Genomic DNA, 54,033 nt, shown 5'->3' with positions numbered 1-54,033 from the left:
CCGAGCCGATCCCCGTCGGTTTCCTGCGGACGGTCGAGGACGTGTACGCCTTCGAGCCGCTGCCCGCGCAGTTGGTCGCGCCGTCCGACGCGCCGCGGTCTGCGCCGTTGGTCGAGCTTGTCGAGACCCAGGTCTCGACCAGCGGCGGCGCGACCAACGGCAGGGGCAGGCTCCTGGGCACGCAGGCCCAGGTCTGGACCGAGCACCTCGACAGCGCCCGGCGCATCGACTACGCGACCTTCCCCCGGCTCGCGGCGTTCGCCGAGGTCGCCTGGTCGCCGCGGGCCGACCGGACGCAGGGCTCCGCCGCGTCGAAGGAGTTCCTGGGCCGCCTCGAACGGCGGCACCTGCCCCGTCTCGACGCGTACGGCGTCGAGTACCGGCCGCTCGCCGGGCCGCACCCGTGGCAGACCCGGCCCGGCGTCCAGGGCTACCCGCGGGACCTGGCGGCGGAGACCGCCGTCGGCGGCTGGGCAGGGCTGGGCGGCTGGCGGGACGACGGCGGGGCCGAGAACCTGCCCGTCGGCGGACCAGCCCCCGAGACCCCGGAGGGCGACGGATGACCGGCACGATCCTGGTCCGCGGCGCCCGGGTGCCGCAGCGCGACGGCACCCTGTCCGAGCCGGTCGACCTGCACGTGGTGCGCGGCAGGATCGCGACGATCTCCGGTACCGGCGCCCCGGACGGTGCGGGCCCTGGAGTCGAGCGAGGCGTCGAGCCGGGTGCCGAACCGGATACGGAAGTCCTCGACGCCGACGGCCGGGTGGTGCTGCCCGGTTTCGTGGACGCGCACACGCATGCGGAGGCCGCGGTCTTCGAGCAGGACGTGCAGCTCGCGATGCTGCGCCAGGGGATCACCACGGTGGTGACGGGGCAGGACGGCGTCTCGTTCGCTCCCGGCGACCGCACGACCTACGACTGGGCGAGCACGTACTTCGCCGCCATCAACGGGGCGCACCCCACGTTCGCCGGCGGGTCCGTCGGCGATCTGCTGGGCACCTACCACCGCACGGTCCCGGTGAACGTCGCGTACCTCGCCCCGCACGGCACGCTGCGCTACCGGGTGCTCGGGGCCGCGCAGCGGCCGGCGTCCGACGAGGAGGTGGCCGCGATGGTGGGCCTGCTGGAGCAGGCCATGGACGACGGCGCCTGCGGCCTCTCGACCGGTCTCGAGTACGTACCCGCCGCGTATGCCGACGAACGGGAGCTCGTCGCGCTCGCGAAGGTCGTCGCGGCGCGCGGGCTGCCGCACGTGAGCCACATGCGCGGGTACGAGGACAGGGGTGTCGCCGCGCTCGACGAGCTGATGCGGATCGCCCGCGCGTCCGACGTCGCGACGCACGTGTCCCATCTGCACGGCCCCGCCCGTGATCTCCTGGAGCACGTCGGGGGAGCGCGGTCCGGGGGCCGCGACGTCACCTACGACTCCTACCCCTACCTGCGCGGGTGCTCGATCCTGTCGATGGTCGCGCTGCCCACGTGGCTCCCGCTGGCCGATGCTCGCGCGACGATCGACGCCCTGCGCGACCCGGCGACCGCCGTCCGCCTCGCCGAGCACTTCGCCGGCCTGAGCGACCTCTGGCCCCGCATCACCTTCGCGTCCGTCCCCGGCATGGAGTGGGCGGAGGGCCTCACCCTGCCCGACGTCGCCGCGCGGCTCGGGCGGTCCGCCCCCGACACCGTGGTCGAGGTACTGACGGTTACGGAGCTGCGCGCCAGCTGCGTGTTCGCGCAGCCGCCGACCAACTCGCCCGAGTCGGTCCGCACGCTGGCGGGGCACGAGGCGCACCTCGCCGGGTCGGACGCCATCTACTGGGGCGGCAGCCCGCATCCCCGCGGCTGGGGCGCGTTCGCCCGGCTGCTCGACGAGCACGTGCGGCGCGGCTCCTGGAGCTGGTGGGACGCGGCGGAGCACCTGTCGGCCCGGGCGGCACGGCGGTTCGGGCTGGCGGACCGGGGCCGGATAGCGCCCGGCGCCGTCGCCGACCTCGCGCTCGTCGACCCCGGCCGCGTCCGCGACGAAGCGACGTACGAGGCGCCGCGGACCCCCGCCGTGGGTATCGAGGACGTGCTCGTCGGCGGCGTGCCCGTGCTCGCGGCCGGGCAGCTCACCGGCGCCACGCCGGGCCACGGGCTGCGTCCGGCCGCTGCCGGCTCCGCGGCCCGGGCCGTGAGCTGATCCAGGCCGCGTGCGCGGAGCACCCGGGACACGGCAGGATGTGGGTGTGCTGCGCATCGACGACCCCACGCTCACCTGGCCGCTGCTGACCATCGACGAGGCGGCCCTGGACCACAACATCGGGACGGTGGCCGCAGCCTTCGCCGCCGCTGGCGTCGAGCACGCGCCGCACGTCAAGACGCACATGTCCCGCGAGATCTGGACGCGGCAGGTCGCCGCGGGGGCGTGGGGAGCCACGGTGGCGACGCCCGCACAGCTCCGGACGGCGCTCGGCTGGGGCCTCCCCGGTGCGGGACGCCGCGCCTTCCTCGCGAACGAGCTCGTCGACCCCCGCGACATCGCGTGGCTGCGGACGGCGCTCGCTGACGGTACCGCCGACGAGGTGTGGGTGTACGTGGACTCCCGCCGCGGCGTCGACCTGCTCGCGGCCGGCTTCGCCGGCGCGGCACCCGAGGTGACCGCCCGGCTGGGCGTGCTCGTGGAGCTCGGCGTCCCGGGCGGTCGTACGGGCGTCCGCACGGTGTCCGACGCCGTGGTGCTCGCGGTCCGTGTGCACGACGCCGGCCTCCGGCTGACCGGTGTCGCGGGCTACGAGGGACCGGTAGCGGGCGGCACCAGCGACGAGGAGCTCGCCGCCGTCGGCCGGTGGTGCGACGACCTGCGCGCCGTGGGCGCGCAGATCGGCGGCCTCGTCGACGGGCCGACCGTGCTGAGCGCGGGCGGCAGCGCGTTCGCCGACGTCGTCACGCACCGCCTGACCGTGCCGGTCCGGGACGCCGCGGGCGTGGACGTGCGGACCCGGGTCGTGCTGCGGTCGGGTGCCTACGTGACGCACGACCACGGCCACTACCTGCGTGCCGACCCGTGGACGCGCCTGGGCGCCGCGGCGCTGCGGCCGGCGATCACGGTCTGGGGCTCCGTGCTGTCCGCGCCGGAGCCGGGCCTGGTCATCTGCGGCATGGGCCGCAGGGACGTGTCGTTCGACATCGACCTGCCGACGCCGCTCGTCGCGCGGACGCCCGACGCCGCAGGGCGGCTGGGTGCCGCCGACGCGCTGGCGGGCGCGCGGGTGACCGCGCTCAACGACCAGCACGCCTACCTCGCGGTCGACCCGGCGGCCGGGCGGGTGCTGGAGCCGGGCGACGTCGTCGGCTTCGGCATCTCGCACCCGTGCACGACTCTCGACAAGTACCGGACAGGCTTCGTGACCCGCGGCGACGAGGTCGCCGAGCGGATCACTCTCGACTTCTGACCTGCCGCACCACCCGGACGCCGCACCACCCGAACGAGGAGAACCCGATGACCGCCAAGACCGCCATCTCCACCCCCGACGCGCCCGCACCCGCGTTCACGTTCCACCAGGGCGTGCGCAAGGGACCGTTCCTGCAGGTCTCGGGGCAGGGCCCCACCGATCCGGCGACGGGGGAGTACGTCCACCTCGACGACGTCGCCGGGCAGACCACGCGCACCCTGGAGAACGTGCGCGCGATCGTCGAGGCGGGCGGCGCGTCGTTCGAGGACGTGGTGATGCTCCGGGTCTACCTGACCACGCGCGACGACTTCGCGGCCATGAACGAGGCGTACGGCGCGTTCGTCGCGAAGTACTGCCCGAGCGGCGTGCTGCCGAGCCGGACCACCGTGATGGTGGGCCTGCCGCGCGAGGAGATGCTCGTGGAGATCGACGCCCTGGCCATCACGGACTGAGCTGAGCGGCCGGGCCGCCGAGCGCCGACCGAGCCGCCGACCGAGCGAGGGTCAGTCGGTCGGGGCCGGCGCCGGTGTCGCGGTCTCCAGCAGGGTGGGGCCCGCGGGGCGGCGCTTGGCGATCTCCCTGCGGACGGCGACGACCACCAGCAGCACCACACCCGCCAGCGCGAGCCAGGGGATGATGGCGCCGAGCACCAGGACGACGACGTTGAACGTCGTCACCAGCGCGCTCCACCCGGCCGACAGACCGCCGAGGAAACCGCCCGGCCGCGCCTGGGCGGCCGGCGAGCTCTCGGCGACGATCTCGACGTGCAGGGTGGACATCGCCACCTCGTCCGAGAGCCGGCTCCGCTCGGAGACCCGGGAGTCCAGCTCGGCCTGACGTGTGGAGAGCTCGGCCTCGATCTCGATGAGGTCGGACGTGCGGTCGGCGTCGGCCATGAGCTCGCGCAGCCGGTCGGTCGAGGTGCGCAGCGCCGCGATCCGGGCGTCGAGGTCCTGCGCGGTGCCCGTGACGTCGATCGTCTCGACGTGTTGGTCGCGCACCTCGCCGAGCTCGTCGAGGGCGTCCAGCGTGGCCGAGACGCGGTCGGCGGGGATGCGGAGCGTCATCGACGCGCTGCCCGGCTCGTCCGCGGTCGCCGCGCGCTCGTCGCGCGCCTCGACGCGGCCGCCGGCCTGCTCGACGAGGTCGGCGATCTGCTCTGCTGCGTCGAACGGGTCGTCCACGGCGAGCGTGGCATTGCCCGTGGTGATGAGCTCCCGGTCCGCTGCTTGCTCGGGCGACTCGGCGAGGCCGACGGCGCCCGCCGCGTCGGCGGCCACGTCGCCCTCTGCCGCATCGGGGGCGATCCCCTCGGAGCGCGCGGCGTCGGCGCCGCCGTCGGAGGCACCGGACTCGCCGGCGCCACCTCCCGAGCAGGCGGCGAGAGAGACCGCGAGGGCCCCTCCGACGACTGCTGCCAGGAGGGCGCGGGCGAGTCGGCGCGCGGGCGTGCCCACGGACCCCCTGGCTGACCGGTTGCGCTTCATGTGACGAGAGTAGGAGCCAGACAGGGCGGGAACGTGTCCCACCTGAGAACTGTGATCCCTTTGTGAACTTGTGGGCCTGGTGACCCAATTTTTCTTGGGTTTTGCCCTGCTTTTGATCACGCTGCGGTCACGCCGTGCTCGGCGTCGCCAGGTACGGCAGGCTCGGATTCGTCAAGTACGTGAAGTAATCCGCACACGGTGACGGAGTGCGTCCGGCGACCAGGAGCAACGTGACCCAAGTAACAGTCTTGTTACGGGCCGCTCCGGGTGATGGACAGCGACTCTGTTAAGGAGGTCTACTAACAAACATGGCGACGACGACAGAGCGGAACGGCACCGGGCGAGGGCTCGGCGCACGCCTGCGCGCCACGTCCAAGGTGCTCCCCGAGCACGCCAGGGCGCACAACCGGTCGCTGGTGCTCCAGCACCTCTTCCACGAGGGGCCCACGTCCCGGGCCGACCTCGCACGAGCGACCTCGCTCACCCGTGTCACGATCTCGGACCTGGTCTCGGTGCTCATCACCGAGGGCCTGGTGGAGGAGCTCGGCACGCGACCCGGCCAGCGCGTCGGCAAGCCCGCGATCCTGGTCGGCCTCCGTACGGACGCCTACCAGATAGTGGCCGTCGACCTCACCGAGTACGGCCGCATGCGCGGCGCGGTCCTCAGCCTCACCGGCGAGATCATGGTGCGCCGCCAGCTGGACATCGACGGGCGCACCGGTGACGAGCTCGTCGACCTGCTCACCCGCTTCGTCCGCCGGCTGGTAGCCGCGGCGGTCCACCCGGTGATCGGCGTCGGCGTCGGCTCGCCCGGCATCATCGACCTGGACGGCCGAGTGGTCGAGGCGCCCAACCGCGGTTGGTACGACGTGCCGCTCGCCGAGATCCTCGGCGACCGGATGGGCCTGCCCGTGCACGTGGCGAACGACGCCAACACGGCGGCGCTCGGCGAGTTCACGTACGGCGGCGGCAGCTCCGGCATGCTCGTGGTCACGGTGGGCGCCGGTGTCGGCGCGGGCATAGTGGTCGACGGCGTGCGGCTGCACGGCCAGGGCGACGCCGCCGGCGAGATCGGCCACGTCACGGTGGTCGACCACGGCGAGTGCGCCTGCGGCCGGGTGGGCTGCCTCGAGACGGTCCTGTCCGTACCGGCGCTGCGGCGCGCGATCGCGGACAAGACCCCAGAAGATTCCGACGCCGCACTGGCGTCGGCAGGCCGGGTGCTGGGTGTGACCCTCGCCCCGGTCGTCAGCGCGCTCAACCTCACGGAGGTGCTGCTGAGCGGTCCACGCGACCTGCTCGACGGCCCCCTGCGCGAGGCCGCGCTGGACACCATCCGTCAGCGCACCATGCCGGCCATCAACTCGGGCCTGCAGCTGCGGATGGCCGCACTCGACGAGGACGTGGTGCTGGCGGGCGCCGCCGTCCTCGTGCTTTCCGCCCAGCTGGGGGTCTCGTGAACAGCACTGTTCACGTGTCGGCGGCAGGCGTCACATCGAGCTTCCACTCGAGCCATCACCACGCACCGCGACACACAGTCGTATCCCGGGAGGAATACAAACGTGAACAGAAACCGTCTTGTCGGCGCTGCGGCGTCGGCGATCACCCTGACGCTCGCACTCAGCGCCTGCGCTAACGCGGGCGGCGCTGCGGCCCCCGAGGAGACCGGCCCCGGCGAGGTCCGGGTCTGGCTCGTCGGCACCGACACGCCGCCCGAGGCCCGCGACTACCTCAAGAAGACCTTCGAGGAGGAGAACCCCGGCAGCACCCTCGTCATCGAGGAGCAGGCCTGGGACGGGCTGGTCGACAAGTACACGACGGCGCTGTCCGGCTCGGACGCCCCCGACGTGGTCGAGATCGGCAACACCCAGGCTGCCGCGTTCACCTCGGCGGGCTACTTCCGCGAGATCACCGCGGACGAGTTCGAGACCCTGGGCGGCTCGGACCTGATCCCGGGCTTCGTCGAGGCCGGCGACTGGGAGGGCAAGCACTACGCCCTGCCGTACTACTCGGGCTCGCGCGTGGTCTTCTACTCGAAGCAGGTCCTCGGTGACACCCCGGTGCCGACGACGCTCGACGAGTACGTCGAGACCGCCGTCGACCTGAAGACTGACGACCTGTCCGGCGTCTACTGGCCCGGCCAGGACTGGTACAACGCCCTGCCCTTCATCTGGGAGAACGGCGGCTACATCGCCGAGCAGGCCGAGGACGGCACGTGGGACGCCGGCTTCTCCTCCGAGGGCGGCCTCGCCGGCCTGGAGCAGGTCCAGGAGATCATGACCAAGGGCAACAACGCCCCGTCCGACGCCCAGGAGACCGACCTCCAGGTGCCGTTCTGCGAGGGCAAGGTCGCCTTCCTCTCCGCGCCGAGCTGGATCCAGTGGTCCATCAACGCCCCCGAGGAGCCGGAGGAGCCCGAGGGCGTGCCCGGCTGCGCCTCCACGTACGGCAAGGACCTCGAGGGCCTCGCCCTGCCGGGCAAGGACGGCGGCGCCGCGCAGGTGTTCGCCGGCGGCTCGAACATCGCCATCGCGCAGAAGTCGGCTCGTCCGGACCTCGCGATGAGCGCCTACGAGATCCTGCTCAGCGACGAGTACCAGACGATCCTCGCCGGCATCGGCCTGTTCCCGGCCAAGACCTCGCTCTTCGAGCAGGTCGACCAGACGACGTCGATCGGCAAGGCCGCCGCTGAGGCAGCCGCCAACGCCAAGCTGACCCCCGCCTCCCCGAAGTGGGCCGACGTCGAGTCCAAGATGCTGCTGCAGAGCGCCTTCACCAAGATCGCCTCGGGCGAGGACGTGAAGACCGTCGCGGAGAAGCTCGACGCGGACATCGAGGAGATCCTCAACAGCTGATCGCCGAGTCAGCACCACTTCCCGCCCCGCCCGGTGCGACCCCAGAAACCCGGGCGGGGCGGGACACCACTGCCCGCCTGATGCTCGCGGCCGCTCTTCGAGGGAGAGGTTGTCGGCCGCCTCCGAGGAAGACAGGACATGAGCACCACACTTCTCGAACCTTCGGCGCCACCGCGCCAAGAGATCCGGCAGAGAAAGCGCCGGCCCCCGTACCTGCCCTGGCTCCTGCTGTCGGCCGCGATGGTCATCCTCGGCGTGCTGACCGGCTTCCCCCTCGTCCGCCTGGTCCTGATGTCGTTCCAGGAGTACGAGCGGGCCCAGCTGATGGGTCAGCCCGCCGAGTGGGTCGGGTTCGACAACTACACGACGATCCTGACCGACGTCGACGGCTTCTGGACCGTGCTGGCGCGCAGCTTCGTGCTCATGGTCGTCCTGGTGGTCGTCACGATCGTGCTCGGCATGCTCGTGGCCCTGCTCATGATGCGGGTCGGCAAGGCCATGCGGCTCCTGGTCTCGGTCGGCCTGCTGCTCGCCTGGGCCATGCCGTCGCTGGCCGCGACCACCGTCTGGGGCTGGCTCTTCGACACGCAGTACGGCGTGGTCAACAACCTCCTCACCGCGATCACCGGGGACCGGTGGTTCGGCTACTCCTGGCTGCTCGACCCGCTGTCCTTCTTCGTGATCGTGGCGTGCATCGTCGTGTGGGGGGCCGTGCCGTTCGTCGCGTTCACGCTCTACGCCGGCCTGACGCAGATCCCGGAGGAGGTCATCGAGGCCGCACAGCTCGACGGCGCGAACGCGTTCCAGCGCTTCCGGCTCATCCAGCTGCCGTACGTGCGCACCATCATCACGGTGCTCGTGGTCCTGTCGATGATCTGGGACCTGAAGCTCTTCACGCAGGTCTTCGTGCTGCAGGACATCGGCGGTGACCGTGAGCTGACCAGCACCATCGGCGTCTACATCTACCAGATGGGTATGGCCCAGGGGCACTACGGCGTGGCGAGCGCCATCGGCGTCATCTTCGTGATCGTCATGCTGACCATCGCCTACCCCTATGTGCGGCGCACGCTGCGGGAGGAAGAGCTGTGATCAAGATCCGCAAGCGACTCGCCGACACCGGGTTCGGCGTCCTGGCCCTCATGGTCTTCGGGCTCTCGGCCTTCCCCGTGTACTGGATGGTCAGCACCTCGTTCCTGCCGAACAACCGGATCCGTGGTGAGAACCTCGCGTTCTTCCCCACACCGGACGTGTTCACGCTGGACAACTACCGCGCTGCGATCCTCAGCCCACGAGCGCCCTTCGCGCCCGCCGTGCTGAACTCGATAGGGGTCACGTTCCTGACCCTCGTGATCGCCCTGGTCGTCGGGTTCGTCGCCGCGCTCGCCCTGACCCGGTTCCAGTTCAAGGGCCGCCGGACGTTCATCGTGCTGATCCTGGTGGTCCAGATGATCCCCGGAGAGGCGATGATCATCTCCTTGTTCCGGATCATCGACGGCTGGCAGCTGCTCAACACGATCATCGGCCTGACGCTCGTGTACGCGGCCGGCGTCCTGCCGTTCACCATCTGGACGCTGCGCGGATTCGTGAACGGTGTACCCAAGGAGCTGGAGGAGGCGGCGATGATCGACGGGTGCTCCCGGGCCGGTGCGTTCTGGCGGGTCACGTTCCCGCTGCTCGCCCCGGGTCTGGTCGCCACCGGCGTGTTCGCCTTCATCCAGGCGTGGAACGAGTTCGTCACGGCGCTGGTGATCATGCAGCGGCCCGAGGCGATGACCCTGCCGCTCTGGCTGCGCACGTTCGTGCAGGCCACGCAGGCCACCAACTGGGGAGCGGTCATGGCGGCCTCGGTGCTCATCGCGATCCCCGCGGTGATCTTCTTCCTGATCGTGCAGGGCCGGATGACCGGTGGTCTGGTCTCCGGCGCGGTGAAGGGCTGATGGGTAGCAGGTCCGGTACGGGCACGTCCGTCCAGGGCGAGCCCAGCGAGCGAAAGGCTGGGATGGGAAAGGTCGGCAAGCGGAAGGGGAGCGCCCGGACGGGGTCCGGGCGGGCGCCCGCGTACACGGTCGGCCTCGATATCGGCGGGACGAAGATCCTCGGCGCGCTCCTCGACCCCGAGGGTGAGGTGGTCGGCACCGTGCGGCGGACGACCGTGCACGGCGCCGACGGCCTCGTCGCCGGTGCGGCGCAGGCGGTGCGCGACGTCGTGGCGTCGGGTGGGGTGGAGCTCGCGGACGTGGCGGGCGTCGGGCTGGGGATCCCCGGCATCGTCGACCACCGGTCGGGCACCGTGAAGCACGCGGTCAACCTCGGCGTGCACGACGACGAGCTCCCGCTCGCCGAGCTGCTGTCCGCCGAGCTGGGCGGTGTGCCGGTGGTGGTCGAGAACGACCTCAACGTGGCAGCCGTCGGTGCGGCGCACGTGCTCGAACGCTCGGCGGACCGGGCAGGCGGCGCGCACGACCACGCGGACCTCGCGTTCCTCGCGCTGGGCACGGGCCTCGCGTCCGGGCTGGTGCTCGAGGGGCAGCTGCGACGTGGCGTGAGCGGGGCGGCCGGCGAGATCGGGCACGTCCCGGTGGATCCGCTCGGGCCGGAGTGCCCCTGTGGGCAGCGCGGCTGCCTGGAACGGTTCGCGTCGGGCAAGGCGCTGGAAGCGGCGTGGCCGTCGCGGCACGGCAAGCCGTCGCCGGTGGAGCTGTTCGAGGCGGCCCGCGCGGGCGACCAGGAGGCGATAGTGGTCAAGGACCGGTTCGCCTCCGCTACCGCCTCGGCCGTGCGGCTGCTGGTACTGACCACCGACGTGCGCCACGTGGTGCTCGGCGGGGGTGTGGCCCAGCTCGGCACCGAGCTGCTGGACGCAGTGCAGGACGCCCTGCGGGAGCAGGCCAAGGTGTCGCCGTTCCTCGGGTCGCTCAGACTGGCGGAGCGGGTCCAGCTCGCACCGACGCACGTTCCGGTCGCGGCGGTGGGTGCCGCCGTCCTGGGAAGGAGAAGCTGATGGAGGTCGTGATCGCGCCCCCGGGCGAGCTCGCGAGGCTGGCGGCGGACGCCGTCGAACGGCTGGTCCGGGCCAATCCCGAGGCGGTGCTCGGGCTGGCCACCGGCTCGTCGCCGCTCGTGGTGTACGACGAGCTGGTGCGCCGGCACAAGGAAGGCCTCTCGTTCGCGCGCGCCCGGGCGTACATGCTCGACGAGTACGTGGGCCTGGCGGCCGACCATCCCGAGCGGTACCGCAACGTCATCGAGAAGGAGTTCGCGTCCCGCGTGGACCTCGCGCCCGGGGCCGTGCAGGGGCCGGACGGCCTCGCGGCGGACCTGCAGGCCGCCTGCGCCGCATACGAGGCGAGCATCACGGACGCCGGCGGTGTCGACCTGCAGATCCTCGGCATCGGCACGGACGGCCACATCGCGTTCAACGAGCCCGGCTCGTCGCTCGCGTCCCGCACGCGGATCAAGACCCTGACGAAGCAGACCCGCGAGGACAACGCGCGGTTCTTCGGCGGGTCCGTCGACGACGTGCCCCGGCACTGCCTCACCCAGGGCCTCGCGACCATCATGTCGGCGCGGCACCTCGTGCTCCTGGCGTCCGGGCGCGCCAAGGCAGAGGCGGTGCACCAGCTGGTGGAGGGCCCGATCTCGGCGATGTGGCCCGCGACCATCATGCAGCTGCACCCGCATGCCACCGTGCTGGTCGACGACGCGGCGGCGTCGCGCCTGCAGCTCGCCGACTACTACCGGCAGACGTACGCCGACAAGCCCGACTGGCAGGGCCTCTGACCGTCGGGGCCGCTGTCAGCCGGGGCGCCGGCCGTCAGAGGTGGGTGCCCGTCAGAGGTAGTTGCCCGCCACCGGTGCTGGCTTCCACCGGCCGGACGTCGCCACGTCGGTGACCCGGTCGGTGGTCAGCCCGTCGGGTCCGTGCTCGAGGATCGAACGGCGGGCGACCTCCCGCAGGTCGGCACCCGTCGCGCCGTCGAGGTACGAGGCCACCAGGGCGATGTCGACCGGGGCCTGAGGCGGCAGGAAGAGCCGCAGGATCTCCGTGCGTCCGGCCTGGTCCGGCGGCGGCACCTCGATGATGGTGTCGAAGCGTCCGGGGCGCTTGACCGCCGGGTCCAGCGCCTCGGGGTCGTTGGTGGTGGCGACGGTGAGCACGTCGTCGGAGCTGCGCGTGCCGTCCAGGGCGTCCAGGAACTCGGCGAACGACGTGTCGCCGCGCGAGCCCTTGGACGCCACCGAGTCGATCTCCTCCAGCACCACGAGGCACGGGCCCAGACCGCGGATCTCCTCGTACAGCTCGGTCATCCAGGTGCGCAGCACCTCCGCGGTGACGAGCACCACCGTGAGCGGTCCGGCGAGCTCCGTGGCGATCACGCGCGTGAGCTTGGTCTTGCCGACGCCGGGCTTGCCGGCCAGCAGGAGCCCGCGCGAGGTCGTGTGGCCGAGGGCGCGCAGCGCGTCGCGGCGGGTGGTGACGCTCGAGCAGAACAGGTCCACCTCGCGCCAGAGGTCGGCGGGCAGCACGACGTCGCCGCGTACCTGCACGGTGTGCTTGACCGGCGTCAGCTCCACCGCACCGGTCGACGCCCGCGCCGACAGCACGCCGCCACGGTAGGGGTGCTCGTCCTCCAGCGTGCGGGTCAGGTCGGCGAGCACCCGTTCGGCGAGGGCGAGGCCACCGGGCGGGGCGAATGCGGTGACCGTCGGGGTTCCGTACCGGTAGGCCACCTCGACGGCCACGGGTGTCTCGTACGCGGACCCGGCAGGGAACAGGACGGTGGCCACGGCGGGCACGCTCACGGAGGTGCCGTTGCCGAGGTCGAGCGCGGCGCGCTGCGGCGCTCCGCCGGGGCCGAACACCGCGACGTCGTCGGGGTGGCGCTCCACCCAGCGCTGGAGGGCGTAGGCGTGCAGGCGCTGCAGCGTGCGCGACATGTCGCGCGAGACGTTGACCAGCGCGCTCTCGTCCACGTCCCACCTGCGGGCGAGCCACTCGCTCGACGAGCGGGGGTCCTTGGGGCGTTCCGGGATGGGGCGGCCGAGCATGGCGGCCACGGCGGCCACCGCGCGGCGCGCGGCCTCGTCGTTGTCGCCGAAGTCCGGCCAGTCGGGTTCGGGGAGGTCGTCGGTCAGCGTGGTGGCCAGGGTGTCGGCGAGGTCGGAGGCGGCGCCGTCGTCGGGCAGGGTGAGGCTCCTCTCGGGGTGGAGATGTGACATGCAGACAGTTATAGCCGTGGTCACCGACACCACCGCAAGCCTTTCCGCGACCCGATCACTCCGAGGGGGTCCCGGACCTGCTCCTGAGCGTGTCCCGCTGGAGTGGCTGTCGGTGGTCCCGCGTAGACTTCTCGGCATGACGGAACCACTCTCGAACCCGCAGGACGACCCCCGCACGCAGGGCGGTACGAGCGTCCTCGAGCGCGAGGAGACCCGGGAGGAGACCGAACCCGGAGACCACGAGCGCTTTGCGCACTATGTGCGCAAGGAGAAGATCATGCAGTCCGCTCTGAGCGGCAAGCCAGTGATCGCGCTCTGCGGAAAGGTGTGGGTCCCGGGCCGGGATCCGGGCAAGTTCCCGGTCTGTCCCCGGTGCAAGGAGATCTACGAGGGTCTTCGTGACCCGCAGGACGGCGGCGAGGGCGACTCCACCAAGTGACGAGCCAGCCGCAGCAGCTGCCCCACACACCGTCGTCTGCGGCCGCATCGTCGCTCAGCCCTGCCTTTCCGCGTCGTGCCCCCTGGGGCACGGCGTCGAGTCTGCGCGCCTGGCAGGCGGAGGCCCTGGAGCTCTACCGCGAGAAGAATCCGCGGGACTTCCTGGCCGTCGCCACGCCCGGCGCGGGCAAGACGACGTTCGCGCTCCGCATCGCCACCGAGCTCCTCGAGCAGGGCATCGTCCGGCGGGTCACCGTCGTCGCACCCACCGAGCACCTGAAGACCCAGTGGGCCGACGCCGCCGCACGTGTCGGCATCCGCATCGACCCGCACTTCAAGAACTCGCAGGGCCGGCACGGCTCGCACTACGACGGCGTGGCCCTCACCTACGCTCAGGTGGCGGCCAAGCCGGCGCTGCACCGTGCCCGCACGGAGGCCGCGCCGACGCTCGTGATCCTGGACGAGGTGCACCACGGCGGTGACGCCCTGAGCTGGGGCGACGCCGTCCGCGAGGCCTTCGAGGTGGCGGACCGCCGACTGGCGCTCACCGGCACCCCGTTCCGCAGCGACACCTCCGCCATCCCGTTCGTGGAGTACGAGGCCGACCGCGAGGGCATCCGCCGCTCGAAGGCCGACTACACCTACGGCTACGGCGAGGCGCTGCGCGACCACGTGGTCCGCCCCGTCCTGTTCATGTCCTATGCCGGTGACATGCGCTGGCGCACCAAGATGGGCGACGAGGTCAGCGCCCGGCTCGGCGAGGCCATGACCAAGGACATGACCGGCCAGGCGTGGCGTACCGCCCTGGACCCGGAGGGACAGTGGATCCCGTCGGTGCTCGCGGCCGCGGAGAAGCGGCTCACCGAGGTGCGCCGCACGGTGCCCGACGCCGGTGGCCTGGTCATCGCCACCGACCAGGACAACGCGCGCGCCTACGCGAAGCACCTGCACGAGATCACCGGCAAGCGCCCGGTCGTCGTCCTGTCCGACGACGAGGGCGCGTCCGGGCGCATCGAGGAGTTCGCGCAGGGCGACGACCGCTGGATGGTGGCCGTGCGCATGGTGTCGGAGGGCGTGGACGTGCCGCGCCTCGCCGTCGGCGTGTACGCCACCAGTGCCTCGACACCGCTGTACTTCGCGCAGGCGATCGGCCGGTTCGTGCGTGCCCGGAAGCGCGGCGAGACCGCGTCGATCTTCCTGCCGAGCGTGGCGCCCCTGCTGAACCTCGCGGGCACCATGGAGCAGGAGCGCGACCACGCGCTCGACCGCCCGCGTACCGCCGAGGAACAGGGCATCGAGTACGACCCGGAGGCCGCGCTCGTCGCGGAGGCGAACAAGGAGGAGAAGGCGTCGAGCGAGCTGCTGGGCTCGTTCCAGGCGCTGGAGGCCCAGGCCTCGTTCGACCGGGTCCTGTTCGACGGCGGCGAGTTCGGTACGAGCGCCGACCTCGGTTCCGCCGAGGAGCAGGACTTCCTCGGCCTGCCCGGGCTCCTGGAGCCGGACCAGGTGGCGACCCTGCTGCGCCAGCGCCAGGCGGACCACCTCAAGGCCCGCGGGGGTGCGCCGACCGCCCGCCAGGCGGAGGTCGACCGGTCGGAGCAGGAGCACCGCCGCGCGGCCGAGCTGCGCAAGGAGCTGTCCAAGCTCGTCTCGGCCTGGGCCAAGCGCAGCGGGCAGCCGCACGGCATGGTGCACGCCGAGCTGCGCCGCACGTGCGGAGGGCCTGAGGTGCCGCTCGCGACCGCCGACCAGCTCGCCGCGCGCGTGGCTCAGGTCCGGCGCTGGTTCGTCGGACAGAAGTAGTGGGGAGCGCCACGATCCGCATGTTGAGACAAGATGCCGCCTTGGCCCTGTTCGCGCCGCCCAGACGGGTTCGCTGGCCTACCGTGAGTGCATGACCGACGAGCTTCGGGGCATCGGCGCCTCGCTCACAGACTCGTGGCCTGCCTTCGACAACGGTGTCGAAGAGCCTCGGCCGCTGCCCGCAGCACCCCTGCCGTCGGTGCGTCCGTCGGTCGCGCTCCTGACCGACCGCTACGAGCTGACGATGCTCCAGGCGGCGCTCGCGGACGGCACCGCGCACCGGCACTGCGTGTTCGAGGTGTTCACGCGACGCCTGCCCGCAGGCCGCCGGTACGGCGTCCTGGCGGGGACCGGCCGCGTTCTGGAAGCGCTGCCACACTTCGTCTTCGAGGACGCAGAGCTGGCGTACCTCGAGCAGAACGGCATAGTCGACCGCCGGACGCTCGACTACCTCGCGAGCTACCGGTTCTCCGGCACCATCCAGGGGTACGTCGAGGGCGAGGTGTTCTTCCCCGGATCGCCCGTGCTGCAGGTGGAGGGCACCTTTGCGGAGGCGGTGCTGCTGGAGACCCTGATCCTGTCGATCCTGAACTACGACTCGGCGGTGGCGTCGGCGGCGTCGCGCATGACGAGCGCGGCGGGCGGGCGTCCCGTGCTGGAGATGGGCTCGCGGCGCGCGAGCGAGCAGGCTGCCGTCGCGGCCGCGCGGGCCGCGGTGATCGGCGGTTTCGCCGGCACGTCCAACCTCGAGGCCGGGATGCGGTACGGGCTGGACACCATCGGCACCGCCGCGCACTCCTTCATGCTGCTGCACGACACCGAGCGGGACGCGTTCGCGTCGCAGGTCGCGTCGCTGGGCCCCGGCACCACCCTGCTCGTCGACACGTACGACGTGAAGCAGGGCGTGGCGACCGCCGTCGAGGTGGCGGGCACCGGGCTGGGCGCCGTGCGCCTGGACTCCGGCGACCTCGGCGGCCTGGCCCAGGAGGTGCGCCGGCAGCTCGACGAGCTCGGCGCCCGCGACACGAAGATCGTCGTGACGTCCGACCTCGACGAGTACGCGATCGCGTCCCTGGCGTCCGCGCCCGTGGACGTGTACGGCGTCGGGACGTCGGTGGTCACCGGGTCCGGCGCGCCGACCTGCGGCATGGTCTACAAGCTCGTGGCGCGCGCCGACTCGTCGGGCGTGCTCCAGCCCGTGGCCAAGGCGTCCGCGAACAAGGCGTCGGTGGGCGGGCGCAAGGCCGCCGCCCGGCGCTACGGCCGCGACGGGCACGCCATCGAGGAGATCATGGTGACCGGCCCGGACACCGCGGTGGCCGAGTGGACGCCGCAGAGCGACGACCTGCGACCGCTGCTCGCCCCGATGGTCGTCGACGGCGCCGTCGACTCGCGCTGGGTGGGGCCGTACGGGGTCTCGAACGCGGCGATCAACCACGGCATGGTGCGTGCCGAGCTGCCCCGCAGCGCACGCCGGCTGTCCGACGGCGACCCCGCGATCCCGACCGTGGACCTGCGTCTGGACGACCTCCACTACTGAGCGCGAGGCGCGAGGTCACAGCCAGGCGACAACTTCGCGAAAATCTTGGACAGGAGTGTCCAGCCGAGGGACGAAACCGCCTAGAGTGAGACCTGTGACTTCTTCCCCACCGCCGCTGCTATCGCCCATGGGGTCAGCCGGGACGGCCGTCGAGGAGGACACCGAGACGGACATCCTCGCGGGAGTCGCGGACCCGTGGGTGACCATCGTCTGGAACGACCCGGTGAACCTGATGTCGTACGTGACGTACGTCTTCGAGAGCTACTTCGGGTACCCGCGCGTCAAGGCAGAACGGCTCATGACTCAGGTGCACAAGAACGGTCGCGCAGTCGTGTCCAGCGGTGGGCGCGAGCGCATGGAGGTGGACGTGCAGGCGATGCACGGGTTCGGTCTGTGGGCAACGCTGCAGGAGTCGGGCGCGCGGGGAGCCGCATGACACCGTTCCGCGCCATGCGGCGGGGTTACGAGGCCAGGTTCGAGCCGGTGGAACGGGTCGTCCTGGCTCGGGTCGCGCGCGATGTCGCGGACATGCTCCGCGAGGAGGCAGGCCTTGACCTGTTCCCCGACGACGACATCTCGGGCCTCTCGGCGCACGCCGGCCCGGGCAAGGGGCAGGCGTGGGCCAACGGCCTGCTCGCCCCGGACGAGCTGACCGACGCCGACCTGGCCCGGCTCACCGGGGTGACCGGGGTGGGCCGCATCCCGACCGATCCAGCGGCCCGGCGGCTGCTGCCGGACGCGAGCAAGGACGACTCGGACATCGCCGACGAGTTCCGCCGGCTGACCCAGAACGACGTCGCCCAGGCGAAGGTGGACCGGCTCGAGGCGTTCGCCGCGCTGCTCGACCTGCCGACGGGTGAGGACGCGCCCTCCCCGCTGGGCCGGCACGGCGCCCCGCCGCCGGTGCGGGTGCCGCGCGAGGACGCCGAGCAGTTCGCGGGGGCGCTCACGGACGTGCGCCTCGTGATCGCCGAGCGGCTCGGGCTGAAGTCCGACGAGCAGGTCATGCAGCTCACCGACGAGATCATGTGGGACCGGCAGGCCGGTCGTGAGATCCCCGTGGCGACCGACGGCCGTGCGGCCCGGCGCTTCTGGTCAGGGGTGTTCGTCGCCGCGGGCTACGCGCAGGAGACCCTGATGGACGTGATGCTCAGCGAGCTGCGGGGGCGGCGTCCGCCGGGTTGAGGACCGCGGGCCGGGCTACAGCTCGTAGACCGTGCCCGGCTCCGCTATGTCGACCGGGCCCGCGAACGTCCCGCGCGCCTCCGCGAGGGAGTCCGCGGGGTCGTTCCAGACCGGCAGGTGCGTCAGCAGCAGACGGCGGGCACCGGCGTCGGTCGCCACCTGGCCGGCGCGCTTGCCGGTGAGGTGGATGCCCCGCTCGACGACGTCGTCGCGCCCCTCGAGGAACGCGGCCTCGCTGAGCAGCAGGTCGACGTCGCGCGCGAGCTCGACCACCGACGGGCACGCGTCGGTGTCTCCCGTGTACGCCAGCGTCGTCGTGCCGCCCGACGCCGACGGGCCGGTCACGCGCACGCCGTACGTCTCGACCGGGTGGAAGACCCGGTGCGGCTCGATGGTCAGCGGCCCGATCACTACCTGCTCGAGGTCGGCCCAGGACCGGAAGTCGAAGTCGTTCTCCATCGACTCGCCCTCGCTCAGCCCGTACGACAGCGCCACGTGCCGTTCCGCGGTCGACGGGCCGAAGACGGGCAGGGGCTGCTCCTTGCCGCCGGTACGCAACGAGCCGTGCTCAGGGTGGTACCGCAGGTACACGTAGAGACCCGAGAGGTCGGCGCAGTGGTCCGGGTGCATGTGCGAGATGGAGACCGCGTCGAGGTCCTTGGGGTCCATGAACCGCTGCAGGGCGCCGAACGCGCCGTTACCCAGGTCGAGCAGGACGTTCCAGTCGCGCGCCTCGTGCCCCGCTGCGGCCGCCTCTGCGGCGGTGACCTGCACCAGGTACGACGACGCGGGGGTCGCCGGCCCCGGGAACGAACCGGAGACGCCGATCGGGATCAGGCGCATCAGACGGCCTCCACGAGTGAGACCTCAGGGCCCAGGAACCGGCTGGCGAGCTGCCCGAAGGGCGCCGGGTCGCCGGTGGTCAGGAACCGGTGCACGGGCGCGCCGGCGTCGGGTGCGCGCTCCAGGTCGTGCGCGACGAGGGTGCGATACACGTCCTTGGCGGTCTCGTCGGCGCTGGAGACCAGCGTGACCTCCTCGCCCATGACGTACGAGATGGCGCCCGCGAGCAGCGGGTAGTGCGTGCAGCCGAGGACGAGCGTGTCGACGCCTGCGGCCTTCACCGGGTCCAGGTACTGGTGCGCGAACTTCTGCACCTCCGGGCCCGACGTGCGGCCCTCCTCGACGAACCGCACGAACTCCGGGCAGGCCTGGCTCGTGACGGTCAGGCCCGGCGTGACGTGGAACGCGTCGTCGTACGCACGCGACTCGATGGTGGTGCGCGTGCCGATGACGCCGATCCGGCCCGACCGCGTGGTCGTCACGGCGGCGCGGGCCGCCGGCAGGATGACCTCGACCACGGGGATGCCGTGCCGCTGGGTGTACCGCTCGCGGGCGTCCCGCATCATCGCCGACGACGCCGTGTTGCACGCGATGACCAGCATCTTCACACCGGCGGCCACGAGCCGGTCCATGGCGTCGAGCGCCATCGCGCGGACTGCGGCGATCGGCTTGGGTCCGTAGGGGCTGTTCGCGGTGTCGCCGAGGTACCGGACCTGCTCGTTGGGCAGCTGGTCCAGGATGGCGCGCGCGACCGTGAGGCCGCCGAGGCCGGAGTCGAAGATCCCGATGGGCGCGTCGTTCACGGGGTGAAGCCTAGCGACGACAACGCGTCGTCACCGGTGCTCGTGAGCCGCGCCACGCGTGACGCGTGACACGTTGCGGCAGGTCAGGACGGTGCATGCGGGACCGAATGACTGGCTGTCCGTCGCCTTCGTAGGCGGTCTGAACCCCTGTGGTCTAGATTTACCGGAATGGCCGGTGCATGGGCAAACTGTTGCAGGTCAGGGTATGCGTCAGTGCCACTTCATCTACTCCTGATCGGAGCAACGCTGTGCGGCATATGCCAAAGTTGATCGCTCTGATCGTCCTGATGACCTTCGGTTCTGTGGTTGCGGGGGTCCTGCTCAGTTCCTTCGTTCCTCCGGCCGTGATCGCTGGGCTGTTGATCATCGTGTGTGGCCTGTTGGTGTTCAGGCGCACGCGGTCCGGGACAGACGAAAGCTGACGGACGCACCCGGCAGGCGGGCCGCTCGGGCCGCTTGCAATCCCCGACAGACCCTAGGCTGGAGCGCATGACCTCCAGCACCGACATCGTCCGCGCCGACGGGCGCGCCACCGACCAGCTCCGCCCCGTGAAGATCACCAGGGGATGGCTCGACGAGGCCGAGGGGTCGGTGCTCGTGGAGTTCGGGCGGACCCGCGTGCTGTGCGTCGCCTCGTTCACGGAGGGCGTGCCGCGCTGGCGCAAGGGTTCCGGCGAGGGCTGGGTCACCGCCGAGTACGCGATGCTGCCGCGCGCCACCAACGAGCGCAGCGCGCGCGAGTCCGTGAAGGGCAAGATCGGCGGCCGCACGCACGAGATCTCGCGGCTCATCGGCCGGTCGCTGCGCGCCGTCGTCGACATGAGCGCGCTCGGCGAGAACTCCATAGTGCTCGACTGCGACGTGCTGCAGGCTGACGGCGGGACCCGCACCGCGGCGATCACCGGCGCCTACGTGGCGCTCGTCGACGCGATCGCCTGGGGTCGCCGCCACGGGCACGTCAAGGGCGGCAAGCAGGTGCTCTCCGACACGGTCTCCGCGGTGTCCGTCGGCATCATCGACGGAACGCCGATGCTCGACCTGCCGTACGTCGAGGACGTCCGCGCGGAGACGGACATGAACGTGGTCGTCACGGGCGGCGGCAAGTTCATCGAGGTGCAGGGCACCGCCGAGCACGCGCCGTTCGACCGCGCCGAGCTCGACGCGCTGCTCGACCTCGCGGTGGGCGGCACCGCCGAGCTCGCCAAGATCCAGCAGGACGCGCTCGCGCAGGAGCTCTGACCGCGGGCCGCGCAGGCCCGGGTGTCGTGGCTCAGACCTGCGCGGCCTGCACCTGCGCGGCGACGCTGTCCTCGCCGACGAACACGCTGCCGCCGCGGCGCACCGTCTCGGTGTAACGGCGGAGCATCTCCGGCTTGTTGTCGCGCACGAGGGCTATCCAGTCCGCCGGCGCGCCCGTGCCCGGGTCGTGGGTCGCGCCCCACTCGGCGATCTCGACCATCGTCGGGATCAGGCCGAGGCCACGCTCGGTGAGGTCGTAGCGCACCCGCCGGCCGTCGGCCGGGTCGGGGGACCGGCGGAGGATCCCGGCGCTCGTCAGCGCGTCGAGCCGGGCGGTGAGCACGCTCGGGGAGATCGCCTCGTCGGACGCCAGGAACTCGTTGAACGTGTGCTTGCCGAAGTAGACGACGTCGCGGATCACGAGCAGCGACCACGGGTCACCGAACGTCTCCAGGCCGAAGTTGACCGGACACGTGGACTTGCCGCTCGCTCGCTTCATGCTGCCCTCCTGCGAAAACTCGTCCGCCGCGGACCGATGATTCCCCGCGACCCGCTCCGTCATACCTGCATGATCACTACGGTCATCGTAGTGAAGTGACGGAGGGTCCACAAGGACCCGGACCCCGAGGAGCTTCAGATGAGTGCGAACGAGACGGCGGCGGTGACGGCGTCGGACGGCGTGGCGAAGCTGCGCATGCAGGACCCGGAGGTGCGCACCTTCGCGCACCTCCTCGTGAACGTGAGCCTGGCGTCGGTGGTCAACTTCACCGTCTGGTTCGCTGTCACGTTCTGGGTGTACCTGGAGACGGGCTCGGTCTTCGCGGCCGGTGTCATCTCAGGCATCTTCCTGGTCGCCATGGTGTCGACCGGCGTGTGGTTCGGTTCGCTGGTCGACCATCACCGCAAGAAGACGGTGATGCAGGCCTCGGCGGTCGTCTCGCTGGCGTTCTACGTGGCGGCGCTGGCGCTGTACCTGGCCACTCCCGCCGCCGCGTGGACCGACCCCGCGGACGTCCGGCTCTGGGCGCTCGTGCTGCTCGCGATGGCCGGCGTCATGGCGGGCAGCGTGCGGGGCATCGCGATGACCACCGTCGTCACCGCGCTGTTCGACGAGTCGCGCCGCGACCGGGCCAACGGCCTCGTCGGCACCACGTCGGGTATCTCCCACCTGGTGACGTCCGTGATCAGCGGCCTGCTGGTCGCGTCGAGCGGGATGCTCGGCGTGCTGGTCGTCGCGGTGGTGGTGCTGGCCGCCGCCGTCGTGCACCTGCACCGCCTGCAGGTGCCGGAGTCGTTGGCCGAGGCCGCGGCGGCGGACGAGCCCAAGAAGGTCGACCTGCGCGGGACCCTGCGCATCGTGAGCCAGATCCCGGGGATGTGGGCGCTGATCGGCTTCACGCTGCTGAACAACCTGCTCGGCGGCGGCCTGATGGCGCTGGCCGACCCGTACGGGCTGTCGCTCATGCCGGTCCAGGCCTGGGGGTTCGCGTGGGGCGGGATCAGCGTGTTCATGATCCTGGGCGGCCTGGTCGTCGCCAAGCGCGGTGTCGGGCGCAACCCGCTGCGGACCCTGCTCGTCGTGAACCTCATCATGTGGGCCGCGACGTTTCTCCTGCCGATCCAGCACAGCGCCGTGCTGCTGATCGCCGGGTTCGCGGTGTACCTGTTCGTCATGCCGTTCGCCGAGGCGTCCGAGCAGACCGTGCTGCAGAAGGTGGTGCCCTACGAGCGGCAGGGGCGCGTGCTCGGGTTCGCCCACAGCGTCGAGATGGTGGCGGCGCCGCTGACGGCGTTCCTCATCAGCCCGCTCACCGAGTTCGTGTTCCAGCCGTTCATGACCGACGGCGCCGGCGCGGCCCTGATCGGCGGCTGGTTCGGTACGGGGCCTGCCCGGGGGATCGCGCTGGTGCTCATGCTGCTCGCGGTGCTCGGACTGGTGCTGACGGCGCTCGCGCTCGCCAGCCGGCAGTACCGCACGATGAGCCGGCACTACCTGCGCGGTGCCGACGGCGGTGACGAGCCGCGGACGGACGACGAGGTGCCCGCCGTGGACGCCGTCGAAGGGCAGCCCGGCCGGGTCCTCGAGCCCGTCTGAGGAGTTTCGGGCCGGGCGGCGGCTGGCATGATCGGGGCATGAGCTCCTCGACAGTGCCGCCCGCCGCCCGGATCGTCCTCGCGACCCACAACGCCAAGAAGGTGGGGGAGCTGCGGGCGATCCTCGCCGCGTCCGGCCTCGACCTGTCGGACGGCGCTCTGGTCACCTCGGGCGAGGTCGGCGCACCGGAGCCGGTCGAGGACGGCGTGACGTTCGCCGAGAACGCGCTGATCAAGGCGCGGGCGGTGTGCGCGGCGACCGGGCTGCCCGCCGTCGCCGACGACTCAGGGCTGGCGGTGGACGTGCTGGGCGGTGCGCCAGGGATCTTCTCGGCCCGCTGGGCGGGCAAGCACGGCGACGACCAGGCCAACCTCGACCTGCTGCTGGGCCAGCTGGGGGACGTGCGCCTGGAGCACCGTCAGGCGGGGTTCGTGTGCGCCGCGGCGCTGGTCACGCCCGACGGGCGCGAGGAGGTCCGCATCGGCGAGATGCGGGGCCTGCTGGCGACCGAGCCGCGCGGGACCAACGGGTTCGGCTACGACCCGATCCTCGTCCCGGACGAGGCGGCGCCGGATGGCGCGAGCGCGGACGGCGACCGCCGTCGGACCGCTGCGGAGCTGGAGCCGGAGGAGAAGAACGCGATCTCGCACCGCGGCAAGGCGTTCCGGGCGCTGGCCCCGGTGGTCCTCGAGGTGCTGGGCGCCTAGCGAGCGCGACGCAGCGCCGTCACCAGCGCGCGCCAGCCGAGCATGGTGATCGCCAGAAAGACGGCCGTGACCAGCGCGAACGACCAGGCGAGACCCTGGCCCGAGACGCCGCGCAGCACCAGAGCGCCGAACACGGTCATGAACCAGATCAGCACGCCCGTCGGCCAGACGCGGGACGGGTCCTGCCAGGCGCGGGTCACAGCCCAGCCGAGCGCGGCCGCCAGGGCGAAGGGCCACACCACGCGCCCGAAGGCGGCGACCAGCGACCCGTCGTGCGACGCGATGCCGATGAAGGCGAAGGCCAGGACGGCGACGGCGTCGGCCGCTGCGGCGGGCCAGACGGGCACGGTGCGGGGGGCGGTGGTGCTCACGCGTCGAGAGTAGTCCGGGGACGCGTGCGAGCCCGCATCGGGGTGGTTCTCGGCACAGCGTGCTTCACCCGGGTGAAAAGTTTACATGTCGGACATGTATAACCCTTGTACTCGAATCGTCCAGGCCTCAAGATCACTCAGCCCGCCATGTGGCGGACCGTGTGATCTAGGAGGCAGGCATGCGAAGCAACCTCTCCCGCAATCTTTTTGCGGGTCTGGCAGCTCTGGCACTTGGTGGGAGCGTCACCCTCGCGTCGGTCGCGCCGGCAGTGGCTCAGCCGAGCGATACCACCGGCAGCAACGTCGCTGTGCACAACGCGGCGACCACCCGGGCGGCGCACGACAAGGTGGTCGACTACTGGACCCCCCAGCGGATGCGCAACGCGGTGCCGGCGGACGTCCTCGTCGCCGGCAAGGACAAGTCCTCCGCGGGCGACGCGGTGGCCGTGGGCAAGCCGTCGGTCGTCCGCCAGGCCGCTCCCGCCGCGGTCGCCGACTTCACGGGCGGCTACTTCTCGGGCGGTGGCGAGGTCCGTGACACCACGGGCAAGGTGTTCTTCACGCTCGGTGGATCGAACTACGTCTGCTCGGGCAGCGCCGTGACCTCGGGGAACAAGGACGTCGTCCTCACCGCCGGGCACTGCCTCAACGAAGGCCCCGGTGCCTACGCCACGAACTGGGCGTTCGTCCCCGGCTACGACGACGGCGCCCGGCCGTACGGCACCTTCACCGCCCGTCAGCTCATCACGACCACCCAGTGGCGCGACAGCGGCGACTTCGACTACGACTTCGCCTTCGCCATCGTGAACACCGTCGACGGAGCGCACCTGACCGACGTCGTCGGCGGACAGTCCATCGGCTTCAACCAGTCGCGCGGCCAGTACATGTACTCGTTCGGCTACCCAGCGGCCAGCCCGTACGACGGTTCGGACATCGCGTGGTGCCACGGCACCGTCGTGCAGGACACCTACGGCGGCAGCGCCGACCAGGGCCTGAACTGCAACATGACCGGTGGCTCGTCCGGCGGCCCGTGGTTCGTGAACTACAACGAGTCCACCGGCCTGGGCACGCTCAACTCGGTGAACTCCTTCAAGTACAACGGTGGCAGGCTGCGCAGCTACATGTTCGGCCCGTACCTGGGCACTGTCGCCCAGTCGCTGTACAACACCGCGGCAAGCCGCTGATGCGCTGACCGCGGCTACCGCCGGCAGCCGCTGGCGACCGGAACCGCTGGTCGAGCCTGTCGAGACCGACAGGCGCGGCCAGCGGTTTCAGCGCGTCAGGGCCGGGAGCAGGTCCAGGTAGTCGGCGAACGCCGCATGCACCTGATCCTGGTCCAGCCCGAACCGCTCGAGGTCGTACCGGTGCGGCGCGCGCTGCTTCGGCGCCTCGCGTGCCGCAGCCAGGTTCGCCTCGTCGGCGGCGCCCCACTGGGCCCCGAGCTGCTCGAACAGCTCCGGCAGCGCCGTGGACGGGTCGCCGGTGAGGCGTTCGTACGGCAGGTCGTGCACGACGTCGGACCCCAGGGCGGCGCGCTGGGCGAGAGCGCGGGACACCCCGCGGGACATGATCGCTAGCCACAGCCTGCCGGTCTCGGCCAGGTCGACGGCGTCCGGCCGCCTGTGCAGCCGCTCCGCGGCCTCGGCCATCGAGCACAGCGAGGCGAGGGCGACCTCGGGGGTCCGGTGGGACCAGACGAACTGGGCGTCGGGGAACACGTCGCGGATCGCCGACATGTGGAAGAGGTTCGCCGGATGCTTCAGTACCCAGCGGCGCGTGGGCCGCTCGTAGGAGAGCACCTGGAGCGTGTCGCGCAGGAACCGGTAGTCCGGCCGGTGGTCGAAGGCCTGCAGGCGTTCGACGTAGTCCGGCGCGGGTACGGCCATGGAGTGCAGCTCCGAGTGGGCCCGGATAAAGGTGTCCTCCTCCTCGGTCTCGGCGAAGAGCGGGTGGATGGTGTCCCACGTGGGGCTGAGCCGCGACACCATCGCGTACTTCTTCCGGGTGCGCCGGATCAGCTCGGCCTCGGCGGCGCTGTCGACGGCCAGGCCGAGGTGCGTCATCTCCCAGAGCTTGGGCCCGCGGTGGGCGGGTGACCTGGACAGCAGGTTGTACGTGAGGGTGGTGCCCGCCCGGGGCATGCCGACCACGAACACCGGAGCCTCCACCGGCTCGCCGGCGATCCGGGGATGCCGGGCGTGCAGGTCGCCGACCACGACACGGTTCCGGATGCGGGACTCCACCAGCGCCTGCCCCGCCATCCAGCCGAGCGGGCTCAGGCCGGGAAAGCGCGCGAAGGCGCGCAGGACCAGCCGGAGGTGCTCAAGGTCTGCCGCGTACTCGGCGCTCAGCGGTGTGCGGCCGCGCGAGGCCCGGGCGATCATGCGGTCGAACACGGCGTCCGGGTCCTTGCGGGTGCGGGTACCGGGCGTGAGGAGCAGGTTGGTCAGGCGAAGTGCAGGCGGGGTCTCGGGCACGTCTCTCCAAGGGTGGGCGCTCGCACGAAGAGCGGCGGTACATATCATCCCGTAACGCGCATTTCCGCGTAAAGGAAAGTGCCGGGTCCGCCGAGCGCGGAAGGGCCCGTAGGCTTGGCGGATGCACCTCGTCGCCCAGGATCTTGCCTTCGCGTACCCGGGGCGGGACGTGCTGGCCGGTGTGAGCTGCACGGTGAACGACGGCACGCGGCTCGGCGTCGTGGGGGAGAACGGCTCCGGCAAGTCCACGTTCCTGCACCTGCTCGCCGGTGACCTGCAGCCGAAGTCGGGCGAGGTCCGGCGGCACGGTTCGGTGGCCCTCGTCGAGCAGGAGCTGCACCCCACGCCGGGCCAGACCATCGGCGACCTGGTCGAAGGCACGCTCGACGGCCTACGGAGCGCGGCCGCCGAGCTCGAGGCCGCTGCCGCTGCGTTCGACCACGGTTCCGGCGACCTCGCGGTGCTCGAACGCACCCTCTCCCTCGCCGAGCACCTCGCGGTCTGGGACGCCGACCGGCGCGTCGAGGTGGCGCTCACCCGGCTCGGTGCGCCGCGCGACCCCGGCCGCCGTCTCGACGAGCTCAGCGTGGGCGAGCGGTTCCGCGTCCGCCTCGCCTGCCGCCTCGCCGAGCGCTCCGACCTGCTCCTGCTGGACGAGCCCACGAACCACCTGGACGACTCCGCCATCGAGTTCCTCACGGGCGAGCTCGTGGCGTGGCGCGGCGGCGTCGTGCTCGTCACCCACGACCGCGAGCTGCTGGACGACGTCGCCACGGCGATCCTCGACCTCGACCCGTCCTGGGACGGCAAGCCCGTGCTGTACGGGCAGCCGGGCTACCTGACCTACCGGTTCGCGAAGAACCAGGCACTGCACCGCTGGCGCCAGCGCTACCGGGCCGAGCGCAAGCGGGCGGCGGCGCTCGCCGAGCGGCTGGACGAGTCGTACGAGGGCCTGTCCGACGAGTGGCGCCCGGGGAAGGGCTCGCAGAAGCACCGCCGCGCCACCCACGCCCGGATCCACGTCAAGGCCGCCGACCGGCTCGTCCAGAAGCTCGAGGCCGAGGCCATCGAGGTGCCGAAGCCGCCGGTCGAGCTGGGCTTCCCGGACCTGCCCGCGATGTCGCCGGGCTGGGACCCCAGCCATCCCGTGGTGGAGGTCCGTTCGCCGCGCGTGGGGGACGGTGGCGGCGGCCGCGTGGACCTGCCGGGCACGCGGATAGCGATCCCGCCGTCGGGCAGGCTGCTGATCGTGGGGCCCAACGGGACCGGCAAGTCGACGCTGCTCGGCGCGCTGGCCGGGACGCTGGAGCTGGACCGGGGGACCCGGTTCGTCGCTCCCGGGGCGCGCATCGGCGTCGTCGGTCAGGAGAGCCCGCCCATCACCGGCAAGGCGCGGTTGCGGACCGGTTTCGAGACCTATGCCGACGAGGCGCTGCGGCTGCTCGCCTCGGGCGAGCTCGACCCGGACCACGTGGTGCCGGTCGCGGGGCTCGGCCTGCTCAGCGAGGAGGACCTGGACCGGCCGCTCGCCGAGCTGTCCGCCGGGCAGCGCCGCCGGTTCGAGCTGGCGCGGGCGTTGCTGCACGCGCCGCACCTGCTGCTCCTGGACGAGCCGACGAACCACCTGTCGATCGACCTCGTCGACGAGCTGACCCGGGCGCTCCAGGTCACGCCGTGCGCGGTGGTCGTGGCAACGCACGACCGCCGCATGCGCTCGGACCTGGAGGACTGGCCGGTGCTGGACCTGTCCTAGGGCAGCCGGCCCACGTGGGCCATCGCCTGCTTGATCAGCATGCCCTGGCCGTTCATCATCTCGGCCTGGACGTCGTCGGCGCACGCCTCCTCGGGCGTCAGCCAGGCGAGGTCCAGGGAGTTCTGCTGAGGGCGGCAGTCGCCCGTCACCGGCACCACGTACGCGAGCGACACCGCGTGCTGGCGCGGGTCGTGGAACGCGGTGATGCCAGGCGTCGGGAAGTACTCCGCGACGGTGAACGGCTGCGGCGACGGCGGGACCTGCGGCAGCGCGACGGGCCCGAGGTCCTTCTCGATGTGCCGCAGCAGCGCGTCCCGGACCCGCTCGTGGTACATGACACGGCCGGAGACCAGGGCCCGCGTCATCACACCCTGCGTGTTCACACGCAGCAGCAGGCCGACGGCGATGACGTCACCCGAGTCGTCGACCCGGACCGGGATCGCGTCGATGTAGATGAGCGGGAGCTGTGCCCGCACGACCGCGAGGTCCTCGTCCGTCAGCCATCCCGAGGCCTGGGAGGGGTCGCGGTAGAAATCGTCCTGGGGGTAGTCGGCAGTGTCCGTCACGGGGTCCGTTCTACCAGTTCGCGCCCCGCAGCGCCGTACCCCCGCGCCGTCCGGACCGGCGCAGTGGTGTCGTGCCGCTCACTACGGCGCTCTTCCCGGAATAGCTGAGGGCGAAACTGTGCTGCACCAGGGAGACGTACAACGAGAGGAAACGCGACATGGCAACCGTCGACATCACCGATGCCACGTTCGAGAAGACAGTCAGCGACAACGGGATAGTCCTCGTGGACTTCTGGGCCGACTGGTGCCCGCCGTGCAAGATGTTCGGCCCCGTCTTCGAGGCGTCCTCGGAGAAGAACGACGACATCGTGCACGCGAAGATCGACACCGACGCGAACCCCGGCATCTCGTCGGCCGCGCAGGTGACGTCCATCCCCACGCTCATGGCGTTCCGCGACGGCGTGCTGGTCTTCCGCCAGGCGGGCGCGCTGCCGGCCAAGGGCCTCGCCGAGGTCGTGGAGGCCGTCCGCGGCCTCGACATGGAGGTCGTGAAGAAGGACCTCGCGGCCCAGCAGAACTGACCTGGCCCCTCGGCCGGTCCGGCAGAGCAGACGGCGACGGCCGCATCCCTCACGGGAGGCGGCCGTCGCCGTCTGCTGGACCGCTGTGCGCGAGGGGGGACTCGAACCCCCACGTCCGAAGACACCAGGACCTAAACCTGGCGCGGCTGCCAATTACGCCACTCGCGCGCGGCGCACAGTCTACGGGTAGTGGGCGTGCAGGTCAGCGGAACGCGGCGAGCCCCGTGATGTGTCGTCCGAGCACGAGCGTGTGGACCTCGTCGGTGCCCTCGTACGTGCGCACCGACTCCAGGTTGCTGGCGTGCCGCATGGGCGAGTGGTCCAGCGTGATCCCGTTGCCGCCCAGCACCGTGCGCGCCTCGCGGCAGATGTTGATGGCGATGCGCGCGTTGTTGAGCTTGCCCGCCGAGATCATGTGCCCCTCCAGCCGCCCGGCATCCTTGAGCCGGCCGAGCCGCAGCGCCATGAGCTGCGCCTTGGTGATCTCCAGGGCCATGTCCACGAGCTTGGCCTGCGTGAGCTGGAAGCCCGCGATCGGCGTGCCGAACTGCTCGCGCTCCTTGGCATAGGCCAGCGCGGCCTCGAACGCGTCCCGCGCGGCGCCGACGGTGCCCCACACGATGCCGTAGCGCGCCTCGTCCAGGCAGGCGAACGGCCCCGCCAGGCCGGGGTGCTCCGGAAGCAGGGCGTCCGCGGGTACGCGGACACCCTCCAGCGTGATGTCGCACTGCACGGACGCGCGCATCGACAGCTTCGGCTCGATCGGCACCGCCGCGAACCCCGGGGTCGACGTCGGCACGATGAACCCGCGGACCCGGTCGCGCTCGCCGCCGCCCTCCTGTGGCTCGGCCACCTTGGCCCAGATGATCGCGATGTCCGCGAACGAGGCCATGCCGATCCACCGCTTGGCGCCGTCCAGCACCCACTCGCCACCGGCGTCGCCGCCCTCGCTGCCCGGCACGAACCGGGCGCGCGTGGTCATGCTCGCGGGGTCGGAGCCCGCACCCGGCTCGGTGAGTCCGAAGCAGCCCACCACCTCACCGGTCGCCATGCGGGGGAGCCAGTGCTGCTTCTGTGCCTCGGAGCCGTGCTTGTGGATCGCCGACATCGCCAGCGAGCCCTGCACCGACACGAAGGTGCGGATGCCGGAGTCGCCGGCCTCCAGCTCCTGCGCGGCCAGTCCGTACTCGACGGCGGAGCGGCCGGCGCAGCCGTACCCGTCCAGGTGCATGCCGAGCAGGCCGAGCTCACCCAGCTCAGGCACCAGCTCGCGCGGGAAGTACGCGTCGGCGAACCAGCGGGCGATGTCCGGCCGGACGCGCCGGTCCACGAACTCGCGGACCCGGTCGCGCGTGGCCAGCTCGGCGTCGCTCAGCTCCGAGTCGATGTCGAGCAGATCGGCGGGCGAGCCCATCAGCACTGCACCTGCGGCTCAGTCATCGAGCCCGAGGACCTTGCGGATCCGGGCCACGTGGCCTGTCGCTTTCACGTTGTAGAAGGACTCGGCGACCGTCAGGTCCGGGTTCACCACGAAGGTGGAGCGGATGACGCCGACGTACGTCTTGCCGTAGTTCTGCTTCTCGCCCCAGGCGCCGTACGCCTCCAGCGTCGCGTGGTCCTCGTCGGACGCGAGGGGGAAGGTGAGCGCCTCGGCGTCGGCGAACTTGGCCAGCTTCGCCACCTTGTCGGGCGAGATGCCCACGACGGCGTAGCCCGCGCCCAGCAGCGACGCCTCGGAGTCGCGGAAGTCGCACGCCTCCTTGGTGCAGCCCGGCGTCGCGGCGGCCGGGTAGAAGTACACGATGACGCCCTTGTCGGTGCTCTTCGCCAGGTCGGCGAGGCTGACGGTGGCGCCGTCGGCGGTCGGGAGCGTGAAGTCGGGAGCCTTGTCCCCGGTCTCGAGACGTGTGGTCATGCGAGCAACGGTAGCCGCCTCACGGCCCGACGGCGGCCCGCCCGGCGGGACCTGTGGACAACCCTCTCCGCCGGTCGCGTAGCGTTGTCCTGTGAGCACCCCCGCTGTGACGAACGCCGCTACGAAGCCAGGCACCCTCCCGATCCGCATGCTGCACGACCGGCTCCTGGTCGAGCCGGAGTCGGACTCGGCGGAGCGGCACTCCACGGGCGGCCTGGTGATCCCGGCGACCGCGGTCGGGCCCAAGCGGCTCGCGTGGGCGACCGTCGTGGCCAAGGGCGAGCACGTGCGCCAGGTCGACGTCGGGGAGCGCGTTCTCTACGACCCCGAGGAGCGCGCCGAGGTGGACCTGGCGGGCCGCGACTACGTGCTCCTGCGCGAGCGCGACGTGCACGGCGTCGCCGAACGGGATGAGGCCGACGGCTCGACGGGGCTCTATCTGTAGGTCAGGCGGGTCGGACGTCGGCCTGCAGCAGCTCCAGACGCTTGATCATGCGGCGCACGAGCAGCAGCGGGATCGCGCCGAAGACGCCGAACGACATGTCGATGAGGCTCCAGCCCCACGGGATGTCCCGGATCGGCCCGGCGATCAGGGCCAGCGGGATGATCCCCGCGCAGGCGATCAGCCCGAAGTCGATGATCCAGATGTTGCGGACCGGGTCGCGCAACGGGCCCCAGAACGCGACGGCGATGACCAGGTGCGCGAACGCGAGCCAGTCCGTGCCGTACGCGATGAACGGGTAGTCGGCGGCGGTGGCCTCCAGCCCCTCGCGGACGCGGGCGAACCACTCCACGAGGCTCGGTAGCCAGGTCTCCACGCCCCACGCGACGAGGAGCTCGTGGCCCCAGCGGACCTCCGTCACCAACGGGAACGCTGTGACCCCGCTCAGCACGAGGCCGACGATGAACACGATCAGCCAGGCGCGCACGCGCCGCAGGAGGACAGCCTGCTCGAGCTGCGCCGCAGCCTCTGTCGGTGTGTCCGCACTGCTATCGGTGACGGTCATGGTGCTCGGAGCGTAGCGGCGGTCGGTGGTGCCCCGCTGTCACGCAGTTCACAGCGGCGAGCTGCCCGTTCGGTTTCCGGTGACGGCGCAGGTCCTGGTAGTGTTTCTTCCCGTCGCAGGCGCCATTAGCTCAATTGGCAGAGCAGCTGACTCTTAATCAGCGGGTTCATGGTTCGAGTCCATGATGGCGCACCAGACGGCGGTCCAGCGGGTCCCTCTCGAGGGCGTTTGCCTGGGTTGTCGCGAGGCGGAAGTAATGGTGCGCCAGAGGGTCCAAGCCCTGGTAATCTTTCCGTCGCAGGCGCCATTAGCTCAATTGGCAGAGCAGCTGACTCTTAATCAGCGGGTTCATGGTTCGAGTCCATGATGGCGCACAGTACGTCGAAGGCCCCCACCACGGTGGGGGCCTTCGCCATTCCCGCTCAGGCGCTTGGCCGCAGCTCGACGGGGAACACCTCGGTGCGTGCCACCACTCGGTCCCGTTCCTCCGCCAGCGCCGTGCGCCGGGGATCGGCGAGGTAGGAGTCCAGGCCGGCCTGCCCGGCGAACCGGTAGAGCTGGACCTCGTGCGGCCGGCCCTCGGCGCCGTCAGACACCGCGCGCTGGACCACCGTGCCGCCGTGCTCATGCAGCAGCTCCAGCACCCGGTCCTCATAGGCGGTCAGCGCCGCCTCCTGGCCGGGGTGCGCCCACAGGAAGCAGCAGAGCTGGATCTGGTCGCCCGGGTTCGACATGCGCCGAGCCTAGGGCCTGACGGCAAGTTCACCCAGGCCCCGCGTCGTTGCTGACCTGCGGCTTCACCCGGCCCAACGGACAATTTGTCCGGTTGTTGCCTCCCGCACCCGTTCTGTTCACCCACCCGGTCCAGGTTGACCTCCGGGCGTGCTCAGGGCCGTCCACCTTTCACGGACCACAGGGAGGACGGCCATGCGGCCAGTCACCAGCAAACAGCGAGGTCGGCAGCAGGCCGGTCTCGTCGCGGCGGTCACGGCGGCCACGCTCGCCATGACGGGGTGGGTCGCGACGTCGTCGTCCGCCGCCCCCGCGGAGACCGGCAGCACCGCGGCCGGTGCCACCGCGACGGCACCGCACGAGCCGGCGGAACCGGCGGCGGGCGGGCCCGTCCTCACACCTGACGAGGGCGAGTTCCTCGAGGGGACCGTCCCGGTCGCGGCCGAACCCGTCGCGCCTGGTGACGACGTCGAACGCCTCACCGTCGACGGCGTCGACGTGCCAGGTGCCACCGAGACGCTCGGTACGTCGGTCCTCGGCTACAACGTGGCGACGAACTCGACCGAGGCGCGCTACAAGAACTACGTGTCGGTGAACGGCTCGGAGCCGATCTACCTGCCCGACGCCGTGAGCGAGCGCGTCGAGCTGGAGATCCCCAACGAGTACCTCGTGACCGGCGAGAACACCGTCGAAGTGGTCGCGGGCACCATCAACACGAGCTGCGGCGTGAACCACGACGACTTCGTGCTCTCCGACTTCACGCTCGAGCCGCTCGGCGAGACCGCCGACGGCGAGGAGAACGAGTACACGTACGCGTTCGGCGACGGCAGCTGCGGCACCAACACGAGCCTGCTGCTGCGCGCCGAGCTGTCGTTCTTCCTGCAGGGTGACCCGCAGGGCACCACGGGGCTCAGCGCCGACCTCGACACGACCACGCTGGAGAACGGCGAGCACACCATCGAGGCGCGCACGGCGGACGGCGACACGACGGCGCACCAGGTCCGCGTGAACAACGCGCCCGTCGGCGCCCCGCGTCTCACCCCGACCGACGGCACGCTCGCCAACGGCACGGTGACCGCCGTCGGCGCCCGTCCGGCGGACGGCGAGGGCGCCACCGCCGAGCTCACCGTCGACGGCGAGGCGGTGGAGACCACGGCGACGCTCGGCTCCGGCGACGCGGCGTTCTCGTTCAACGTCGGGTCGAACGCCGTGGACGGCAACGCCGCGAACCTGCTGGTCGTCAACGGGATCGAGATGCCGCTGGGCGGCTCCTACGCTAGCCAGCGAGCCGACGTCGTCATCCCGAACGAGTGGCTGCGGCCCGGCGACAACACCGTCAAGGTGGTCACCGGCACCTTCGCGGGCGACTGCAACCGCGACGACTTCACCATCTCGAACCTCGCGCTGACCCCCGCGGCGGGCACCGCCGCCGGCGTCGGGCTGAAGCCCTCCTACTCCATGGGCGACGGCACCTGCGGCTCCAGCGGAACCGCCCTGCGCGAGGTCACGGTGACCTTCGCCGTGGACGCCCCCGCGCGCGGCCTGCGGGCCGACGTCGACACGACCACGCTGCCCGACGGCGAGCACGAGCTCGCCGCCACCTCGACGACCGGCGAGACCGCCACCCGCGCCCTGTTCACGGACAACACCGGCCCTGCGCTGGCCTCCGTAACGCCCGCCGACGGCGACCGGCTCACCACCGCCGTGCACCTGGCGGTCTCGGTGGACGACGCCTCCGGCGTGGTGCAGGGCCCCGACGTCACGCTCGACGGCGAGGAGATCGCCGTGGGTGACCCGGTCGGACCCGGCCTCGCCGCGGGCAGCCACACCATCGAGGTCTCCGCGACCGACGGTCTCGGCAACGAGGTCACCCACGAGATCCCCTTCGTGAGCGCCGGCATCCCGGACGTGCCGGCCGACGTCGCACCGGCGTCGGGCACCTCGGACGTGGGGCGCACCGCGACGCTGCGCGCCACGGTGGCCGAGCCCGACGACGGCCGGGTCACCGCCACCTTCTCCAGCGCCGAGATCCTCACGCCGACCCAGGCCTGGCAGGGCGAGGCGCCCGAGGTCCCGAGCACGCTGAGCGTGCGGGGCGAGAAGAAGCTGAGCACCCGTGCGCTGGAGCCGGGCGACGGCCGGTCCGCGGACTCGCCGGCGTCGGGCGACGTCACGTACCAGCGGTTCGACGTGCCGGTCCGTGGCCGCGTCGAGGCGCCGGTGCTGCGCTGGGAGGGCACCGCCGACCCGGCCCGCCTGGTCAGCCTGCGGGCCTGGAACCCCGACACCGACGCGTGGGACGTCGTGGCCTCGGCGCGCGGCGCCGTCGACGGGGCGACCGTGCTGGAAGGCACCGTGACCGGGGACTACGTGCTGCGCGGCAAGGTGCACGCGATGGTCACCGGCGAGGACCCCTTCGCCGACGACATCGACCCCGGGGACCCGAACGGCTTCGCCGACCCGGCCGGGTACGACTTCTCGATGGTCCACTACACGGACACGCAGTACCTGACCGAGGGTGCCGTCGAGCAGGAGACCGCGGAGGAGCGCGCCGTCTGGGCCAAGGGCTACACGGGCGTCATGGACTGGATCGTCGACAACGCCGACGAGCGCAAGATCGCCTACGTGGCGCACACCGGCGACATCATCGAGAACAACATCCGGGCGATCCCGCCGGAGCTCGAGGAGCAGGTGGCCGGCGAGTTCGAGTTCGCGTCCGAGGCGCAGGGCCGGATCGACGCGGCGGGCATCCCGAACGGCGTCGTCGCCGGTAACCACGACAACCAGTCGGGCACCGACCCCGAGCTGTTCGACGAGCACTTCGGGCCGGACCGCTACGAGGCGCTCGCCGAGGGCTGGGAGAACGCGACGTACGGCGGTTCGATGACGCCGGGTTCGAACGAGAACCACTACGACCTGTTCTCGGCCGGCGGCCTGGACTTCGTGGTGGTCGGCCTGTCCTACGGCGTGACCCGGGACGAGGCCGAGTGGGCGGCGTCGATCTTCGACCGCTACTCCGACCGCAACGGCGTCCTGCTCACGCACGACTACCTGGAGCCGTCGACGTCGCCCGACGGGCGCGGGGCCAACTTCGGCGGGTCGGACGGGCCGCTGCTGTACAACCTGCTCGTCAAGGACAACCCGAACGTGTTCCTGGTGCTGGCCGGGCACCGGCACGGCGTGGGCACCAACGTGCGCCCGCCCGTCGTCGGCGACATCGGCGGCGGCGTGGTCGAGCTGCTCGCGGACTACCAGTTCTACACGGTGACCGCGGGCCAGCTCGGGCTCACCCAGATCGGCGGGTACGACCCCGCTGACCAGCTCCAGTTCGGCGCGTCGTTCTTCCGGATGCTGCAGTTCGACGTCGACCGCGGTGAGGTGTCCATCGATACCTACTCGCCGCTGCTGGGCGAGTTCGGCGCGACCGAGTACGACACCGAGCACCGGTACAACGGCCTCGAGGACAACATGGTGCTGCCGGTCGACCTGACCTCCCGCACGACGTCGTTCACGACCGAGTCAGTGGTGCTGTACGACCCGGTGCATCGGATCGGCAGCGACACCGTGTCGTCCGGTGAGGTCGCCTCGGTCCGGTGGACGGGTCTCAAGCCGGACCGCACCTACGCCTGGTTCGTCACGGCCCGCACCGCGGGTGGCGGCACGACGACGGCGTCCCCGGCGTACTTCACCACGGCGCGGCGTTGAGGTTCGGTCGCTCCTTGGCCCTGGCGGGGCTGCTCACACTGCTGAGCAGCCCCGTCGGGGTGTCGCTCGCCGGGCCGGCCGCGGCCCACGACGCGACGAGCGACGTCTACGCGGCGGTGACCCCCGCGGCGGAGTCGGACGTGACCGCCGTGCTCGACCTCGAGTACGACCTGCTCATGAAGTCGGCCTGGCTGCGGGCCGAGGCGTACGAGGCGACCGGGCGGGCGGACCAGCTCGCGCAGCTCGACGAGCACGAGCGGGCGGTCGACGGGTACGTCACCGACCGCTTCGTCGTCACCTACGACGGCGAGCCGTGCATCCCCTCGCTCGACACCGCCGACGTGGTGGAGCGTGGGGAGCGGGCCTACGCCTCGCTGACGTACACGTTCGCGTGCGACGGCGAGCCGGAGGGCGTGCACGAGGTCTCCAGCGACCTGTTCCCGGACGTCGAGTCGTTCGTGCACTCGACCGAGACGATCGTCCGGTACGAGCTCGACGAGGAGGAGGGCTCGGCGGTGCTGACCGCGGCGTCGCCCACCCTCACCACGGGGGAGAACCGCCTGCTCAAGCAGGTGGGGGAGTTCTTCGTGCTGGGCGGCGAGCACCTGCTGTTCGGCCTCGACCACGTGCTGTTCCTGCTGGCGCTGCTGATCGGCGCGCGCCGGCTGCGCGACGTCGTCTGGACCGCCACCGCGTTCACCGTCGCGCACTCGGTGACGTTCCTGCTCGCGGCCCTGGGCGTGGTCTCAGTGCCGGCGATCGTGGTGGAGCCGGTGATCGCGGCGTCGATCGCGGTGGTGGCGGCGGTGGACCTGCACCTGATCTGGCTGGGGCGGGGTTTCGCGTCCGGGGTCGCGCCCGGCCTCACGTCCGGTGGCGGGACGACGTCGGCCCCGGTCCGGGACGCCCTGCGGTGGCGGGCACCGGCCGGGACCCGGGACGAGCTGACCGGCTGGGACCGCTGGCGGCTGCCGGTCGTGTTCGCCTTCGGCCTGGTGCACGGCGTCGGGTTCGCGGGCGCGCTCGGCATCGACGCGGCGTGGTCGTGGACCCTGCTGTGGTCGCTGCTGTCGTTCAACGTGGGCATCGAGGCGGTGCAGCTCGGCATCATCGCCGTCGTGTTCCCGCTGCTGGTGCTGCTGCGCGTCCGGGCTCCCCAGGCCGCCCGCTGGGTGCTCGGTACGACGACCGCGGGCATCGTGGCGGTGGCCCTCTACTGGGTAGCGGAACGCCTGACGTCGGCCCCGTAAGGGCCCCTACGGGTGCGCCGCCCAGAACGTCTCCAGCTCCGCGTCCAGCGCCGGCGCCACCTGCATCGGCAGGGAGTGCGTGGTGTCGGGCCAGACCTTGACCTGGGCGTCGGGGATCAGCCTCGCCTTCTCTGCCCCCGCCTCGCCGCCGGCCAGCGGGGAGCCGCTCGCGATGCCCACGTAGACCGGCATGGGCAGGTTCTTCAGCTCCGTATCGGTCAGCTGAACGGGGTTGGGCAGTCCTGACGAGCTGTAGCCCTCGGCGCCGACGTTGATCATCCGGGCCAGGGGATCGTCGGGGTCGACCTCCTCGTTCTCGACCCCACCGATCTGGTTCAGGGCCGCCTCGCGCCACGACTCGGGCAGGAACGTCAGCGAGACCGGGATGCTCGCGAGCACGACCGAGAGCGGCAGCGCGCTCAGGGTCAGGACCGGCTCGAGCAGCGTCAGGCTGGCCAGGCGGTCCGGGTACCGCACCGCGACGGCGGCCGCGAGCCCGCCGCCCTGCGAGTGACCCACCAGGTGTACCCGGTCGAGGCCGAGGCCGGCCATCGCCTCGTCCACCCAGCGCGCCGCGTCCCCGACGTCGCGCATCGGGACGGTCTGCTGGGACATGCCTGTGTCGCCGATGACGTCGAAGGCGTAGACGGTGCGGTGCTCGATGTAGTGCGGCAGGTTGTCGCCCCACATCGGCGCTGCGGACGACCGTCCGGGCAGCAGGACGACGGGGGTGGTGTCCGACCGGCCCTCCGGGATCCACGTGTAGGCGCGCACCGTGCCGAAGGTCGTCTCGATGTCCTGTGTCTCGGTGGGCTCGGGCAGGCGGCCGAGCGCCTCGGCGTATGCGTCCTCGTAGGCCTCGCGCGCTTCCGGCGTGCGGAAGTGGCCGACGCCGGGGCTGCTGGTCGCGAGGAGCAGCACCAGGCCGCTCGTCGAGACCACGGCCAGGGTCGCCAGCAGCACGACCGGCCACCGGCGGCGCTTGGGTCCGGTGTGGTTCTTGCGCATCGGAGGGTCCTCTCGGAAGTTCGGTTTTTTTGCAATACGTTCGCATCGTAACACGTTACGATGCGAACGTATTGGTACGCTGGGTGCATGCCGAAAGTGGTCGATCACGAGGAACGTCGCTGGGAGATCGTCTACGCGCTCTGGCTGGTGATCGCCGAGCAAGGGATCGAGGGCGTGAGCCTGCGGCACGTCGCTGCGGCCGCGGACGTCTCGATGGGCCGGATCCAGCACTACTTCGGCACCAAGGAGGCGCTCGTCCTGGCCGGCTGCACCGCGCTCGTCCAGAGCGCGCACGGCGGCTATCAGGAGACCGCCGAAGCGGCACCGCGCGAGCGTCTGCTGCACGTGGTGAGCCAGCAGATCCCCCGGGACGACGCCGGCCGGGTGGGCGTCAGCGTCTGGTACGCCTACGTGGCGAAGTCGATCAACGACTCCGCCGTCCGCCAGGTGCTGGCCGAGGCCCGGCGAGGTGCGGAGGAGGAGTGCGTGCGGCTCATCCAGGCCGACCGCGGCGGGCCTGCCGACGGCGCCGACCAGGCGGCCCTGGAGCAGGCCCGGCGCCTGCTCGCCCTGGCCGACGGCCTCACCCTGCGGGTCCTGGTCAGGGATCTCGAGCCGGCCGAGGCGGTGGCGATGCTCGAGTCCGAGGTGGGCCGGATCTGACTGCCCCGCGGATCAGTCGGGATCGGCGGGGCTGCCCAGCAGGTCACGGAAGAGGTCCTCGGACTGCTGCGCGACCTCGACGTCCTGCGCGACCCGGCCGGGCGGCACGCGTTGCTCGTCCGGCTCTGCCCAGCTGCGGTTGCTCAGCATCCCGCGCCGGATCCACCCGAGGACGAGCCGCGGGCCGTCGATGCCGCGCCGGCGCGCTATCGCGGTGAGCCGCTCGAGGTCGCCGTCGGACAGGTCGACGACGATCCGGCGTCCGTCGAGCTCGACGTGCGAGCGGGAGCCACGTTCGGTCATGGTGCCCGCTCAGCTGTCGTCGGGAAGGATGCGGAACGACTTGTCCTCGGTGAGCGGGCGGACGGTCCGGAAGTCTCTGCGGTCGAGCGTCAGGATCGCGTTCGTGTAGTTGTCACGCGCGATGACGGTGATGACGGCGTCAGCGAGATCAAGACCGAGATCGTCGTACCGGACCTGCACGGCTCGTGCCGTGCACAGATGCTCGGCGGTCAGTGGAGTGACGATGAATCGTCCGGACTCCGCTTGTCGGACGATCTCGTCTATCAGGCCGCCGGCGACGTGTCGGCCAAAACGCTCCGTGACGAGGTGGTCCAGTTCAGCAAGAACGAGAGGCGGAACAAGGACGGTGCTCGCATGGTCGATCACGGCGCGGGCGCCTTCGTGCTCCGGCGCGTCGGTATCGATCGAGGCGATGATGCCTGAGGTGTCGGCCACGACGATCATTCGGTGTCGGGCTCCGCGTTCATCGACTTGAGGATCTCGTCGGTTCGCGAGGCGAAGGTCGGGTCGCCGCTCGAGACGAGCGGAAAGTTGACCGGCTCGTCCCAGACACGATTGCGAAGGAGGGCGTGCCGGACGCCCTCGCGAATGATCTCGGCCTCGCTGACGCCACGGCGGGCAGCCGCAATCTTGAGGTCACGCAGGTCGTTCTCGTCGAGGTAGACCGTGGTCCGCTTGAGAGCCATCTCTATATGGTATTGCTGCCATACGTCGATGGCGGGTGCGGCGGCAAGCATGGTCGTTCCTGACTTCGCGGGGTGGTCCGGGTGGCTGCCCCCAGACTGCCGCCCGCTGCCGCGGACGTGCGCGGCGAGCCCTGAATCCTTGCGGATACGCAACGCCCGGCCGCCACCTCGTACGCTCTACCCGTGAGCCAGCCCGTACCTCCTCAGCCCGACGCCGCCCACCAGCCCGACGCCGCGGACCGGCCCGAGCTGGCGGGGTTCCGGACCAAGCCGGTGTCGTTCGTGCGGCGGTCCGGCAGGCTCACGGACAAGCAGAAGCGGCTGTGGGCCGCGCGACACGGCGCCTACCTGGTCGACGTCCCCCGGGCGGTCGCGCGCACCTCGGTGGACCCGGAGTTCGTGCTCGACGTCGAGGAGGTCTTCGGGCGCCGAGCCCCGCTCGTCGTCGAGATCGGCTCAGGCCTCGGCGACGCCGTCGTCGAGGCGGCCGCCACCGACCCCGCACGCGACTATCTCGCCGTGGAGGTCTACCACCCCGGGCTCGCCCACACGATCGCGCGCGCCGAGCGGGCGGGAGCGGCCCTCGGCCAGGACGGGCTGCCCAACCTGCGGCTCGTGCAGGCCAACGCGGCAGAGCTCCTCGAGACGACGCTCCCGGCCGGGTCCTTGGACGAGCTGTGGGTCTTCTTTCCCGACCCCTGGCACAAGGCGCGCCACCACAAGCGCCGCCTGGTCACCGCGGAGTTCGCTGCGCTCGCGGCCCGCGTGCTTCGTCCGGGCGGGACGCTGCGGCTCGCGACCGACTGGGCGGAGTACGCCGAGCAGATGGTCGAGGTGCTGGAGGCGCACGCCGGGCTCGTCAACGCGCATGGGCCCGGCGGCGTCGCCCCGCGGTTCGAGCGGCGCGTGCTGACCGGGTTCGAACGCAAGGCTCACCAGGCCGGACGGGAGATCGCCGACCTGGAGTACGTGCGGCACTGATGCGGCGCCGACCGGCGCGCCGACTCGCACCCCGACTCGCACCCCGACTCCCACCCCGACTCGCACTGCCCTGACCTGTCCATTTTCGAGATCTCTACATGGACTCCGCGAAATATAACGACTTGGTCAAGTCCCGAAATCCACCGTGTGATCTGTTTGCCCCCGGCATGTGAAGTGCGGCACATTGGGCCCCAGGTGCGAAGTGCGCACCGGGTCGCGGGCTAGGCGCGCGCCCCCATGAGCCAATGGAGGCGTCATGAGTGACGTAGGGGCTTCAGAGCCCACGGAAACCGATTATCAGCGCGTGGAGAGATCGGAAGAGTTCCAGAGCCTCCGCAAGGCCTTCCGGAACTTCGTCTTCCCGATGACCGCGCTGTTCCTCGTCTGGTATCTCCTGTACGCGCTCATGAGCACGTACGCACACGACTTCATGAGCATCCGCGTGGGCGGCAACTTCACCGTCGGTCTCATCTTCGGGCTGCTGCAGTTCGTGTCCACCTTCGTGATCACCACGCTCTACGCGCGGTGGGCGAACAACAAGTTCGACGCCCGGGCCAAGGCCCTGCGCGAAGAGATCGAGGAGGGCGCGCTGTGAACGGGACCGTCATGGCCGCGGCAGCGGCGACGAACGTCGGCAATATCTGGATCAACATCGGGATCTTCGGCGCGTTCGTCGTGGTCACCCTGGTCGTCGTCTTCTGGGTGTCCCGGCAGAACAAGACCGCGGCGGACTTCTACGCCGGCGGCCGCAACTTCACCGGTACCCAGAACGGCACGGCGATCGCCGGCGACTACCTGTCGGCGGCGAGCTTCCTGGGGATCGCGGGTGCCATCGCCGTCAACGGGTACGACGGCTTCCTGTACTCCATCGGCTTCCTCGTGGCCTGGCTCGTGGCGCTGCTGCTCGTCGCCGAGCTGCTGCGGAACACCGGCAAGTTCACGATGGCCGACGTGCTGTCGTTCCGGCTCAAGCAGCGGCCGATCCGGATGGCCGCAGCGCTGTCGACGCTCACCGTCGTGTTCTTCTACCTGCTGGCCCAGATGGCCGGCGCGGGCGGGCTCGTCGCACTCCTGCTCGGCATCACGGACAAGGCCGGACAGGGCGTCGTCATCGCCGTCGTGGGCGCGCTCATGATCCTGTACGTGCTGGTGGGCGGTATGAGGGGCACCACGTGGGTGCAGATCATCAAGGCGACGCTCCTCATCCTGGGCGCCGGCGTCATGACGATCTGGGTGCTCGCACTCTTCGGCTTCAACCTGTCGGCCGTCATGCAGGAGGCCGTCAACATGGCCGGCGAGAACGGCGAGGCGATCCTGGAGCCGGGTCTGCAGTACGGCGCCACGGCTCTGTCGCAGCTCGACTTCCTGTCCCTGGCGCTCGCCCTGGTGCTCGGCACCGCGGGCCTGCCGCACGTGCTCATGCGCTTCTACACGGTGCCGTCGGCCAAGGAGGCCCGGAAGTCCGTGGTCGTGGCGATCTGGCTGATCGGCATCTTCTACCTGTTCACCCTGGTGCTCGGCTACGGCGCCGCTGCGCTCGTGGGACCCGAGACGATCCTCGCGGCACCGGGCGGACAGAACTCCGCGGCCCCGCTGCTCGCGTTCGAGCTGGGCGGCGAGATCCTGCTCGGCATCATCGCGGCGGTCGCCTTCGCGACCATCCTCGCCGTGGTCGCCGGTCTGACGATCACCGCGGCGGCCAGCTTCTCCCACGACATCTACGCCTCCATCATCAAGAAGGGGCAGGTCGCGCCGGACGGCGAGGTCAAGGTGGCCCGCTGGACGGTGGTCGTGATCGGCATCATCGCGATCATCGGTGGCATCTTCGCCAACGGGCAGAACATCGCGTTCCTCGTCGCGCTGGCGTTCTGCGTCGCGGCGTCCGCGAACCTGCCCACGATCATCTACTCGCTCTTCTGGAAGCGGTTCAACACGTCCGGCGCGCTGTGGAGCATCTACGGCGGCCTGAGCTCGACGATCATCCTGATCATCTTCTCGCCGGTCGTGTCGGGCAAGCCCGCCGACCCGGTCACCGGGCTCAGCAAGTCGATGATCAGCAACCCGGCCATCGACTTCCACTGGTTCCCGCTCGACAACCCGGGCATCGTGACCATCCCGCTCGCGTTCGTGCTCGGCATCGTCGGCACGTTCCTGAGCAAGGAGCAGTCGCACCCGGAGAAGTACGCCGAGATGGAGGTCCGCTCCCTGACGGGCGCGGGCGCGGAAAAGGCAACTGCGCACTGACGGCCTGACCACCCCGCTGAGTGCTGGGTATTTGCCCTCCCGGAGACGTTCCGAGGGCAAATACCCAGCACTCAGCTGTTTCAGGGGGCGATTGTGAGGTTGGTGATCCGGTTGGCCTCCAGGGTGTAGCGGTAGCGGAGGTCTACGACGCCGCCCGGGAAGTTGCCCTCCAGGTGTCGGACGGCGGTCCAGTGCTCCGCGTCGTCCTGGCGGACGGCGGTCAGCTCGCTCGTGTAGGTGTACTCGCTCGCCGCGCGGCCGAGCCAGGCGCGGATCTCCGCCGTGCCGCGGTAGGTGCGGCCCTCGTCGGTGACCTCGGCCTCCTCGGCGTAGCAGGCCAGCTCCCGCTCGACGTCGCGGGCCTCGTGGGCGGCCAGGTGCGCCGTGAGTACGGCGGGGAGCTCGACGCCCTCCGGTGCGACGCTCCCGGTCGTGATGCTCTCCTGTGCTGCGTTCACTGTCGTTTCCTCTTTCATCGTGTTGGACGGCTTGTGTTGGACGGCGGCTTGTGGCGGACGGCGGCGTCAGCCGACCGTCGGGACCGTCCCGCCGTCGATCGTGTGCTCGGCGCCGGTGATCGCCGCCGCGCGGTCGCCGACGAGGAAGGCGACCAGCTCGGCCACCTCGGCCGGTTCGCTCGGCCGCCCGAGCGGGATACCGCCGAGCGAGTCCATGACCTGGCCCAGGGCCTCCTCCCGCGTGATGCCCTGGCCGTCGGACAGCCGGTCGACGAGGCCGTCGGCGCCGGACGACCGGATGAAGCCGGGGGAGACCACGTTGACCCGGACCCCGTGCGGTGCGACCTCGTTGGCCAGCCCCTTGCTGTACGTCGTCAGCGCGGCCTTGGCAGCGGCGTAGCCGAGCGTGGCGTCGTGCAGCGGCTGCCTGCGCTGGATGGACGAGACGTGCACGACGGCGCCACGGCCCGCCGCGACCATGCCGGGAACCAGTGCGTGGTCGAGCCGGACCGCCCCGAGCAGGTTCAGGTTCAGCTCGTGGGCCCAGTGCTCGTCGGTGAGGGCCGCGAAGCCGCCCGAAGGCGCCCGCGACCCGCCGAGCGCGTGCACCAGGATGTCGACGCCGCCGAGATGTTCGGCGACGTGCTCGGCCACCCGGGCGGCGCCGTCGGGCGAGGTCAGGTCCGCGGCGACGAAGCCGCGCGGGCCGGGGTGCGACGCGGGCGCGGTCCGGGCAGTGCCCAGCACCGTCGCGCCCGCCTCGCGCAGGCGCGCCACGACGGCGGCGCCGGTGCCCTTGCTGGCCCCGGTCACGAGGGCGCGGCGTCCGTCGAGGCGGTCGCTGATGGTCACGGCGGGCGGATCGGCATCTTCGGAGGTGTGCATGTCCCCACGCTCAGGCCTCCCGCGGGGAGAGGGTCAACCCGTGCGCCCGTCCCTTGAGCCTTCCCCCGCGGGAGGGTGCACAGTGGTGCCGTGACCCGAGGCCTGACGATCGGTGAGTTCGCGCAGCTCACCCACCTGAGCGTGCGGACCCTGCGCCGCTACCACGACTCCGGGCTGCTGGAGCCGGACCGGGTCGATCCCGTCAGCGGCTACCGCTACTACACGAGCGCGCAGATCCCGCCGGCCCAGGTGATCCACCGCCTGCGGGAGCTGGACGTGCCGCTGGCCGAGGTGCGGCAGATCCTCGCCGCGGAGGACTCCGGGGCCCGGGCGGAGCTCGTCGCGGGCCATCTCCGGCGGCTGGAGGCGGAGCTCGACCGGACCCGGACCGCCGTCGCCTCGCTGCGACAGCTGCTCAGCCCGAGCGTGCCGCCGGAGGTCGCGCTGCGCTCCGAGCCGGCTCGGGTGGTCGCGGCGGTCACCGACGTCGTCGCGCAGGACGACGTCCTGGCCTGGTACTCGGCGGCCATGGCCGAGCTGGACGCCGCCGTCGTCGGCCACGAGCGGCTGGGCCCGCCGGGCGGGCACTACGCGAACGAGCTGTTCAGCGACGGGCGTGGGTCGGTGCTCGTGTACCGGCCCGTGGCGGACCCACCGGAGCGCGGGCGGGTGCGGCCGGTCGAGCTGCCCGCCGTGGAGCTCGCGACCGTCGTCCACCACGGCGCCCACGACGACATCGACGTCACGTACGGGCGGCTCGGCGCGTGGGTGGTCGACCATGCCCTGGCGGTGGACGGTCCGGTGCGCGAGACCTACCTCGTCACCCCGGCCGACACGCCTGACGCGTCCGCGTGGCGCACGGAGCTGGCCTGGCCGGTCTTCCGCCTCGCCCCCTGACCGTTGAGTGCTGGATATTTGCCCTCCTGGCTCGCGAAGAAGGGCAGATATCCAGCACTCAACGGGCCGGTTCGAGGCGGATGACCACCGACTTCGACGCCGGGGTGTTGCTGCGGTCCGCCGTGTGGTCCAGGGGGACCAGCACGTTGGTCTCCGGGAAGTAGGCCGCTGCGCAGCCGCGCGCCGTCGGGAACGCGACGACCCGGAACCCCTGGGCGCGGCGTTCCTCCGTGCTGCCGTCCCGGGCGGGCCACTCGCTGACCAGGTCCACCGTGTCGCCGTCGGCGAACCCGAGGGCCGTGAGGTCCTCGGGACGCACGAACACGACGCGCCGTCCGCCCTTGATGCCGCGGTACCGGTCGTCGAGGCCGTAGACGGTGGTGTTGAACTGGTCGTGGGAGCGGACGGTCTGGAGCAGCAGGCGACCCTCGGGGACCTGGACGACCTCGAGCTCGTTGACCGTGAAGTTCGCCTTGCCGGTCGTCGTCGGGAACAGGCGGGCGTCGCGCGGCGGGTGCGGCAGCACGAAGCCGCCGGGCTCGGCGACCCGCCGCTCGAAGTCGTCGAAGCCCGGCACCACTCGGGAGATCGAGTCGCGGACGCGCGAGTAGTCGCTGCCGAACTCCTCCCAGGGTGTCTCGTCGTCGGGGCCGAGGGCGCGGCGGGCGAGGTCGCAGAGGATGTCGGTCTCGCTGCGCAGGTGCTCGGACGCCGGAGCTAGCGTGCCCCTCGACGTGTGCACGACGCTCATCGAGTCCTCGACGGTCACCACCTGCTCGCGTCCGTCCGTGCGGTCCCGCTCGGTGCGGCCCAGGCAGGGCAGGATCAGGGACCGCTTGCCGGGCAGGACGTGCGAACGGTTCAGCTTGGTCGAGACGTGCACCGTGAGCGGTACGTCGCGCAGCGCGGCCTCCGTGACGGCGCTGTCCGGGGTGGCGGCGGCGAAGTTGCCGCCCATCGCCATGAAGACCTTGAGCTGCCCGTCGCGCAGGGCCCGGACCGTGTCGACGACGTCGTACCCGTGGGCGCGCGGTGGCTCGAAGTCGAACTCCGTGGCCAGCGCGTCGAGGAACGCCTCGGTCGGCCGTTCCCAGATACCCATGGTGCGGTCGCCCTGCACGTTGCTGTGCCCGCGCACCGGGCAGGCGCCCGCACCCGGCCGGCCGACGTTCCCGCGCAGCAGAAGGAAGCTCACGACCTCGCGGATCGTCGCGACCGCCTGCTTGTGCTGGGTGAGGCCCATCGCCCAGCAGACGATGATCTTGTCCGCAGCGAGGACGTCGCCCACGAAGTCCTCGATCTCCGACCGCTCCAGGCCGGTGGCCGCATCGACGTCGGCCCAGTCGAGACTGCGCCACGCGGCCGCGGCGTCGGCGAAGCCCGAGGTGTGCTCGGCGATGAACTCGTGGTCCAGCACGCCCTTGTGCCCGGCTGTGCGCGAATCGTCGTCGGCCTCCAGGAGCAGGCGGTTGACCGCCTGGAACAGGGCCAGGTCGCCGGCGAGGCGGACCTGGAGGAACCGGTCGGCGAGCTTCGTGCCCGGCCCGACGACACCGCGCACCCGCTGCGGGTTCTTGAAGGTCTGCAGCCCGGCCTCGGGCAGCGGGTTGATGGCCACGATCCGCGCCCCGCGGTCCTTGGCCTCCTCGAGCGCGCTGAGCATGCGCGGGTGGTTGGTCCCGGGGTTCTGCCCGACGACGACGATCAGGTCGGCGTGGTCGGTGATGTCCTCCAGGGACACGCTGCCCTTGCCGATGCCCAGCGTCTCGACCAGGGCGGTGCCGGAGGACTCGTGGCACATGTTCGAGCAGTCCGGCAGGTTGTTCGTGCCGAGCTTGCGCGCCAGCAGCTGGTACACGAACGCCGCCTCGTTGCTGGTGCGGCCCGACGTGTAGAACGCGGCCTGGTCCGGCGAGTCCAGGCCGCGGAGCTCGGACGCGACCAGGTCGAGAGCCTCGGCCCAGGGCACCGGCCGGTAGTGGTCGGCGCCGTCGTCGCGCAGCATCGGCTGGGTGAGGCGGCCGGACTTGCCCAGCCGGTGGTCGGTCCAGGTCGCCAGCTCGGAGATCGGGTGCTCGGCGAAGAACGCCGCGTCCGCGCGCTTGCGGGTGGACTCCTCGGCGACCGCCTTGGCGCCGTTCTCGCAGAACTCGGCGAGGTGCGGCTTGCCGGGCTCGGGCCACGCGCAGCCGGGGCAGTCGAAGCCGCCGTGCTGGTTGAGCAGGGGGAGCGTGCGCAGGCCGCTCGCGACCCCCGCCTCCCCGAAGACGTGGGCCAGGCCATGGACCACCCCAGGCACCCCTGCTGCAGTGTTCTTGGGCGGCCCGACGCGCAGGCTCTTCTCGGGGGCTTCGGTGCGGGCCTCGTCGCTCACGTCTGTCACGTTGCCGACCCTACGCCGGACTTCACCCCGTGTGGAGTGGATGAACATATCGGTCGGTGCGGGTGCGAGACTGGCGGCATGGGAGTCGTCACCGACCGACGGCGCGTCGTCCGCGTCCGCGAGGGCGCTCGCGCGGCACGCCCGGACACACTCGCCGTCGAGGAGCCGCTGATGGTCCGGCTGGTCGGACCTGGCATGCCGGCCGCAGTGCCGCTGTCGCTCGGCAGGGTGGTACCCGTGGGTGGGGTCCTGGCGGACGGCGTCGTGCCCGGGGCGCAGTCCGGCGGCACCACGCTGACCGTGACGATGCGTACTCCCGGCGACGACTTCGACCTCGTGGCCGGCTGGCTGGTCTCGGAGGGTGCGGTGGCCGCGCCCGACGACATAGTGGCGATGCGGCTGTGCCCCGACGAGGACAACACCGTCGAGGTGGCGCTCGCGCGCGGCGTAGTGCCCCCGCGGCAGCGGGCCTTCGCGACGACCAGCGCGTGCGGCGTCTGCGGGTCGGACACCGTGGTGGAGGTGCGGGCCGGGCTGCGGTGGCCGGTCGCGAGCGACCCGGTGACCGTCGGCTCGGACGTGATCTCCGAGCTGCCCGACCGGCTGCGCGAGCGCCAGCGCGCCTTCGACCGGACCGGCGGCCTGCACGCGGCGGGCCTGTTCACCACCGACGGCGAACCGCTGTACGTCCGCGAGGACGTCGGCCGGCACAACGCCGTCGACAAGGTGGTCGGGGCGGCGCTGCGCGACGGCGCCCTGCCCGCCGCCGGGACGATTCTCCAGGTCAGCGGGCGGGCGTCGTTCGAGCTGGTGCAGAAGGCCGCGCGGGCCGGCATCCCGGTGCTGTCCGCCATCTCCGCGCCGTCCACGCTGGCCGTGGACCTCGCCGACGAGTGCGGCCTGACCCTGCTCGGCTTCGTGCGCGGCGGCTCGATGAACGTCTACACGTGGGCGGACCGGGTGGTCTGATCGGCCGGACGGCGGTCCTGCCCGAGCACGCGTACGAGGAACGCCGCCGCGCTGTCCATGGCCCGCGCCGCCGCCGGCTCGGTGGCGTGGTGGTGCTGGAACACGTGCGGGCTGCCCGGGTAGACCTCGAGGCTGACCTCCACGTCCGCGGCGGCGGCGCGGGCGGCGAGGCCCGTGGAGTCGTCGAGCAGCACCTCGTACGAGCCGACCTGGAGCAGGAGCGGCGGCAGGCCGCGCAAGTCGCCCAGCAGCGGGCTCGCGAGCGGATTGCTGGGGTCGGCGCCCTCCGGCAGGTACTCGTTCGCGTACTCCTGGATGTCGGCGGCGTCGAACACCGGGTCGACGCTCTCCTTGCCGGTGAGGCTGGCGCCGGACAGCGACAGGTCGAACCAGCCGGAGAAGGCGACGACCCCGGCGGGCAGCGGCAGCCCGGCGTCCCGCGCGGCCAGCAGCGTCGCCAGGGCGAGGCCGCCGCCCGCGGAGTCGCCCGCGAGAACCACGCGTGCCGGGTCGTTGTCGTCGAGCAGGGCCCGGTACGCGGCCAGCGCGTCGTCGACCGCCGCGGGGAACAGGTGCTCGGGAGCGATCCGGTAGTCGAGGGACAGCGCGCGCAGCCCGGCGCGAGCGGCGAGCGCGGCGGTGAGCGGGACGCCGGTGCTCGCTGCGCCGATCACGTAGCCGCCACCGTGCAGGTAGAGCAGCACGCCGGCGTCGTTGGCGACGGACGGTACGGCGACGTCCAGCGCCGGGACGCCCCCGAGCGTGGTCTCCGTGACCCGGGTGCCCTCCGGCACCGGCATCTGGCCGAACGACGCGTAGAAGGTGCGGAGCTCGGCGAGCGACTTCTGGTCCATTGTTCCTCCATGCCCGAAGATAGATTCCATGGAAGCCAAACAAGATTCCCGGGAATCTATTCCGCCGGACGTCGGATTCGCGAGCGCGCGCCTGCTCGACGACCTCGTCCGTGTGGAGGTGCGGCTCTACACCCTGCTCGACGCCCGGCTGCGCGACAAGCACGGCCACGGTCTGGGCCGGATCGACCTGCTTCGCGTGATAGCCGAGGTTCCCGACTGCCGGGTCTCGGACGTGGTCCGGCGTCTCGGCATCACGGTGGGCGCGGCGAGCAAGGGGGTCGAGCGGCAGGTGCGCGACGGCCTGGTGCGCCGGGCCGCCAACCCGGAGGACGGCCGCTCGTCGTTCCTAGCGCTCACGCCCGCCGGGCAGCAGGTCCTGGACGAGGCGCTGCCGACGCTCGACCAGGAGGCGGCAGCGGTGCTGCAGGGCACGGGGGTGCCCGACGGCGACCTCGCCCACCTCGCGCGGGTCCTCGCGGCGGTACGCGGTGCGCTGGAGGACGGCCGCGCGAGGTGAGGTGGCCGCGGGGTGGGTGGACGGGCCTACGGCCCTGACTCGACGTACCCGGTACGGCGAGTCAGGGCCGTAGGCCGGACGGTCAGCTCGTGAAGAGCGGGATGACGCTGCGGACGGTCTGGAACAGGCCGTACGCCAGCGGGACGGTCACCACCAGCCAGGTGACGACCAGTCGCGGGACCTGGTTCGACGTCGGCTCCGGGGCCGGCTCTCCGGGCTGCGTCGCGGTCTGATCCGGCATGGTCACACCTTTCCCTCGGTGAGCGCGTCGGCGCGGCTCGGCGCCTCGTGGAATCGTTCCGCCACAGGGCGGATCAGGATGTTGGCGACGAAGCCGACCGCGAGCACGGCGATCATGGTGAACAGCGCCGGCCGGTAGTCGGCGGCGACCAGCTCGCCGGGGGTGCCCTGGGCGTCGAGGAACCCGTTGATGATCAGCGGACCGGCGATACCGGCCGCGGACCACGCGGTGAGCAGGCGGCCGTGGATGGCGCCCACCTGGAACGTGCCGAACAGGTCACGCAGGTACGCCGGGACCGTGGCGAAGCCGCCGCCGTAGAACGAGAGGATCACCGCGGCGACGAGCACGAAGATCACCGTGGAGAGGTGGCCGACGGTCGCCAGGAGCAGGTACAGGACCATCCCGACGCCCAGGTACATGACGTAGGTCGGCTTGCGGCCGATGTAGTCCGACGTCGACGACCACACGAAGCGGCCCGCCATGTTGAACAGGGACAGGAACGCGACGAAGCCTGCCGCCGTCGTCGGCGCGACGGACGAGGTACCGCCGTCACGGAAGAAGTCCTGGATCATCGGCGAGGCCTGCTCGAGGATGCCGATGCCCGCCGTCACGTTGCAGAACAGGACCGTCCACAGGAACCAGAACTGCGGGGTCCTGATCGCGTTCGCCGCCGAGACGTTCGCGGCCGACACCATCGGCTTGGCGGTCACCGCAGCGGCGTCGAACCCTGCGGGCGCCCAGCCGGGCGGCGGTACCTTCACCGTGAAGACGCCGAGCATCATCACGAGGAAGTAGACGATGCCCAGCGTCACGAAGAGCGAGGTGACGGCGCTGCCGGAGGCCACGGAGGTGGGATCGGACGGGTCGTAGCCGCTGTCGTAGAACGCCATGAGCTGGCGCGAGAGCGGCGAGGCGACGAGCGCGCCGCCGCCGAAGCCCATGATCGCCATGCCGGTGGCCAGGCCCGGCCGGTCCGGGAACCACTTGATCAGCGTGGACACCGGCGAGATGTAGCCGATGCCGAGCCCGATCCCGCCGATGAAGCCGTACCCGAGGTACACGAGCCACAGCTGCGACGTCGCGATGCCCAGCGCGCCGACGAGGAACCCGGAGGCCCAGAAGCAGGCCGACGCGAACATCGCGGCCCGGGGGCCGGCGCGCTCCACCCAGGTGCCCAGCACCGCTGCCGAGAGCCCGAGCATGACTATCGCGATGGAGAAGATGACGCCGATCGCGGTCAGGCTCGACTCGAAGTGCGCGACCAGCGCGCTCTTGTAGACGCTGGTCGCGTACGCCTGGCCGATACACAGGTGGATGGCGAGCGCCGCCGGCGGGATGAGCCATCTGCTGTAACCGGGCTTGGCCACCGTGTGCTCGCGGTCGAGGAAGGACAACGCCACGGAAGCACCTCCTCGTGCTCGGGGGATCCGGCCGCAGGGAGTGCGCTTTCACCCGTTCGCTGCGCACGCTACTGGCGGCCGGATGCCCCGGTCAATGGTCAGTGCTGCGGGCTGCGCACCGCCGCGAGGAAGAGGGGCAGGCCGGTCTCGGTGTGGGCGATCCGGAGCAGGTAGGGGCGGTCCACATGCATCGTGACCTCGGGGTCGGCGGGCACGGCGCTCTCCTTCAGGGCGATCTCGGTGACGGCGGCCGCGACCGTGCCCGCCTGGTCCATGCTCAGATAGGCCTGCTGCATCGCCTGGCTGACCTGGAGGCCCCCGTTGGGCGTGATGCCCGAAAGGTCGGGGGTGCCGTACAGCCCGCCGAGGCCTGCCTCCTCCAGCGCCGGTGCCAGGTCGAGCATGGGCGGTTCGAGCTCCAGGGACGGCATCGCCAGGTCGACGAGCCGCGGTTTCTCGGCATCGAGCGCGGTGGTGAGGGCGGTCAGGGCCTCGGGCGTGACGTCGGCGGGGTCGGTACCGACCGGAGGCAGCAGGATGTCGGCGTGGAAGGCGTCCACATAGGGCAGCCGGACGGCGGCCCACCCGGCGCTCTCCGCATAGGCAAAGCGCTCCGCGGCCTGCAGCATCTCGGTGGGCTCGGTCCCGGACGGGCCGGTGAAGTCCTTGTCGGCGATCGAGTGCTCCGCGAACGGGGTCTCCCAGCGAGCGGCGAGCAGCACGGCGTTCTGCAGGACCATGCGCAGGTCGAGGTCGGGTTCGATCGCCGACTTCTCGATCAGGCCGCCGGTGTGCTGGTTCACCCAGGCGTCCAGGACCCGCTTGCCCGAGTCGCTTCCGAGGTCGGTGCGCTGGACCCCGGCGTCGAACGCCGTGGCGATCCGGTCGAGGTAGTCCGGGTCGACCTCGAGCTCGTCGTCCAGCACCGCCTGGTTCGCCAGGTGCAGCACCGGGTCCTCGGGCAGCTCGTCGTCCTGCGCGACAGCAGGGTCGCCGTCGTGCTCCGCGAGCGCGCCCTGGAGGGCGTTGTAGGCAGCCGTGCGGTCCGCACCCGAGGCGCCGAGCGCCTCGTCCAGAGCCGCTGCCGTGTCGCCGCCGGCACCCTCGGCGAGCAGCGCCAGGGCGAAGGAGAGCGAAGCGGGGGAGACGAGAGCGTTCTCCTCCGGGTCTTCGGCTGCACGCAGCGCGAGCAGCCCCAGCTCCTCGGTGGCGCGGACGGCGTCGGCGCTCGCGGGCGCGTCGGCGACGGCGACGACCGTACGTTCCGCGTCGGAGCGCTCCACGCCTTCGCCGGCGGCGGGGCCGTCGGCGGCAGGGCCGCAGGCGGTCAGGGCGATCGCCGCCGTCGCGGCGACTGCGACGGGCACCGTCGTGCGGCGGCGGGTCCTGCGGCGTTGGGTGTTCCGGCGGTGGGCTGGGCTGGGACGCTGCACTGTTCCTCCTGGGGATGCCGGGCGCGGGAGCGTCTGCGGCGAGGTGCTGACCTCTTGTGTTCCGACCCGCGTCGGGCTTGCAGCGGTTCGTGGGAGGGGCTCTCAGGTCGCCATCATGGTCCGGCTCTCTGACACGCCCCGGAGGATGCGACAAGTGTCAGTGGCTCC

54 protein-coding genes and 3 tRNA genes (1 of these 57 running past the window's edge) are annotated in these 54,033 nt (G+C 71.5%); 33 read left to right on the top strand and 24 right to left on the bottom strand.

The features are described from left to right. The 4 genes in view from ACFO6V_RS19170 to ACFO6V_RS19155 are tightly spaced (at most 47 nt apart) and all read left to right on the top strand, a layout consistent with a single transcriptional unit that may run on beyond the window. A protein-coding gene (locus ACFO6V_RS19170) for a beta-N-acetylhexosaminidase (protein WP_377138005.1) crosses the window boundary here: on the top strand, positions 1 to 563 show its 3' portion. Its footprint begins 1,249 nt before the window's first position; the window shows 563 of its 1,812 coding nt (coding positions 1,250-1,812); its start codon lies off the left edge, out of view; it ends in the stop codon at positions 561 to 563. Next, on the top strand, positions 560 to 2,179 hold the full coding sequence (locus ACFO6V_RS19165) for an N-acyl-D-amino-acid deacylase family protein (protein ID WP_377138003.1): 1,620 nt from the start codon (positions 560 to 562) through the stop codon (positions 2,177 to 2,179). Before ACFO6V_RS19170 ends, ACFO6V_RS19165 begins: the two co-directional genes overlap by 4 nt. 46 nt (positions 2,180 to 2,225) lie before the next feature. Then, positions 2,226 to 3,431: a type III PLP-dependent enzyme domain-containing protein gene (locus tag ACFO6V_RS19160; protein WP_377138001.1), complete on the top strand. Its 1,206-nt coding sequence runs from the start codon at positions 2,226 to 2,228 to the stop codon at positions 3,429 to 3,431. Positions 3,432 to 3,478: 47 nt separating this feature from the next. Next, positions 3,479 to 3,883, top strand: a complete 405-nt coding sequence (locus ACFO6V_RS19155) for a RidA family protein (RefSeq protein ID WP_377137999.1) — start codon at positions 3,479 to 3,481, stop codon at positions 3,881 to 3,883. Positions 3,884 to 3,934: 51 nt separating this feature from the next. On the opposite strand, the gene ACFO6V_RS19150 is transcribed toward ACFO6V_RS19155, so the two are convergent. After that, positions 3,935 to 4,918: a DUF4349 domain-containing protein gene (locus ACFO6V_RS19150; protein ID WP_377137997.1), complete on the bottom strand. Its 984-nt coding sequence runs from the start codon at positions 4,916 to 4,918 to the stop codon at positions 3,935 to 3,937. A gap of 308 nt (positions 4,919 to 5,226) precedes the next feature. On the opposite strand from ACFO6V_RS19150, the gene ACFO6V_RS19145 reads away from it, so the two are divergent. From ACFO6V_RS19145 to nagB, 6 genes are all read left to right on the top strand, one after another. Beyond that, positions 5,227 to 6,378, top strand: coding sequence for an ROK family transcriptional regulator (locus tag ACFO6V_RS19145; protein ID WP_377137995.1), 1,152 nt, complete (start codon positions 5,227 to 5,229; stop codon positions 6,376 to 6,378). 102 nt (positions 6,379 to 6,480) lie between these two features. Then, positions 6,481 to 7,773, top strand: coding sequence for an extracellular solute-binding protein (locus tag ACFO6V_RS19140; RefSeq protein WP_377137993.1), 1,293 nt, complete (start codon positions 6,481 to 6,483; stop codon positions 7,771 to 7,773). A gap of 138 nt (positions 7,774 to 7,911) precedes the next feature. After that, complete coding sequence (locus ACFO6V_RS19135) at positions 7,912 to 8,862, top strand: carbohydrate ABC transporter permease (protein ID WP_377137991.1); 951 nt, start codon at positions 7,912 to 7,914, stop codon at positions 8,860 to 8,862. Then, positions 8,859 to 9,710: a carbohydrate ABC transporter permease gene (locus ACFO6V_RS19130; RefSeq protein ID WP_377137989.1), complete on the top strand. Its 852-nt coding sequence runs from the start codon at positions 8,859 to 8,861 to the stop codon at positions 9,708 to 9,710. The genes ACFO6V_RS19135 and ACFO6V_RS19130 overlap by 4 nt, the downstream gene beginning before the upstream one ends. Beyond that, positions 9,710 to 10,774 (top strand): ROK family protein, encoded by a 1,065-nt coding sequence (locus ACFO6V_RS19125; protein ID WP_377137987.1) that lies wholly within the window; start codon positions 9,710 to 9,712, stop codon positions 10,772 to 10,774. Before ACFO6V_RS19130 ends, ACFO6V_RS19125 begins: the two co-directional genes overlap by 1 nt. After that, positions 10,774 to 11,553, top strand: a complete 780-nt coding sequence (gene nagB, locus ACFO6V_RS19120) for a glucosamine-6-phosphate deaminase (RefSeq protein ID WP_377137985.1) — start codon at positions 10,774 to 10,776, stop codon at positions 11,551 to 11,553. Before ACFO6V_RS19125 ends, nagB begins: the two co-directional genes overlap by 1 nt. Before the next feature lie 51 nt (positions 11,554 to 11,604). Here nagB and ACFO6V_RS19115 read toward each other — a convergent pair whose 3' ends face one another. Next, the gene (locus ACFO6V_RS19115) at positions 11,605 to 12,993 is read right to left on the bottom strand and encodes an AAA family ATPase (protein WP_377137983.1); all 1,389 of its coding nucleotides are present in this window, start codon (positions 12,991 to 12,993) and stop codon (positions 11,605 to 11,607) included. 136 nt (positions 12,994 to 13,129) lie between these two features. On the opposite strand from ACFO6V_RS19115, the gene ACFO6V_RS19110 reads away from it, so the two are divergent. The 5 genes from ACFO6V_RS19110 to ACFO6V_RS19090 all read left to right on the top strand — a co-directional run bounded on the left by ACFO6V_RS19110 (position 13,130) and on the right by ACFO6V_RS19090 (position 17,959). After that, positions 13,130 to 13,432 carry a DUF3039 domain-containing protein gene (locus ACFO6V_RS19110; protein WP_357505934.1) on the top strand — a complete coding sequence of 101 codons (303 nt, stop codon included), beginning with the start codon at positions 13,130 to 13,132 and terminating at the stop codon, positions 13,430 to 13,432. Then, complete coding sequence (locus ACFO6V_RS19105) at positions 13,429 to 15,234, top strand: DEAD/DEAH box helicase (protein WP_377137980.1); 1,806 nt, start codon at positions 13,429 to 13,431, stop codon at positions 15,232 to 15,234. The genes ACFO6V_RS19110 and ACFO6V_RS19105 overlap by 4 nt, the downstream gene beginning before the upstream one ends. Before the next feature lie 91 nt (positions 15,235 to 15,325). Beyond that, the gene (locus tag ACFO6V_RS19100; RefSeq protein WP_377137978.1) at positions 15,326 to 16,774 is read left to right on the top strand and encodes a nicotinate phosphoribosyltransferase; all 1,449 of its coding nucleotides are present in this window, start codon (positions 15,326 to 15,328) and stop codon (positions 16,772 to 16,774) included. A gap of 127 nt (positions 16,775 to 16,901) precedes the next feature. Further along, entirely contained in the window at positions 16,902 to 17,210 is a 309-nt protein-coding gene (clpS, locus tag ACFO6V_RS19095; RefSeq protein WP_116674082.1) for an ATP-dependent Clp protease adapter ClpS, read from the top strand. Next, positions 17,207 to 17,959 carry a DUF2017 family protein gene (locus tag ACFO6V_RS19090; protein WP_377137976.1) on the top strand — a complete coding sequence of 251 codons (753 nt, stop codon included), beginning with the start codon at positions 17,207 to 17,209 and terminating at the stop codon, positions 17,957 to 17,959. The genes clpS and ACFO6V_RS19090 overlap by 4 nt, the downstream gene beginning before the upstream one ends. A 15-nt stretch (positions 17,960 to 17,974) precedes the next feature. Here ACFO6V_RS19090 and ACFO6V_RS19085 read toward each other — a convergent pair whose 3' ends face one another. Beyond that, the gene (locus tag ACFO6V_RS19085) at positions 17,975 to 18,802 is read right to left on the bottom strand and encodes an MBL fold metallo-hydrolase (RefSeq protein ID WP_377137974.1); all 828 of its coding nucleotides are present in this window, start codon (positions 18,800 to 18,802) and stop codon (positions 17,975 to 17,977) included. Beyond that, on the bottom strand, positions 18,802 to 19,605 hold the full coding sequence (gene murI / locus ACFO6V_RS19080; RefSeq protein WP_377137972.1) for a glutamate racemase: 804 nt from the start codon (positions 19,603 to 19,605) through the stop codon (positions 18,802 to 18,804). Before murI ends, ACFO6V_RS19085 begins: the two co-directional genes overlap by 1 nt. Positions 19,606 to 20,094: 489 nt before the next feature. On the opposite strand from murI, the gene rph reads away from it, so the two are divergent. After that, positions 20,095 to 20,844, top strand: a complete 750-nt coding sequence (rph, locus tag ACFO6V_RS19075) for a ribonuclease PH (RefSeq protein ID WP_377137970.1) — start codon at positions 20,095 to 20,097, stop codon at positions 20,842 to 20,844. A 31-nt stretch (positions 20,845 to 20,875) separates the two neighbouring features. On the opposite strand, the gene ACFO6V_RS19070 is transcribed toward rph, so the two are convergent. Next, positions 20,876 to 21,343 carry a winged helix-turn-helix transcriptional regulator gene (locus tag ACFO6V_RS19070; protein ID WP_377137968.1) on the bottom strand — a complete coding sequence of 156 codons (468 nt, stop codon included), beginning with the start codon at positions 21,341 to 21,343 and terminating at the stop codon, positions 20,876 to 20,878. A gap of 138 nt (positions 21,344 to 21,481) precedes the next feature. On the opposite strand from ACFO6V_RS19070, the gene ACFO6V_RS19065 reads away from it, so the two are divergent. Both ACFO6V_RS19065 and rdgB read left to right on the top strand, forming a co-directional pair. Further along, complete coding sequence (locus tag ACFO6V_RS19065) at positions 21,482 to 22,939, top strand: MFS transporter (protein WP_377137966.1); 1,458 nt, start codon at positions 21,482 to 21,484, stop codon at positions 22,937 to 22,939. Positions 22,940 to 22,977: 38 nt separating this feature from the next. Beyond that, the gene (rdgB, locus tag ACFO6V_RS19060; RefSeq protein ID WP_377137964.1) at positions 22,978 to 23,646 is read left to right on the top strand and encodes an RdgB/HAM1 family non-canonical purine NTP pyrophosphatase; all 669 of its coding nucleotides are present in this window, start codon (positions 22,978 to 22,980) and stop codon (positions 23,644 to 23,646) included. Here rdgB and ACFO6V_RS19055 read toward each other — a convergent pair. After that, positions 23,643 to 24,017, bottom strand: coding sequence for a DUF3054 domain-containing protein (locus ACFO6V_RS19055; RefSeq protein ID WP_377137962.1), 375 nt, complete (start codon positions 24,015 to 24,017; stop codon positions 23,643 to 23,645). The genes rdgB and ACFO6V_RS19055 overlap by 4 nt on opposite strands. A 179-nt stretch (positions 24,018 to 24,196) precedes the next feature. Between ACFO6V_RS19055 and ACFO6V_RS19050 the strand changes: the two genes are divergently transcribed. Then, complete coding sequence (locus ACFO6V_RS19050; RefSeq protein ID WP_377137960.1) at positions 24,197 to 25,201, top strand: trypsin-like serine peptidase; 1,005 nt, start codon at positions 24,197 to 24,199, stop codon at positions 25,199 to 25,201. Positions 25,202 to 25,288: 87 nt separating this feature from the next. Here the strand turns inward: ACFO6V_RS19050 and ACFO6V_RS19045 are convergent, their stop codons facing one another. Further along, positions 25,289 to 26,494, bottom strand: coding sequence for a sulfotransferase family protein (locus ACFO6V_RS19045; RefSeq protein ID WP_377137958.1), 1,206 nt, complete (start codon positions 26,492 to 26,494; stop codon positions 25,289 to 25,291). A gap of 121 nt (positions 26,495 to 26,615) precedes the next feature. On the opposite strand from ACFO6V_RS19045, the gene ACFO6V_RS19040 reads away from it, so the two are divergent. Continuing rightward, a complete protein-coding gene (locus ACFO6V_RS19040) occupies positions 26,616 to 28,247 on the top strand; it encodes an ATP-binding cassette domain-containing protein (protein ID WP_377137956.1) in 1,632 nt (543 codons plus the stop codon). Here the strand turns inward: ACFO6V_RS19040 and ACFO6V_RS19035 are convergent. Further along, positions 28,244 to 28,813 (bottom strand): NUDIX hydrolase family protein, encoded by a 570-nt coding sequence (locus ACFO6V_RS19035; RefSeq protein WP_357505958.1) that lies wholly within the window; start codon positions 28,811 to 28,813, stop codon positions 28,244 to 28,246. The two genes, ACFO6V_RS19040 and ACFO6V_RS19035, sit on opposite strands and share 4 nt — an antisense overlap. 158 nt (positions 28,814 to 28,971) lie before the next feature. Here ACFO6V_RS19035 and trxA point away from each other — a divergent pair, with 158 nt between their 5' ends. Beyond that, entirely contained in the window at positions 28,972 to 29,334 is a 363-nt protein-coding gene (gene trxA, locus ACFO6V_RS19030; protein WP_357505960.1) for a thioredoxin, read from the top strand. Between the two features lie 86 nt (positions 29,335 to 29,420). Here trxA and ACFO6V_RS19025 read toward each other — a convergent pair. From ACFO6V_RS19025 to bcp, 3 genes are all read right to left on the bottom strand, one after another. Further along, positions 29,421 to 29,502, bottom strand: a tRNA-Leu gene (locus ACFO6V_RS19025). A 34-nt stretch (positions 29,503 to 29,536) separates the two neighbouring features. Then, positions 29,537 to 30,748 carry an acyl-CoA dehydrogenase family protein gene (locus tag ACFO6V_RS19020; RefSeq protein WP_377137953.1) on the bottom strand — a complete coding sequence of 404 codons (1,212 nt, stop codon included), beginning with the start codon at positions 30,746 to 30,748 and terminating at the stop codon, positions 29,537 to 29,539. An 18-nt stretch (positions 30,749 to 30,766) separates the two neighbouring features. Beyond that, complete coding sequence (gene bcp / locus ACFO6V_RS19015) at positions 30,767 to 31,249, bottom strand: thioredoxin-dependent thiol peroxidase (protein WP_377137951.1); 483 nt, start codon at positions 31,247 to 31,249, stop codon at positions 30,767 to 30,769. A gap of 148 nt (positions 31,250 to 31,397) precedes the next feature. On the opposite strand from bcp, the gene ACFO6V_RS19010 reads away from it, so the two are divergent. Further along, positions 31,398 to 31,694 (top strand): GroES family chaperonin, encoded by a 297-nt coding sequence (locus ACFO6V_RS19010; RefSeq protein ID WP_377138191.1) that lies wholly within the window; start codon positions 31,398 to 31,400, stop codon positions 31,692 to 31,694. 1 nt (position 31,695) lies between these two features. Here ACFO6V_RS19010 and ACFO6V_RS19005 read toward each other — a convergent pair whose 3' ends face one another. Next, on the bottom strand, positions 31,696 to 32,256 hold the full coding sequence (locus ACFO6V_RS19005; protein WP_377137949.1) for a hypothetical protein: 561 nt from the start codon (positions 32,254 to 32,256) through the stop codon (positions 31,696 to 31,698). Between the two features lie 119 nt (positions 32,257 to 32,375). Between ACFO6V_RS19005 and ACFO6V_RS19000 the strand changes: the two genes are divergently transcribed. Together ACFO6V_RS19000 and ACFO6V_RS18995 are read left to right on the top strand one after the other, a co-directional pair. After that, positions 32,376 to 32,451: transfer RNA gene (locus tag ACFO6V_RS19000), tRNA-Lys, on the top strand. Between the two features lie 106 nt (positions 32,452 to 32,557). Further along, positions 32,558 to 32,630, top strand: a tRNA-Lys gene (locus tag ACFO6V_RS18995). A gap of 48 nt (positions 32,631 to 32,678) precedes the next feature. Here ACFO6V_RS18995 and ACFO6V_RS18990 read toward each other — a convergent pair. Continuing rightward, complete coding sequence (locus tag ACFO6V_RS18990; RefSeq protein WP_377137947.1) at positions 32,679 to 32,990, bottom strand: hypothetical protein; 312 nt, start codon at positions 32,988 to 32,990, stop codon at positions 32,679 to 32,681. 193 nt (positions 32,991 to 33,183) lie between these two features. On the opposite strand from ACFO6V_RS18990, the gene ACFO6V_RS18985 reads away from it, so the two are divergent. Further along, entirely contained in the window at positions 33,184 to 36,693 is a 3,510-nt protein-coding gene (locus ACFO6V_RS18985; protein ID WP_377137945.1) for a metallophosphoesterase, read from the top strand. Continuing rightward, positions 36,690 to 37,943, top strand: a complete 1,254-nt coding sequence (locus ACFO6V_RS18980) for a HupE/UreJ family protein (RefSeq protein ID WP_377137943.1) — start codon at positions 36,690 to 36,692, stop codon at positions 37,941 to 37,943. The genes ACFO6V_RS18985 and ACFO6V_RS18980 overlap by 4 nt, the downstream gene beginning before the upstream one ends. Before the next feature lie 6 nt (positions 37,944 to 37,949). Here the strand turns inward: ACFO6V_RS18980 and ACFO6V_RS18975 are convergent, their stop codons facing one another. Then, positions 37,950 to 38,951, bottom strand: coding sequence for an alpha/beta fold hydrolase (locus ACFO6V_RS18975; protein ID WP_377137941.1), 1,002 nt, complete (start codon positions 38,949 to 38,951; stop codon positions 37,950 to 37,952). Positions 38,952 to 39,038: 87 nt separating this feature from the next. Between ACFO6V_RS18975 and ACFO6V_RS18970 the strand changes: the two genes are divergently transcribed. Then, entirely contained in the window at positions 39,039 to 39,614 is a 576-nt protein-coding gene (locus ACFO6V_RS18970; protein ID WP_377137939.1) for a TetR/AcrR family transcriptional regulator, read from the top strand. 12 nt (positions 39,615 to 39,626) lie between these two features. Here the strand turns inward: ACFO6V_RS18970 and ACFO6V_RS18965 are convergent, their stop codons facing one another. Genes ACFO6V_RS18965 through ACFO6V_RS18955 form a run of 3 tightly spaced genes read right to left on the bottom strand, consistent with a single transcriptional unit; the run spans position 39,627 to position 40,654 of the window. After that, positions 39,627 to 39,917 carry a hypothetical protein gene (locus ACFO6V_RS18965; RefSeq protein ID WP_377137937.1) on the bottom strand — a complete coding sequence of 97 codons (291 nt, stop codon included), beginning with the start codon at positions 39,915 to 39,917 and terminating at the stop codon, positions 39,627 to 39,629. Between the two features lie 9 nt (positions 39,918 to 39,926). Beyond that, positions 39,927 to 40,361, bottom strand: coding sequence for a type II toxin-antitoxin system VapC family toxin (locus ACFO6V_RS18960; RefSeq protein WP_377137935.1), 435 nt, complete (start codon positions 40,359 to 40,361; stop codon positions 39,927 to 39,929). Then, the gene (locus tag ACFO6V_RS18955) at positions 40,358 to 40,654 is read right to left on the bottom strand and encodes a ribbon-helix-helix domain-containing protein (RefSeq protein WP_377137933.1); all 297 of its coding nucleotides are present in this window, start codon (positions 40,652 to 40,654) and stop codon (positions 40,358 to 40,360) included. Before ACFO6V_RS18955 ends, ACFO6V_RS18960 begins: the two co-directional genes overlap by 4 nt. Positions 40,655 to 40,786: 132 nt before the next feature. Here ACFO6V_RS18955 and trmB point away from each other — a divergent pair, with 132 nt between their 5' ends. The 3 genes from trmB (at position 40,787) to ACFO6V_RS18940 (ending at position 43,828) form a co-directional block, all read left to right on the top strand. Beyond that, positions 40,787 to 41,584: a tRNA (guanosine(46)-N7)-methyltransferase TrmB gene (trmB, locus tag ACFO6V_RS18950; RefSeq protein ID WP_377137931.1), complete on the top strand. Its 798-nt coding sequence runs from the start codon at positions 40,787 to 40,789 to the stop codon at positions 41,582 to 41,584. 256 nt (positions 41,585 to 41,840) lie between these two features. Continuing rightward, complete coding sequence (locus ACFO6V_RS18945) at positions 41,841 to 42,179, top strand: DUF485 domain-containing protein (RefSeq protein ID WP_357505980.1); 339 nt, start codon at positions 41,841 to 41,843, stop codon at positions 42,177 to 42,179. Positions 42,180 to 42,190: 11 nt separating this feature from the next. Then, positions 42,191 to 43,828, top strand: coding sequence for a solute symporter family protein (locus tag ACFO6V_RS18940; protein ID WP_377138188.1), 1,638 nt, complete (start codon positions 42,191 to 42,193; stop codon positions 43,826 to 43,828). 80 nt (positions 43,829 to 43,908) lie between these two features. Here ACFO6V_RS18940 and ACFO6V_RS18935 read toward each other — a convergent pair whose 3' ends face one another. Next, the gene (locus ACFO6V_RS18935) at positions 43,909 to 44,286 is read right to left on the bottom strand and encodes a nuclear transport factor 2 family protein (RefSeq protein WP_377137928.1); all 378 of its coding nucleotides are present in this window, start codon (positions 44,284 to 44,286) and stop codon (positions 43,909 to 43,911) included. A gap of 66 nt (positions 44,287 to 44,352) precedes the next feature. Beyond that, positions 44,353 to 45,171, bottom strand: a complete 819-nt coding sequence (locus ACFO6V_RS18930; RefSeq protein WP_377137926.1) for an SDR family oxidoreductase — start codon at positions 45,169 to 45,171, stop codon at positions 44,353 to 44,355. 90 nt (positions 45,172 to 45,261) lie between these two features. Between ACFO6V_RS18930 and ACFO6V_RS18925 the strand changes: the two genes are divergently transcribed. After that, positions 45,262 to 46,068 (top strand): MerR family transcriptional regulator, encoded by an 807-nt coding sequence (locus tag ACFO6V_RS18925; protein ID WP_377137924.1) that lies wholly within the window; start codon positions 45,262 to 45,264, stop codon positions 46,066 to 46,068. 58 nt (positions 46,069 to 46,126) lie between these two features. Here ACFO6V_RS18925 and ACFO6V_RS18920 read toward each other — a convergent pair whose 3' ends face one another. Then, the gene (locus tag ACFO6V_RS18920; protein ID WP_377137922.1) at positions 46,127 to 48,499 is read right to left on the bottom strand and encodes an FdhF/YdeP family oxidoreductase; all 2,373 of its coding nucleotides are present in this window, start codon (positions 48,497 to 48,499) and stop codon (positions 46,127 to 46,129) included. Between the two features lie 30 nt (positions 48,500 to 48,529). Here ACFO6V_RS18920 and fdhD point away from each other — a divergent pair, with 30 nt between their 5' ends. Continuing rightward, positions 48,530 to 49,420 carry a formate dehydrogenase accessory sulfurtransferase FdhD gene (gene fdhD, locus ACFO6V_RS18915; protein ID WP_377137920.1) on the top strand — a complete coding sequence of 297 codons (891 nt, stop codon included), beginning with the start codon at positions 48,530 to 48,532 and terminating at the stop codon, positions 49,418 to 49,420. Here fdhD and ACFO6V_RS18910 read toward each other — a convergent pair. Next, the gene (locus ACFO6V_RS18910; RefSeq protein ID WP_377137918.1) at positions 49,393 to 50,274 is read right to left on the bottom strand and encodes an alpha/beta hydrolase fold domain-containing protein; all 882 of its coding nucleotides are present in this window, start codon (positions 50,272 to 50,274) and stop codon (positions 49,393 to 49,395) included. The genes fdhD and ACFO6V_RS18910 overlap by 28 nt on opposite strands. Before the next feature lie 28 nt (positions 50,275 to 50,302). Between ACFO6V_RS18910 and ACFO6V_RS18905 the strand changes: the two genes are divergently transcribed. Beyond that, positions 50,303 to 50,791 carry a MarR family winged helix-turn-helix transcriptional regulator gene (locus ACFO6V_RS18905; protein WP_377137916.1) on the top strand — a complete coding sequence of 163 codons (489 nt, stop codon included), beginning with the start codon at positions 50,303 to 50,305 and terminating at the stop codon, positions 50,789 to 50,791. A gap of 82 nt (positions 50,792 to 50,873) precedes the next feature. Here the strand turns inward: ACFO6V_RS18905 and ACFO6V_RS18900 are convergent, their stop codons facing one another. The 3 genes from ACFO6V_RS18900 to ACFO6V_RS18890 all read right to left on the bottom strand — a co-directional run bounded on the left by ACFO6V_RS18900 (position 50,874) and on the right by ACFO6V_RS18890 (position 53,865). Continuing rightward, a complete protein-coding gene (locus ACFO6V_RS18900; protein ID WP_377137914.1) occupies positions 50,874 to 51,032 on the bottom strand; it encodes an MFS transporter small subunit in 159 nt (52 codons plus the stop codon). Between the two features lie 2 nt (positions 51,033 to 51,034). Beyond that, the gene (locus tag ACFO6V_RS18895) at positions 51,035 to 52,426 is read right to left on the bottom strand and encodes an OFA family MFS transporter (protein ID WP_377138185.1); all 1,392 of its coding nucleotides are present in this window, start codon (positions 52,424 to 52,426) and stop codon (positions 51,035 to 51,037) included. A gap of 104 nt (positions 52,427 to 52,530) precedes the next feature. Next, a complete protein-coding gene (locus ACFO6V_RS18890; RefSeq protein ID WP_377137912.1) occupies positions 52,531 to 53,865 on the bottom strand; it encodes a serpin family protein in 1,335 nt (444 codons plus the stop codon). Between the last annotated feature and the right edge of the window lie 168 nt (positions 53,866 to 54,033).

Origin of the sequence: Promicromonospora alba (genome assembly GCF_042654905.1) — a bacterium.
Classification (GTDB): Bacteria; Actinomycetota; Actinomycetes; order Actinomycetales; family Cellulomonadaceae; genus Promicromonospora; species Promicromonospora alba.
The sequence above is the reverse complement of the archived record's forward strand: the minus strand, read 5'-3'. Positions and strand labels throughout refer to the sequence as shown.

What these genes read in the sequence shown, in the direction of transcription:
- ACFO6V_RS19110 (WP_357505934.1), top strand. Translation starts at nt 13,130, where the DNA reads ATGACGGAACCACTCTCGAACCCGCAGGACGACCCCCGCACGCAGGGC.
- ACFO6V_RS19070 (WP_377137968.1), bottom strand. Translation starts at nt 21,343, where the DNA reads ATGAAGCGAGCGAGCGGCAAGTCCACGTGTCCGGTCAACTTCGGCCTG.
- trxA (WP_357505960.1), top strand. Translation starts at nt 28,972, where the DNA reads ATGGCAACCGTCGACATCACCGATGCCACGTTCGAGAAGACAGTCAGC.
- ACFO6V_RS18940 (WP_377138188.1), top strand. Translation starts at nt 42,191, where the DNA reads ATGGCCGCGGCAGCGGCGACGAACGTCGGCAATATCTGGATCAACATC.
- ACFO6V_RS19020 (WP_377137953.1), bottom strand. Translation starts at nt 30,748, where the DNA reads ATGGGCTCGCCCGCCGATCTGCTCGACATCGACTCGGAGCTGAGCGAC.
- ACFO6V_RS19040 (WP_377137956.1), top strand. Translation starts at nt 26,616, where the DNA reads ATGCACCTCGTCGCCCAGGATCTTGCCTTCGCGTACCCGGGGCGGGAC.
- rdgB (WP_377137964.1), top strand. Translation starts at nt 22,978, where the DNA reads ATGAGCTCCTCGACAGTGCCGCCCGCCGCCCGGATCGTCCTCGCGACC.
- ACFO6V_RS19150 (WP_377137997.1), bottom strand. Translation starts at nt 4,918, where the DNA reads ATGAAGCGCAACCGGTCAGCCAGGGGGTCCGTGGGCACGCCCGCGCGC.
- ACFO6V_RS19005 (WP_377137949.1), bottom strand. Translation starts at nt 32,256, where the DNA reads ATGACCGTCACCGATAGCAGTGCGGACACACCGACAGAGGCTGCGGCG.
- ACFO6V_RS18990 (WP_377137947.1), bottom strand. Translation starts at nt 32,990, where the DNA reads ATGTCGAACCCGGGCGACCAGATCCAGCTCTGCTGCTTCCTGTGGGCG.
- bcp (WP_377137951.1), bottom strand. Translation starts at nt 31,249, where the DNA reads ATGACCACACGTCTCGAGACCGGGGACAAGGCTCCCGACTTCACGCTC.
- ACFO6V_RS18930 (WP_377137926.1), bottom strand. Translation starts at nt 45,171, where the DNA reads ATGCACACCTCCGAAGATGCCGATCCGCCCGCCGTGACCATCAGCGAC.
- ACFO6V_RS18970 (WP_377137939.1), top strand. Translation starts at nt 39,039, where the DNA reads ATGCCGAAAGTGGTCGATCACGAGGAACGTCGCTGGGAGATCGTCTAC.
- ACFO6V_RS19065 (WP_377137966.1), top strand. Translation starts at nt 21,482, where the DNA reads ATGAGTGCGAACGAGACGGCGGCGGTGACGGCGTCGGACGGCGTGGCG.
- fdhD (WP_377137920.1), top strand. Translation starts at nt 48,530, where the DNA reads ATGGGAGTCGTCACCGACCGACGGCGCGTCGTCCGCGTCCGCGAGGGC.
- ACFO6V_RS19050 (WP_377137960.1), top strand. Translation starts at nt 24,197, where the DNA reads ATGCGAAGCAACCTCTCCCGCAATCTTTTTGCGGGTCTGGCAGCTCTG.
- ACFO6V_RS19145 (WP_377137995.1), top strand. Translation starts at nt 5,227, where the DNA reads ATGGCGACGACGACAGAGCGGAACGGCACCGGGCGAGGGCTCGGCGCA.
- ACFO6V_RS19125 (WP_377137987.1), top strand. Translation starts at nt 9,710, where the DNA reads ATGGGTAGCAGGTCCGGTACGGGCACGTCCGTCCAGGGCGAGCCCAGC.
- ACFO6V_RS18975 (WP_377137941.1), bottom strand. Translation starts at nt 38,951, where the DNA reads ATGCGCAAGAACCACACCGGACCCAAGCGCCGCCGGTGGCCGGTCGTG.
- ACFO6V_RS18965 (WP_377137937.1), bottom strand. Translation starts at nt 39,917, where the DNA reads ATGACCGAACGTGGCTCCCGCTCGCACGTCGAGCTCGACGGACGCCGG.
- ACFO6V_RS18900 (WP_377137914.1), bottom strand. Translation starts at nt 51,032, where the DNA reads ATGCCGGATCAGACCGCGACGCAGCCCGGAGAGCCGGCCCCGGAGCCG.
- ACFO6V_RS18985 (WP_377137945.1), top strand. Translation starts at nt 33,184, where the DNA reads ATGCGGCCAGTCACCAGCAAACAGCGAGGTCGGCAGCAGGCCGGTCTC.
- ACFO6V_RS19085 (WP_377137974.1), bottom strand. Translation starts at nt 18,802, where the DNA reads ATGCGCCTGATCCCGATCGGCGTCTCCGGTTCGTTCCCGGGGCCGGCG.
- clpS (WP_116674082.1), top strand. Translation starts at nt 16,902, where the DNA reads ATGGGGTCAGCCGGGACGGCCGTCGAGGAGGACACCGAGACGGACATC.
- ACFO6V_RS18905 (WP_377137916.1), top strand. Translation starts at nt 50,303, where the DNA reads ATGGAAGCCAAACAAGATTCCCGGGAATCTATTCCGCCGGACGTCGGA.
- ACFO6V_RS18920 (WP_377137922.1), bottom strand. Translation starts at nt 48,499, where the DNA reads ATGTTCATCCACTCCACACGGGGTGAAGTCCGGCGTAGGGTCGGCAAC.
- ACFO6V_RS19090 (WP_377137976.1), top strand. Translation starts at nt 17,207, where the DNA reads ATGACACCGTTCCGCGCCATGCGGCGGGGTTACGAGGCCAGGTTCGAG.
- ACFO6V_RS19135 (WP_377137991.1), top strand. Translation starts at nt 7,912, where the DNA reads ATGAGCACCACACTTCTCGAACCTTCGGCGCCACCGCGCCAAGAGATC.
- nagB (WP_377137985.1), top strand. Translation starts at nt 10,774, where the DNA reads ATGGAGGTCGTGATCGCGCCCCCGGGCGAGCTCGCGAGGCTGGCGGCG.
- ACFO6V_RS19155 (WP_377137999.1), top strand. Translation starts at nt 3,479, where the DNA reads ATGACCGCCAAGACCGCCATCTCCACCCCCGACGCGCCCGCACCCGCG.
- ACFO6V_RS19010 (WP_377138191.1), top strand. Translation starts at nt 31,398, where the DNA reads ATGCTGCACGACCGGCTCCTGGTCGAGCCGGAGTCGGACTCGGCGGAG.
- ACFO6V_RS19115 (WP_377137983.1), bottom strand. Translation starts at nt 12,993, where the DNA reads ATGTCACATCTCCACCCCGAGAGGAGCCTCACCCTGCCCGACGACGGC.
- ACFO6V_RS18910 (WP_377137918.1), bottom strand. Translation starts at nt 50,274, where the DNA reads ATGGACCAGAAGTCGCTCGCCGAGCTCCGCACCTTCTACGCGTCGTTC.
- ACFO6V_RS18960 (WP_377137935.1), bottom strand. Translation starts at nt 40,361, where the DNA reads ATGATCGTCGTGGCCGACACCTCAGGCATCATCGCCTCGATCGATACC.
- ACFO6V_RS19100 (WP_377137978.1), top strand. Translation starts at nt 15,326, where the DNA reads ATGACCGACGAGCTTCGGGGCATCGGCGCCTCGCTCACAGACTCGTGG.
- ACFO6V_RS18945 (WP_357505980.1), top strand. Translation starts at nt 41,841, where the DNA reads ATGAGTGACGTAGGGGCTTCAGAGCCCACGGAAACCGATTATCAGCGC.
- ACFO6V_RS18955 (WP_377137933.1), bottom strand. Translation starts at nt 40,654, where the DNA reads ATGCTTGCCGCCGCACCCGCCATCGACGTATGGCAGCAATACCATATA.
- ACFO6V_RS19165 (WP_377138003.1), top strand. Translation starts at nt 560, where the DNA reads ATGACCGGCACGATCCTGGTCCGCGGCGCCCGGGTGCCGCAGCGCGAC.
- rph (WP_377137970.1), top strand. Translation starts at nt 20,095, where the DNA reads ATGACCTCCAGCACCGACATCGTCCGCGCCGACGGGCGCGCCACCGAC.